Raw genomic sequence first — 56,533 nt, 5'->3', positions numbered from 1 at the left:
CGCGGCACTGAGCCATGACGGCGCCGGGCGCGGCATGGCGTATGGCGCCGACGTGCTGCAGTGGATGGCGGGCACGAGCAAGGAACAGCAGCACTATCCCCAGTTCCTGCGCGCCTTCACGTGGCTGATGACGGGGTCGGGCAGCGGCAGCCTGCCGGCTACGATCCGGTATGCCAGCGCCGGCTACACGGCGTCCTCCGTGAAGAACTTCATCACGCGCACGGGCAGAACGCCGGCGGCCGTCGATTGCGCTATCGCCGACAGCAGCAACACGTGCTGGGTGAATGCCGACCTCATCGTCTTTGGCGGCAGCGTGCCGGCCAGCGCGGGCTTGACCGCGCTGGTGCAGAAATACCTGGCCGCCGGCAAGGCCGTCATCTATATGCACCCGAACTGGACGCAATCGGCGGGCGGCATCCAGGTGCTGGCGGCCATGGGCATGACCCTGGGCGGCTATCCGGGCAATTACTATGCGGCCACCAGCGGCGTGTCGGTCTCGGCCAGCCGCACGGTGGCGCAGTCGCTGGCGGCGTCCGACAAGCTGGGCGCCCTCGTGAGTTCCCTGGGCCTGCTGCGGCAAGCCACCTTGTCGCTGGATTTGAGCAGCGACAGCACGCCCGCCGCCCCCTTCAAGACCATGCTGAACGAACTGGCGGCCATCAATGGCGCGGGCGTCAACATCTTTGCCGGCGACGGCAACTACCTGCTGCACCGCCTGCTGGTGCTGTGGGCCGATACGCAGCGCAGCGCGATTACGTACGGCAATATCAGCCGCAGCGCCGCCGTGCCCTTCCTGTGCACCTATGCGAGCGACGCCTTCCTGTGGTTCGCGCGCGGCGCCACCACGGCGGCGACGGGCGGGCAGGGCGACTACATGCCGGCCACGGCCTTGACGCTGGTGCCGGGCAGCGACTGGGAAGAGATCCAGGTGACCCTGCCGCAGACGAGCGGCATCACCCTGATCGGCCGCGGCGCCGTGCCGGCCAGGGGCGTGCAGGTCGAAGTGCTCGAAAGCGCCGGCGCGGCCAGCCTGGGCATCCAGACCAGCTACCTGCGCAGCTGGGGCAATCCGCTCACGGACGCGGCCAACACCTATGCGCGCCCGCTGCAGCCGCAATCGTTTACCGTGCCCCTGGGCAGCGGCATCCGCGCATTCGTCACGCCGAACGGCGGCCCGCTGATGCTCAGCTACAGCGGCGCGACGGCCGACACGGTGGTCAGGCTGCGCATCAAGGGCGCGGTGCGCTATGCGCACTTCGACTACACGCGCAGCATGAGCAGCAGCGACGTGGCGCTGGCATCGGCGGCCCTGAAGGCGGGCACGTTCGGCTGGCAGACGACGAAGGTGTCTGGCGGCGAGATCCAGCAAGTCATCAAGTTTGCGCAAAAGGTGATCGGCGACACGGCGCCGGAGGCCTACGCCAACCAGTCCATCCGCGATGGCCTCTTCATGAGCAACCATATCGCCAACGGCTACAACGATGCCGGCATGACGGCCACCGTCAGCAGCCTGTGCGGCAGCTTTGCGTGGACCTGCGACGGCAGCGTGCACAAGCAGCCGCTGGTGCAGCACTTCGTCGGCTGGATCGCCACCTGCGGCTTCCTGTGTTCGGGCAACCCGATCGATGGCGCGGCGGGCATTGACCTGGGCTGGGGCTATGCCCATGAAATGGGACACAACACGGTGCAGCGCGTCATGCGCATCATGCCCGACGGCACGCATGGCTGCGGCGTGGAGTGCGACAACAACATCCTGGCCAGCGCCACGGCGCTGCGCGTGTACGACCTGGCCGGCCTGGAGATCAGCAGCGGGCATCCGCTCGACCATCCGGGCCTGTACGCGGCCGTGGCGGCCAACCGCGCCACGGGACTGGCGGACGATGCGCTGGTGGCCGACATGCAAAAGCGCGTGTGGACGGACAGCGGGCAGGACGTCATGCGCGCCGTGCACTTCCAGCTGGCCTTCCAGTTCACCCGCTACCGCAGCGGCCTGGCCGCGCCCACCATGCCGTCCACCCTGGACTACTTCAGCCTGCTGACCAAGGGCGACCGCCTCGTGGCCAAGGATTTCAGCGCCGCCACGGCCGCCCGCTACGGCATGGGGCGCTATGCCACGAACAGCATCAGCAACCACGACTTGCTGTACGTGCTGAGCTCGAAGATCATCGGCCGCGATATGCGCAAGCTGTTCTGGATGTACGGCATCGCGCCGAGCGCCGATGCGCTCAATTCGGTGGCCGACCTGGGCTTGCCGCTGGCGCCGCGCAGCTACTACGCGTTGCCGAAAGGCAAGCACAACCAGCTTGCGGCGGGCAAGTGGCTGGACGTGGAGAGCGGCATGCCCGCCTGGCCCTATTGAGGCCAGCACGGCCCCGGCCCGGCCGCGCCATGGCGGGGCGGCCGGGTTTGCTATGATCGCCGCTGGCGTGGCTCAACGAGGAGAAGCAGGGCATGGACATATTCAGTATCGGCGGCACCCATTTTGCAGTGGATGGGGCCAAATCGCGCATCCGCCTGGCGGCGCAGGACGACGGCATGCTGGAGCTGGATATCGATATCCACGGCGATGACGACGTCTTCATGCGCCTGACGGAAGCGGAAGAGGGAGAGTGGTCGTGGGCGCTGTATCCGCCCGTCTTTTTCCTGCACGGCCTGCGCCTGGCGCCAGGCGCGCTGGCCGGCGGGTCGCCGGGGCGGCATGACGATGCGCAGGAAGCGGGCATCTACATGATGCAATACCGCGACATCGCCGCCCTCGACATCGTGGCATTGTCGGCGCGGCGCGTGGCCATCTCGGGCCTGGTGGATTTCGACGGCAAGCAATTGCCGTTTCATGTGGACGTGACGCGCAGCGGGCCGGCTGCCTAGGCTGCCGCGCCGCCGCGCCAGGGCAGGCGGGGCGGGGCTGATGACGACAGGTCATCGTTGCCGCCCGCTCCCGCTTACTCCAGCTGCAGGGCCTTCGCCACCGCCTCCCATGCGACATACTTGAAGTTCTGCGGGCCGTCCGGCAGGCGCTTGTAGCCGTCCTGGATTACCAGCATGCCCTGCGCATACGCGCCGCCCAGGTTGGCGGACGTGACGTCCAGGCCATCCGTCTCCGACGTGCCGTCTATGCCGGCCGGCAAGTTAAATCCCACCTTGAAGCGGCCGCGCAGCTTGTACGGCGCGGCGGCGTCGAGCACGACGTAGCTGCTGTCGCCCTGGCTGGAAACGACCAGGTAGCCCGTGTTGGCCGCGCTGCCGGCCTTGCGGTAGATGGCCATGCCTTCCACGTCGGCCGTCAGGTGCGGTCCCACCGGCAAGACCATGGACAGGGCGTCCGGCCTGGCGGCATCGGCCGAGGTGGTCCACACGCCGCGCCTTTCCTCGCCCAGAAATAAACGGGCGTTGGCATCGTCGGCCACGCAGCCTTCTGGTTGCGTGGCCACCTGGAAGCTGCGCAAGAGGCTGGCCGTGAACTTGTCGCCGTCCAGGCCTATCCGGTAGTGCTGGAAGGTGCCGTCCTTGTCGTTGATGAACGCTTCCACGCCGCCGCCGGCCGGCTGGTACAGGCACATGCCGTAGATGCTCTTCAGCCCCGTAGGGAAGCGGCCCGCTTCCGCCACCACGCCTTCGGCATTGATCGTGAACAACATCATGCTGTTGTCGTCGCGCTGCGTGGCGACGGCCAGGTCGACCTTGCCGCCGCCCAGGCGGATGTGCTGGCGCACGTCGACGTTGTTCAGGCGACCCACTTCCAGCAGCTGCGTCTGCTTGCCCTGCAGGTCGTAGACGAGCAAGCCCTGTTTCTTGTTGGTGCCGAGGATGCGCGACGCCGCCGGATCGCTGGCCAGCCAGATGGCCGGGTCGTCGGCCGCGTCTCCCTGGCGCGCCATCGGCTCCGTCTGGGCTTGCGGCGCGATGATGGCCACAGCAGGCAGCGTTTCCGCTTGGCCAGCCCACTTCAGGGGCCGCGCCTGCCAGCCATTCTTGCCGCGCAGCAACAGCGCATCCTTGTCCAGCGCCAGCTGGCTTTCGCCCTTGCGCACCTGCAGGGACACGGTCTGTGGCGGCCGGGCCGTCCACTTGCCATCCTGGCGCGCCAGCAGATGCAGCTTTTCCGCCTTGCCGTCGAGCACGGCCACGCCGCCCGGCAGCACGGCCAGGGCGCCGGCGCCGCCGTCCAGCTGGCCATATGGCTTGCGCAGGGCGACCACCTCGCGCTGGCCCATGCCTTCGGACTCCGCGTCATACGCCCACACGCCCATGCTCGATTCGCTCACCAGCAGGCGCCGGGCGCCATCGTCGGCGCGGCAATGCTTGGCGTGCGGCGGCAGGGCCAGCCTGCGCACCAGCAGCCGCTGCTCGCCCTGCATCACCCACTGTTCCGCCTGGCCATCCTTGCCGATCAAGAAGAGATGGTCTAGCTGCTGGGCGTCGCGGTACAGGCAGGACGCTTCCACGGAAAAGCCCGGCACGGGAAACGGCGCCAGCTTGAGCAGCTTGCCGGCCTGCACGTCGACGGCGACGGGCAGCGGGCGCTGCGTATCCGCTTCCAGGAAGACGGCCAGCACCTTGCCGCCATCGATGCGCGTGTCGAGCTGCTTGGCGCGCACGGCGATGCGGTCCTGCTCCTGGCCGGCCGCATTGAACAGGCGCAAGCCATGCTTGTCCAGGCTCAGCCAGCCGCCGCCGGGCAGGCGCGCCAGTTCCTCGGCCTCCTGCGTGAAGGCGGGCGCGGCGGTGACGGCGGCCGGGGCGGCGCTTGCCAGGCCGGGCAGGGAAAAGGCAGCCAGCAAGGCGCTGCAGAGTACGGTTTTTTTCATAGTAGTTACGATCATCATTAGAAGGCGCTGGCTTTCAGGCTCACTTTAAACGTGCGGCCGTATTGTTCGTTCTGCACGTTGTATTGCTTCGTGCCCTGGTAAACATAGTATTTTTCGTTGTTCAGGTTTGCCGCCTCGAACGTCACCTGGAACTGCTTGCTGATCTGGTAGGACAGCGAGAAATCGAGCTGCTTCTGGCTGTCGACGATGTGGTCCTGGCCGCGGTCGAGGATGTCGCCGCCCATTTCCAGCAGGTACGGCGACTTGTAGTTGAGGGCCAGGCGGGCGCTGACGGGTCCCGTTTCATAGCCCAGCATCAAGTTCATCACCTGGTTCGACTGGCCCGGCAGGCGGATGTCGCGGTTCATCTGTTTATTGCTCGCCTTGTCGAAGCGGCCGATCTGCGCGCTCGAGGTGCTCAGGGTGCCGTTCACGCCGACGAGGAACTTGTTGAAGGGCGCCGGCAGCATGCGCAGCGGCTGCATGTAGGCCAGTTCGATGCCCTTGACTTTCGCCGTGTCGCCGTTCGCATACGACGTCGCCGTCGTGTAGTTCGCCCACTGGCCCGTGCCGGCCAGGTTGGTCGTGTAGGTGAAATTCTTGATGTCCTTGTAGAAACCGTAGGCCGACATCACGCCGTCGTTGCCCAGCACGCGCTCGATGCCCAGATCCAGGTTGTTCGCCTTCAGCGGCTTCAGGTCCGGGTTGCCGATCACGGCTTCCGTGTTGCTGGCCAGGCTGATGCCGGGCGCCAGCTGGCTGAAGTTGGCGCGCACCACGGCTTGCGTCCAGGCCGCCCGCACGCTGGTATGCCGGTCCAGGTCATAGCGGGTCTGCAGGTTGGGCAGCCAGTTGGTGTATGAGCGTTCGCGCGTCAATGGCGTGGCCACGCCCGCGCTGTCCACCTGCGAGCCGGCCGCTTCGAAACTGGTGCGCTCGGCGCGCACGCCGCCGAGGATGTGCCAGGCGTCGAAGTCGTAGCTGTTCTGCACGTACATGGCGTTGATGTCTTCATGCATGCGGTAATCGTTGATGACGGATTCCGTGGCCAGGCGCGCCTTGTCGCGGTCCAGGCCCGCCACGCGGGCGCGGATGAGGGCAGGGTCCAGCGCCACGCCGATGTTGCCCAGGTCGTAGTCGAGGTTGTGGCCCTGCACGAAGGCGCTCATCGAGGTGGCACCGGCGCCCCAGTAATTGCCGCTCGTGGCCTTGCTGCTGTTGTAGGCCCATTGATCCGTGTCATTGCTCTTTTCGCGGCGGCTGACCTTGGCGCCGAATTTCAGGGTGGCGATGTCGAACTTGTGCGCCAGGTCGATGCGCGCATGGTGTTCATTGTCCTTCGAGTAGCGCTTTTGCAGGGTGATGGCGTTCAGGGCGTAGCTGGCCGGATCGTACAGCGCGGCCGGGCCGCTCAGTTTCGGCTCCTGCGTATCCGTGAAGCTGATGCCGGCAAAATTGCTGATGCCGCGGAAACGGCCGTCGTTCAGGGATTCCGGCGTGTCTTCCGTGGCGCGGCTCATGCCGCCTTTCACGTCCAGGGTCCAGTCGCCCGATTTCTGCTGCGTGCCCAGTACCAGCGAGCGCACCTGCTGCGTGTACTTGCGCTGGCGGATGCGGCGCTCGGCGCGGGCGCTGGCCGTCTCGCCCTCGGCCAGGCTGCCGCCCGTGATGTTGCTGATGGTCAAGCGGTCGCGCACTTCATTGTCGGAAAATTCGCTGACAAACGAGCGCAGAAACCAGCTGTTGCCCGCTTCGGGACGGTAATCGAGGTTGACGGCCAGGGCGCCGCGCTTGCGCACGGGCAGGTAGTCGCGCAATTCCAGGCTGGACAGGCGGCCCTTGCTCCACGAACCGCCCGTTTCCACGTCGTCGGAGCCGAAGGAGCGCTTTTCCGCGCTCAGGCCGGCCGCCACACCCAGCTTGCCATCAAGAAAGCGCTGGGCCCACAGGGCGCCGCCGCTGGGGCTGGTCTTGCCCGTTTTCTCATCATGGCTGGCGCCCACGTTGGCCGACAGCAGCTTGCCCGGCAAGTCGAAGGCCGACAGCGATTTCACCTCGACGGTGGCGCCCAGCGAGTTGGCATCCATTTCCGGGAGCAAGGTTTTCGAGACTTCCAGCGTGCGGATCAGGCCGGCAGGCAGGATGTCCAGGGCCACGGCGCGGCGGCCCGCTTCCGGCGACGGCACCAGCGCGCCATTGATGGTGACGGCATTCAGGTCCGGACCCAGACCGCGCACGGTGATGTAGCGCCCTTCGCCCTGGTCGCGCTGCACGGACACGCCCGGCAGGCGGGCCAGGGCTTCGGCCGCGTTCTTGTCGGGCAATCCGCCGATATCGTCGCTGCTGATGACGCTGATGATGTTGTCGGCTTTCTCTTGCGCGGCGATGGCGTTGCGCAGGCTGGCGCGCTGGCCGCTGACGACGACGGTGGCGGCCGCCTGGCCGTCCTCCTGCGCGTGCGCCTGGCTGGCGCCGCCGAAGGCGGCCATGACGGCCAGGGCCAGGGCCGTCAGGCGCAGCGGGGAGGGGAAGGAAGTGTGCATGGTTTTCATGGTGGACTCGGTGAGGGAGGAAGGAACCGGGCGGATTCTAGGCAGCAAATATGACGGTTGCGTGACAGATAAGTTCTTGCCGTCTTGAAAACAGCGGCGCGCAGGCACTTTCCTGCTGGAAAGGCGCGGCGGTGAGCTGAAATGACCTGCCGCCTGCGGGCGCACGGGGCGCCGGGCCGCGGCTTTGCAGGATGATAAGTAGCAATGTTGAGCCGTTTGCACCTGTCACCGGCCCGCGGGGCGTGTCATCGTGCCGTCATGGGCGGGCGCTATCGTGGCGTCAGCACCACTTTTAAAGGTTTTCCCCCATGCTGCCATTGCACCGTAACAGCCTGATCGCCGCCGCGCTGGCGCTGCCCCTGTTCTTTTTCCTGTACGCCACTTTCGGCCATGCGAAACCGTTCGCCATCTGGAAATGGATGGACATCGTCTGCGAAGGCGGCACGGCCGTCATGGCCGGCGTGTGGTTTCTGTTTACCCTCAGCAGCCGGCCCCGCGGCCGGGTGACGAGCCTGATCGCCGGCGGCCTGTGCGCCATCATGCTGGGTTCCTGGGCCGACTGCCTCGATGAATTCTTCGCCGTCGACAAGCAGGAAGTGTGGGACAACTGGCTGGAAGCCCTGATTCCCTTCGGCATGCTGGTGCTGACCATCGGCATGTATTACTGGCGCCAGGAACAGTTCCGCCTCAACGAACACCTGCAAAAGCGCGAGCGCCTGTTCCGCGACCACCGCGCCTTCGACCGCATCACGCAGCTGGCCGACGCCAGCTACCTGCGCACGCAGATGCGCCTGGAGCAGGAGCGCCGCCCGGGCTTCGATTGCGCGCTGGTCCTGCTCGACATCGACAGCTTTCACCTGATTAACCGCGAGCATGGCCACCGCGAAGGCGACCGCGTGCTGCAGGCCGTGGGCCACATGCTGCTGCTGAACTTGCGCAATGACGACTTGCTGTGCCGCTACGCGGGCGACCGCTTTGCCGTGCTGATGCCGGGCGTGTCGCGCGAGGATGCGGCGACGCAGGCACGCCACCTGTGCGCCATGGTGGGGCAGATGCGGCATCACGCCAACGACAACCGCGAAATCCGCCTGAGCCTGCGCCATGCCTGCGCGCTGACGGATGGCGTGCCGGAAGTGGTGCTGGCCGAGCTGAGCCGGGAGGTGGAAGCGCCCGGCCGCGGCGCCGGGCCGGCTCCCCGCGCCGCCGCGCCCGCCTGATGCCGCTGCTCCAGCAGGGCGATCCCGGCATCGCGGCGCGGCACCAGCCGGCGCTGGTGCTCGACTATGCGCGCAGCCGCGAGCTGGCGACGGCGCCGCTGCTCAAGGGCACGGGCCTGGACGACGGCGCGCTGCCGTCCGAGGAAAGCCAGGTCAGCGCCGCGCAATACCTGCAGCTGCTGGCCAACGTGGCGCGCGGCCTGGGCAGTGCTGACACGAGCTTCATGCTGGGCCAGCAGATGCTGCCCGGGCACTACGGCGCCGTCAGCCATGCCTTGCTGCAGGCGCAGAACCTGCGCCAGGCCCTGGGCATCCTGTGCGAATTCCATACCTTGCTGTGTCCGCTGCTGCAGCCGCGCCTGCGCGAGGCGGGCGACATGCACGTGCTGTACTGGGTCGATGCCTTCGGCGCGCCCAGCCAGCTGCCTTTCCTGGTGGAAATGCACATGACGGCGCTGGCGGCCATGTGCCGCTGGCTGGCCGGGGAAACCCTGCCGTGGCGCTTCTGCTTCAACCGGGCGCGGCCCCGCCACGTGGAGCAGCACGAAGTCCACCTGGGCCACGCCTTGCGCTTCGACTGCCAGGTCGATGCCATGCTCATCGACACGGCCTGGCTGGACCGGCCCTGGCCGCGCGGCAATGCCACGGCCGCCGCGCTGGCCCTGCGGGCGGCGGCCCTGGCGCCCGTGCCCGCCGCCAGCCTGCTCGGTGCGCTGTACGACTACCTGCTGGCGCACATCCGCTGCGCGCCCACCCTGGAGCGCACGGCGCAGGATTTCGGCGTCAGTCCCGCCACCTTCAAGCGCCACCTGGCGCGCCATGGCACGCATTTCCAGGCCGAGCTGGACCAGGTGCGCGCACACAAGGCCATCTACCTGTTCCAGGCGCATGGCTACGACAATGACGCCGTGGCCGCCTATCTCGGCTTTCATGATGCCACCAACTTCCGTCGCTCGTTCAAGCGCTGGACGGGGCAGACGCCGCAGTTGCTGCGTCATGCGCTGGCCCTGTTCGTGGCGGGATGACGGCGCCTTTCCGCGTCCGTCGGGGCGGCGTTGCGCGCCAGCGCCAGGGCAAGTCGTTCCAGAGGGAACAATTGCCCGTTCTGCTACATCCATAGTACACTCGATGAGAGAGCGAACAGACGCGCTTTGAGGCGGTCCGGCATGCGTGGCGTCACACGACGCCGCAACGCCGCCATATCGATGGTGGGCCGGCGGCAAACGACCGGTTTGCCTTGCCTTAACCCAGCCTGGCAGCTGGCGCCCCCAACACACTGGCGCGCCGGAAGCCGGGCAACTTGATAATGCTCAATCGTGTATTCACAATCGCAAATCGATCCAGTCGTCAGTTTCCGCAACACCCAGGGTGAGGCGGTGCGCGGCACGATTTTCAACTTGCAGCGCAATTCGCTGGTGATGGAAATCTACAATCCATACTCGATTGTGCAGGTCAGCGAGGTGCTCAACGAGCTGACGGTGCGCATGGGGGCGAAGAATGCCTACGTCGGCAAGGCCGTCGTCATCAGCAGCGTCAACACGGGCCTGACGGCCATCGTTTCCGTGACCCTGATCGACGAGTGGCGCGAACTGAGCGACGTGGTGGTGGTCAAGGGCGCGGTGGCGAAAGAGTCCAGCGCCTTCGTGGCGGGCTGGGGCGAGCGCTTCCGCATCCGCCGCGACTACCAGATCGTCGTCAACGAAATGCGCGCCTTCCTGTCGGAAGTGGCGCGCTGGGTCGAGCAGGTCGACCTGTCGGATTCGCTGCCGAAGGAAAATGGCCGCCTGCGCGCGGACATCTTCGACGAGCTGGCCCTGCCGCTGATGGAGCAGACCCAGCTGTACTTGCGCCAGCTCGAGGCGGAAGCCTCGCTCGTCGAGGAAGAGCGGGCGCCGGCCCACCGCGCATTTGCCCAGGCGGCCCTGCATCCGTTGATCCTGCGCGCACCCTTCGTCTTCCGCACGTTTACAAAACCGCTGGGCTACGCGGGCGACTACCAGATGGTCAACCAGCTGCTGGATGATCCGCGCCAGGGCCCCAGCACGTATTTTCAGATCGTCAATGCGGCCTTTTTGCAGGCCGCCGTCGCCACGGCGCACCGCAACCGCATCGATATCCTGACGGAATTCCTGGCGCAGAAGGCGGCCGCGGCGCGGGCGGCGGGGCGCGTGTACAAGGTGCTCAACGTGGGCTGCGGCCCTGCCATCGAAGTGCAGCGTTTCCTGGAAACGTGCGCGGACGCGCAGTGGCTGGCCTTCGAGCTGGTCGACTTCAGCAGCGAGACCCTGGACTGGACGCGCGCGCGCCTGGCCAGCATCATGCAGCGCACGGGGCGCGTGGTGGAGATCGATTACGTGCATGACTCCGTGCACAACCTGCTCAAGCGCCGCCACGGCTCGGGCGCCACGGGCTTGCCCGGCAGTTTTGACGCCGTGTATTGCGCCGGCCTGTTCGACTACCTGTCCGACAAGGTGTGCGCGCGCCTGCTGCTGCACTTCGCCTCGCGCGTGGGGCCGGGCGGACGACTGCTCGTCACCAACGTGCATGTGGACAATCCCGGCAAGTTCGGCATGGAGCATTTGCTGGAATGGCATTTGATCTACCGCAATGAAGCGGGCCTGTCGGCCTTGCTGCCCGAACATGCGACGGAGCACCATATCTATGTCGACGCCACGGGCGTGAACGTGTTTGCGGAAGTGAGCATTCCTTGATGGATAACCCGGGCCTGCAGGCCGGCTACTCGGCCGTTTTGCGCGATTTCCGCCTGGAGTTCAGCCGCGGCGGGGCCTACACGGGCATCGTCCTCATCCTGCTGGGCATGGGCCTCGATTCGGCCCTGTATCCGGACATGCAGTCGGCCTTCACCAGCGCCCGCATCCTCGTTTCCGTGCTGATCTTTTGCGTCGTGCTGGGCATGCGCACGCAGTGGGCGCAGGACCGCATCCAGGGTCTGACCTTCGTCTGGCTGATCCTGCCGCAGATCATGATCGCCTGGATGATCGCCGTCACCGAGGGCGCCGCCTCGATCTATTACGTGGGCATGACCCTGGCCATCTATTCCTCGGGCATCGTGCTGGCCTTCGGCCTGTGGCAGAACATGGTCTTCGGCGCCATGTCCTGCCTGCTGTACGTGGCCGCCTGCGCCTGGCATGCGGGCGGCCTGGACCTGCAGGCGGCGTTCGTCGTCAATTGCCTGTTCCTCATCATGTCGGCCAGCATCAGCGCCGTGTTTACCTATTTTAACGAGCGTGCCCGCTTCATGCTGTTCCAGCTGAAGGCGGAAGTGGCGCTGAAGAACACGCAGCTGGAAGAAACCAACAAAAGCCTGGCCGATATCAAGGGGCAGATGCTGCAGCAGGAGAAAATGGCGGCCATCGGCACCCTGGCGGCGGGCATGCTGCACGAGGTGAACAACCCCGTGAATTTCTGCATGATGGCCATCGAGGTGGCCATCGAGGACCCGGCGGCCAAGCAAAGCGCCCTCGTCAGTGAATGCCTGGCCGACGCCAAGCAGGGCATGCTGCGCGTGCAGCACATCGTCTCGGACTTGAAGACCTTTGCCTACCGCAAGAGCGGCAACCAGCTGGAAAAAGGCCACTTCCAGTTCCGCAGCGCGCTCGAGGCGGCCATCCGCCTCGTCGGCCATGAAACGAAGAATGTCGCCATCAGCCACGACTTGCCCGTCGACACCCTGGTGCGCGGCGACGAGGCGGCCATCGTGGGTGTGCTGATCAACCTGCTGGGCAATGCCGTGTTGTCCATGCGCAAGGGCAATGCGCCGCCGTTCGAAATCCGCATCACGGCCCACTGGGACGACGACCGCCTGCGCATCAGCGTGCGCGACAACGGCCCCGGCATCGCCCCGGAAAACCTGGCGCGCGTGTTCGAACCCTTCTTCACTACGCGCGAAGTGGGGCAGGGGCTGGGCCTGGGACTGAGCATCAGCTATGGCGTGATCGAGCGCCACGGCGGCACGCTCAGCGCCGAAAGCGTGCTGGGCGAATGGGCCAGCATGAACTTCGACTTGCAGCGCTCGGATTGGGAGGGCCGCTAGCATGGACAGCGATAGCCGCGCCAGCGTGCTGTACGTGGACGACGAAGTCCTCGCCTGCAAGTATTTCGAGCGGGCCTTCGCCGTGCGCTACCGCGTGCTGACGGCGCAGAGCGTCGATGCGGCGCTGGCCCTGCTGGCGGACGGCGCCGCGCACATCGACGTGCTCGTCACCGATTACCGCATGCCGGACCGCCTGGGCAGCGAACTGCTGCAGGAAGTGGCGCAGCGCCATCCGCACATCGTCTGCATGCTCGTCACCGCGTATGCGGACAAGGACGTGTTGCTCGAACTGATCAATGGCGGCACCGTGTTCCGCCTGCTGGAAAAGCCGCTCGACATGGCCGCCATGCAGACGGCGCTGCAGCTGGCCGTGCAGACGGGCCGCGAGCGGGCCGCGCGGCGCCAGGGCCTGGTGGCGATGGAAGAGTCGCTGGCCTTCCTCGCGCATGAGCTGAACACGCCGCTGGCCGCCATCGCCAACTTTGCGCGCGGCATCGAACGGCGCGCCCGGTCCGTGGGCGGGCCGCAGGCCGAGATCGGCGAAGCGGCCGCCTTGATGCACGACAATGCGCGCTATTGTCTGTCCGTGCTGGCCAGCTTCGTCGACACGGTGCGCCTGGCCAGCGCCGCGCCGGGCATGCAGGGCGGGCGCCGCGCCGGCAGCGCGCGCCAGCTGCTGGCCGGCTTGCTCGACAGCTATCCCTTGAGCGCGGCCCAGCGCGCCGCCATCACCGTCGAGGATGGCGACGACTTCGCCATCGCCGAGTCGCCCAATTGCGTGGCGCTGATCCTGTCGTCCGTGCTGGGCAATGCCTTGCGGTCGGCCGGCGAACAGCCCCAGGCGGCGATCGGCATCCGCATCGGCGCCGGCCACATCGAGGTGCGCGACAATGGCGCGGGCATCGCCCCGGACATCGTCGCCCAGCTGCTGATCGACCCCGTCAATGCCGGCAGCAGCGACGGCAAGGGCTGGGGCATGGTGTTTTGCCACCGCATGATGCAATCGTTCGGCGGCAGCCTCGATATCGCCACCGAGTTTGGCAGTTCCACCACGGTAACACTGAATTTTCCAGTCCATATAAGGAACGAGCATGATTGACGCCAATCTGCGTTTACCGGCTCAGCGTGAGCCGGCGCAAGGCTTGCCGACGATACTCTATGTCGATGACGAGGCCAACGCCCTCAAATACTTCCAGCGCGCCATCGCGCCGCTGGCCGACGTGTTGACGGCCACGTCCGTCGAGGAGGGCAAGCGCATCCTCGACGAACACGCGGACCGCATCGCCGTGCTCGTGTCCGACCAGCGCATGCCGGGCGCCTACGGCAACGAGCTGCTGTCGTACGCCTGGGACCGCCACCCGCATATCGTGCGCATCCTGACCACCGCGTATTCGGAGCTGGAACACACGGTGGAAGCCGTCAACCAGGGGCAGATCCACCGCTACATCCAGAAGCCGTGGGATATCGCGGCCCTGCGCATGGAGCTCAAGCAGGCGCTGGAACTGGCGCGGCTGCGCAACGAGCACGCGCAGCTGCTGCGCGAAAAGCTGATGGTGCGCCAGCGGCAAGCCATCGCCAACCGCATCGGCAGCCTGTACGCCCTGTGCGCCAGCCTGGCGGGCCCGGAACAGCAGCTGCCCGTGGAAGCGTACCTGTCGGCGGCCCTGACGGCCGGCGTCACGCCGCCCGAACCGGACTGGCTGCTGATGGATTATGCCGACCTGGTCAGCTCGGAAGCCTTCCGCAGCACGGCCTTCGGCGCCGCCGTGCGCCAGCAGCTCGACGGGCTCGAGCGCGAGCACCCGGGGCGCGGCGTGGAACAGGTCATCGACATGCTGTCGCCCGTGTTCGGGCCGGCGCTGCAAAACCAGGGCGGCACGGCGCTGTTCCTCGACGGGCGCCTACTGACGGAGTTCCTGGAAACGCCCACCACCACGCCCGTGTCGGCCATCCATTCGTTCTGGCTGGCCAGCCTGCTGTGGCTGGCGCGGCGCGGCTGGTCCTTGCAACTGAGCAAAGGGGAGCAGGGTTTGCAGGGCAAGCTGGCGCAGGCCGAGCCGGCCCTCACGCCCGACCACCTGGCGGCGTGGATCGAGCAGTTCTGAGCCTGGCCCCGGCCTGCTGGGACTGGGGCGGTCAGCTGCCTGGGGCCAGCTGCCAGGCGTAGCGCGTGCGCGCCCATTGCTGCAGCGGCACGCCGTCCTGCAGGGCGGGCGCGAAGCGGCAGGCGCCGAGGGCGGCGCGGGCCGCCTCGTCCAGCTGCGGATGGCCGCTGCTGCGTTCGAGTCGCGATGCCTGCACCACGCCATCGGTGCCGATCAGCAAAGCCAGCTGCGTCGTGCCTTGTGCGCCCTGGGCCTTGGCGGCGGCCGGATAGTCGGCAGGGGCACAGTGGCGCAGGTCCAGGCTGGCGATGCGCACGCCGGCGTTGCCGTTGACCAGCACCGGCGTCGCCGGCGCGGCCTGCATGCGCACGGGCAGGGTGACCCATGCCTTGCTTGGCTTGCCATGCACGCGATAGGACTGGAAGCGGCAGCGCAGCACCATCGCGCGCGCCGCCTCGTCGAGGGCCGCATGGCCGCTGCTGCGCAGCAGCCGTGTTTCTTCGATGTCGCCCGCTTCGTTCAACAGCAGGCCCAGCTGCGCCGTGCCTGCCTGCGGCGTGGCCGTGGCGGGCAGCACCACGTCCGGGCAGCGCGGCGGCGCCATGCCCTCGCCGGCATGGACGCCGGCGGCGGCCGTGAGCAGCATGGTGGCCAGCAGGCGGCCGGGGAGGGGGATGCGGGTCAAGGCGGTGCTGCCAGGGAAAACAGGGCCGCGCGGGCCCTGTCGGTGCATGCAGGGGGCCGCGCAGCGGCGACCGTGCGCATGCTAGCGTTCCGCCGCCGTCTTGAGGTTGTTCAAGCCTTTTTCGAAATCCTTGCCGATCATGCGGTCCATGCTGACGAAGACCGTCATGACCTTGCTCACGTACGGGCTGGGACCCGTCATGGTCCAGTTGACCTTCGTGCCATCGCCATCGGGCGTCATGCTGAAGGTGGTGGTGTTATGGCTTTCGAACGGTTTCAGGAAATCGAGCTTGATGACAGTGCGCTCGGGCTGGGCCGCTTCCGTGATTTCCATGCGGCCGGCGCCGACCTTGTCATTGCCTTGCCATGCATACTGGGCGCCCAGGCCGCTGGCGGGACCCGTGAACGTGCGGCGCATGCCCGGGTCGAGCTTTTCCCACGGCGACCAGGCGGCCCAGTAGTGGAAGTCCGTGATCAGGCCGGCGATTTTCTCGGGCGGGGCCTTGATGGTGATTTCGCGCTGGACACTGAACGTGTCGGGCTTGGTGGTGGCATAGCCGAGGATGGCGGCGACGACGACGACGATCAGCAGCAGGGTTTTTTTGATCATATGCTCTCCAAATATTGAATGGTCGATGCGAACAAATCAGGACAATCTTAGCAGATAAGAATGCCTTTGCGCGAGCCGTCGGGCTTTATTTGCGCCATGTCGCCTGCGGGCCGCGCGCCGCCCCGCGCGGGCGCGCACGGCAGGTTTGTGACGGGGGCCGGCGTCCGCTAGAATGCTGGCCTGCAAAGATTTCAATTAGGGAAATATGATTCAACGAACGATCGCCGGGCTGACCCTGGCGTGCGGCCTGCTGGCTTCGGCCTTTGCCGCGAACCTGGCGCAGGCCGCCGCCTGTCCCGCCCATTACGTCGATGGCCGCAAGCCGGAAATCACCAACCCCAAGCTGGACGTGGCGACGCAGGAACTGTGCTACAACGTGTTTGGCGTGATGCATTCGGGTATCACGCGCACGCCCCTGTGGTCGGCCGAGCATTTGACGGCGGACAATCTGGAAGCGGCGCAGGACCTGTCGCGCGAAAACTCCTTCCATGCGGAACGCAAGCTGCCCGCCGCCCAGCGCGCCGAACTGGCCGATTATGCCCGCAGCGGCTTCGACCGCGGCCACATGGCGCCGAACGGCGACATGCCGGACCGCCAGAGCCAGCGCGACAGCTTTACCTTGGCCAACATGGTGCCGCAGGACGCGCGCAACAACCGCTACGTGTGGGCCGGCATCGAAGGCGCCGTGCGCAAGATGGCGAAGAAGGAAGGCGACCTGTACGTGATCACGGGACCGGCCTTCATCGGCGGCAACCTGCGCAAGGTGGGCCGGGTGATCGTGCCCAGCCATCTGTACAAGGCCGTGTACAGCCCGCGCCAGCGTGCCGGGGCCGCGTATTTCATCGAAAACGTGGACACCAAGACGTATGAGGTACTGAGCATTGCGCAACTGGAAGACAGGATCGGCATCGATCTGTTACCGTCGCTGACGCGGCAGCAGAAGCTGCGCATGCTGAGTTTGCCCAAGGTCAATAGCAAGGCCAGGAAATAAACCCACTTGAAAGGACACTGTATGTGCGCAAAGAAATTCGTTCCCTACGCCAATGAAAGCGATGTGCTCGACATCGGCGGCCTGACCATCGAAAACCGCGTCGACCGCATCAGCATCAGCGGCGACATCGACCTGACCCTGGACAAGCCGGGCCTGGCGCTGGCCAAACAGCTGCAAACGCTGCTCGCCGACGTCGTGGCGCAGCTGGAAAAGCGGGACCTGCCGGCGCAGCTGCCGCCGCCCGTCGTGACGTCGGTGGCCAATCCCTTCGAGTAAGGCCCGCAACGCCCGGCAAACCGCGCGCCTATGCGCTGCGGCCGAAAGCACGGATAATAGCGCCTAATTTACTCAAGTACAGGTTTGGAATCACCCATGGAAATTAAAGTCAACTTTCTCGACAAGCTGCGTCTCGAAGCCAAGTTCGATGATTTCACGGTCATCGCCGACCAGCCCATCCGCTACAAGGGCGATGGTTCGGCGCCCGGTCCGTTCGATTACTTTTTGGCATCTTCGGCACTGTGCGCAGCGTATTTCGTGAAGTTGTATTGTGTAACGCGCAATATTCCCACCGAAAACATCCGCCTGTCGCAAAACAATATCGTGGATCCGGAAAACCGCTACCAGCAGATTTTCAAGATCCAGGTCGAATTGCCGGCGGATATCTCGGCCAAGGACCGCCAGGGCATCCTGCGCTCGATCGAGCGCTGCACGGTGAAGAAAGTGGTGCAGGCCGGTCCCGAGTTCATCATTGAAGAGGTGGAAAACCTGGACGCCGATGCGCAGGGCTTGCTGATGCTCAATCCGGCCGGTGCGGCGAGCACCTATATCCCGGGCAAGGACTTGCCGCTGGAGCAGACCATCGCGAACATGTCGGGCGTGCTGGCGAACCTGGGCATCAAGATCGAAATCGCGTCGTGGCGCAATATCGTCCCCAACGTGTGGTCGCTGCACATCCGCGATGCCCATTCGCCCATGTGTTTCACCAACGGCAAGGGCGCCAGCAAGGAAAGCGCCCTGGCGTCGGCCCTGGGCGAGTACATCGAGCGCCTCAACAACAACCATTTCTATGCAGGCGCGTTCTGGGGCGAGGACATCGCCAACGCGCCGTTCGTGCATTACCCGGACGAGCGCTGGTTCAAACCCGGCCGCAACGATGCGCTGCCGAAGGAAATCCTCGATGCCTATTGCCTGGACGTCTACGATCCCGATGGCGAGCTGCGCGGCTCGCACCTGGTCGACACCAACTCCGGCAATGCGGCGCGGGGCATCTGCTCGCTGCCGTACGTGCGCCACTCGGACGGCGAGACCGTGTATTTCCCGTCCAATCTGATCGAAAACCTGTACGTCAGCAATGGCATGAGCGCCGGCAATACCCTGGCCGAAGCCCAGGTGCAGTGCCTGTCGGAAATTTTCGAGCGGGCCGTCAAGCGTGAAATCCTCGAAGGCGAGATCGCCCTGCCCGACGTGCCGCAGGACGTGCTGGCGAAATACCCGGGCATCCTGGCCGGCATCGCCGGGCTGGAAGAGCAGGGCTTCCCCGTGCTGGTCAAGGATGCGTCGCTGGGGGGCGTGTATCCGCTCATGTGCGTGACCCTGATGAATCCCCGCACGGGCGGCGTGTTCGCCTCCTTCGGCGCGCACCCGAGCTTCGAGGTGGCGCTCGAGCGCAGCCTGACGGAACTGCTGCAGGGGCGCAGCTTCGAAGGCTTGAACGACTTGCCGCAGCCGACCTTCGCCAGCGAAGCCGTGACGGAGCCGAACAACTTCGTCGAGCACTTCATCGATTCGAGCGGCATCGTCTCGTGGCGCTTCTTCAGCGCCAGGGCCGATTACGACTTCGTCGAGTGGGATTTCTCCGGCCACGGCGACGACTCGAACGCCGAGGAAGCGGCAACCCTGTTCGGCATCCTCGCGGACATGGGCAAGGAGGCGTACACGGCCGTGTACGACCAGCTGGGCGCCGTCGCCTGCCGCATCCTCGTGCCCGGCTATTCCGAGGTGTATCCGGTGGAAGACCTGATCTGGGACAATACCAACAAGGCCCTGCTGTTCCGCGCCGACGTGCTGAACCTGCACCGCCTGGACGATGCCAGCCTGGAAGCGCTGCTGGACCGCCTGGAAAACAGCGAGCTCGACGATTACGGCGACATCGCCACCCTGATCGGCATCGAGTTCGATGAAAATACGGACTGGGGCCAGCTGACGGTGCTGGAATTGAAGCTGCTGATCAATCTTGCCTTGAAGCAATTCGAAGAGGCGCACGAGCTGGTGGGGGCTTTCCTGCAGTACAACGACAACTCCGTCGAACGCAAGCTGTTCTACCAGGCCTTGAACGTGGTGCTGGAAGTGGTGCTCGACGAGGAGCTGGAACTGGACGATTACGCCGTCAACTTCCGCCGCATGTTTGGCGACGCGCGCATGGATGCGGCGCTCGGTTCCGTGGATGGCAGCGTGCGCTTCCATGGCTTGACGCCGACGAGCATGCAGCTCGAGGGGCTGGACCGCCACCAGCGCCTCATCGACAGCTTCCGCAAGCTGCACGCGGCGCGGGCCAGGGCGGCGGCCATCGGCTGAATGCCGCCCTGCGCGGCGCAGGGCGCGCCGCTGCCCGCCTGATCTACCCTGTTGCGGCGGATCAGGCGAGAACCGCCAGTCTTACTTGGCGAACGCCTGTGCCGCCGGCGTCACCACGATGGCTTCGGGCTTGATGCCCAGCTTCATCGCACCGATCACCTTGTCTTCATCGAGCAGGGCTTGCGGCTTGTTGCCATCGTACTTGATGGGCGAGAAGGCGTCGCTGGCGAGCTTTTCCTTCAGGCCGGCCGCATCCTTGGCCACGATCACCACGTTCAGGTTCTTCGCCGACAGGTGCTCTTTGATGGCGCGGTTGACATCCTGCAGCGTCAGCTTCGACAAGCCGTCACGCATCAGCTTGGTGAATTCCGGCGTGCCATACCATTGCGAGTCGAGCGCGTAGCCCAGCTGCTGGTCCTGCGTCGAGGTCATGACGAACACGTTCTTCATCAGGTAGTCGCGCGTGGTGGCGAAATCGTCCTGCGTCAGTCCATTGTCGATCAGCTTGCCCAGCTCCGTCAGGGCCACGCGCAGGGCGAAATGGGCATTGTCCGGCGCCACGGGACGGATCCATACCTCGAACAGCTGCGCCTTGCGGCCCAGGTTCGGGTTCGGGAAGAACTGGTACATGCCGCGCGGGAACGCTTCGATGTAGGCATAATCGCCATAGTTCATGCCGCGGAGCTCGCGGATGCGCTGGTACAGGTAGGAATTCGAGGCGCGGTGCTCGCCCAGCCATGTCTTCGCCAGCCACAGGGCGGGGAAGTCCGGGTGCGTGCGGTTCACGTCCAGCGGCAGGCCGAAGGAGATGGCCGTGGCGCGCGTGTTTTTCTCGAGGATTTCCACTTCCAGGCCGTGCGCCTTGTGGCCGGCCGGTTTCACCGTGGCCGGCAAGCCCGGGCCGGCCGGCAGGGCGGCCAGCGCCTGCGTCAGCGACGCCGTCATGGCGTCGGAGACGTCGCCGGAAATGCCCACCTTGACGGCGCCTTGCGCGTAGGCCGTCTTCCAGAACTGTTTCACGTCGTCCAGGGTGATGGCGTCGATGCCGGCCACCGTGCCCAGCACGGGGTGGCCGTACGGCGTGCCCGCGTAGACGTTCGTCTGCAGGCGCTCCTTGGCGAATTCTTCCTCGTTGTTGTCCTTCAGGTCCAGCAGCAGCGCGTTCTTTTGCGCATCCTTCAGGCGGCGGAAGTCGTCCTCGCGGAAGCCCGGCGACAGCAGCAGGGGCAGGGCGATGGCGTTGAACTGGGCCCAGTTATCCTTGTGGATGGAAGCCGTAAACGTCGTCATTTCCTTGTCCGTCTGCTGGTTGAAGCTGCCGGCCAGCGGGAACAGGGCGGCGTTGACTTCATCGATCTTGCGCTCGGACGAGCCGCCCGAGGCCACCATGGCGGCCGTCAGCGCGGCCAGGCCTTCCTTGCCCTGCGGGTCCTGCGCGGAACCGGCCGTAAACAGCAGCTTGTAGCGGATCTGCGGCAGCGCGGACTTTTGCACCAGCACGTCGAATTTCGCCGTGGCAGCGGCCGGCAGCAGGCTGGCCAGCTTCGGCGTGGCGGCGATGGCGTCGGCCATCGGCTGGTGCGACAGGGTCGTCACCACCAGGCCGTCGTCCGTCAGGTACTTGCGCGCGGCGGCCTGCAGGTCGGCCGGCGTGAGCGTGTCGATCAGGCGGTAGTACTGGTTGATGGTGGCGTAGGAGCGGTCGAAATGCACGAAGGAAGCGAGGGTGCCCGCGATCTGCTCCGTGTTGTCCAGCGAGCGGATCAAGCCGTATTTTTCCGCCGACTTGGCGTCCGCCAGGTCCTTGTCGCTCACCGGCGTGTCGCGCAGCTGGGCCACGGTCTTCAGGATGGCGTCGCGCACGTAGACGGCGTCATCGATGTTTTTCACGCGCGCGCCGATCACGGCCAGGGTCGGGTCGACCCGGTCCGGCGTCATGTCGAACAGCTGGTCGACCTTCTGTTCGTTCTGCACCAGGCGCTTGTACAGGGGCGAGGTGCGGCCGAACGACAGCGACAGCAGGGTGGCCAGGGCGGCCTGGTCCTTGTCCTTCACGGAAAACGCGGGCGCATGGAAGCCGACGGCCACCCACGGCAGGGTCGGCGTGGGCCAGGCCACGTGCTTGTAGACGGGGCCATGCGGCTTTGGCTCCACGGGCACGGCCGCCTGCTGCTTGCCGCGCTGCCACTTGCTCCAGTATTTTTCCACCAGGGCGATGGCTTTCTGCGGGTCGACGTCGCCGGCGATGATGATGGTGGTGCGCTCGGGACGGTACCAGCGGTCGAAGAAGACCTTCGAGTACGCGTACTGGTTCGGCATGTCCTCGATGTCCTGGATGAAGCCCATCGTCGTGTGCTTGTAGGTGTGCGTCGTGTAGGCGCTGTCGCGCATCACTTCGAACAGTTTCGAGACGGGATTGGCGCTGTTCTTGTTGTATTCGCCCAGCACGGCCCGCGATTCCGTCTTGAACGCGTCTTCCGCATAGTCGAGGTGCTGGAAGCGGTCCGCTTCCACCTTCAGCACGGTTTCCAGGTCATCCTTGGCAAACGTCGTGTGGTAATTGGTCAGGTCGTCGCTCGTGTAGGCATTCTGGCGCGCGCCCGCCTTGGTGATGACTTCCTGGTATTTCTCGGGCGGATAGGCCTTGGTGCCGCGGAACATCATGTGCTCGAAGAAATGCGCGAAACCGGACTTGCCCGGCTCCACTTCATTGCGCGAGCCCGTCTGCACGGGAATCTGCAGCGACACGATGTTCGGGAAGCCCGTGGGCACGATGATGATTTTCAAGCCGTTGGCCAGGGTTTTTTCTGTGGCCTTGAACGGCAGCAGGTCAGCCTTGCTGGCGGCGGCGCTTTTGGCGACGGCCGGCGCGGTGCTGGCCGTCTGCTGGGCCAGGCTGGACGAGGCCATGGCCGACAGGGCCAGGGCGAAGGCGGGTAGTAGGGCGGGCATGATTCTTGACACGAAGGCTCCTTCTTTTTGTGATGTTATGAAAGTGCAACACCACAGCATAGAATATTCGCGCCGCCGTGCATAGGGGGAGGGCGGGCGGGAGCGCGCAGGACGGCCGCGTGGCGGCGCCGCCGGCGGACGCGTTCACGTCAGCGTCGCTTCCGGCAGGCTGATGCGGTTGCGGCCCAGGTGCTTGGCGCGGTACAGGGCGCAGTCGGCCGTGTGGATCAGCTGCCCCAGCTCCGTGCCCGGCCCGGGCAGGGCCGTGGCGGCGCCGATGCTGACGGTGACGCAGGCCCCGTCGGCGCGCTTGCGCGGCAGTTGCAGCCGTTCCACGCGCTGGCGGATGCGCTCGGCGACGATGGCCGCGCCCTTGAGCGACTGGTTCGGCAGGATCACGGCGAATTCCTCGCCGCCATAGCGGGCCACGAGGTCGTTGGCGCGCATTTCGCTGGCCACGGCGCCGGCCACCTTGCGCAGGCACAGGTCGCCGCCCTGGTGGCCGTGGCTGTCGTTGTATTCCTTGAAATTGTCGACGTCGACCATCAGCAGCGACAGGGGCTGGCGCTGGCGCTGGGCGCGCTGCCATTCCGCGTGGACGGTGTCGTCGAAGCAGCGCCGGTTGGCCAGGCCCGTCAGGCCGTCGCGCGTGGCCAGGCGTTCCAGTTCCGCGTGGGCGCGTTTTTCATCGGTCATGTCGCGCAGGGTTTCCACCACGGCGATCAGCTCGCCGCCATTGCCGTACAGGGGGCTGGCATCGACGGCCAGGTAGCGCCGCCGTCCCGTGCGCGGCATGTCGCACCAGTTTTCCGCGCACAGGTTGTCGCCCGTGCCGCTGCGGTATTGCTGCTGGGCGTGCAGGGCGCGCCCGTCGCCGCTGCGCCCGGCCAGCAGCAGGTCGGCCAGGGTGGCGCGCTCGTCGTTGTAAAAGCAGCGGCCCGGCTGGCGCGTGCCCAGCACTTCGGCGGGCGGCACGCCCGTCAGCTGTTCGCAGGCGCGGTTCCAGATCATCACCGTGCCATGCACGTCGAGCACGAAGGTCGGCACGACCAGCAATTCCATCATTTTGACGGCGAAACCCTGGGTTTCCCCATGCGGCGATGCGCTGGCAGGTGCGTGGCTGTCCGGCATGAAAGCATCCTTATTCGATGTGTATGGGTGTGCCCGATGGCCATGATGCAGCGTGGAGGGCGGGAAGTGTTGATATTGAGCAATATTGTCAGCAATGGCTGGCCGTGCCGTCCGGCGCCGGCGGCAGCGGCACGGTCAGCTGCAGGGTGGTGCCGCTGCCGCTGCGGCTGTCGATGTGCAGGCAGCCGCCCGCGCAGGCCAGGCGCTCGTGCATGCCGGACAGGCCGCAGCCCAGGCGCGTGCTGGCCGGCATGCCGATGCCATTGTCGCTGACGCGCAATTCCAGGGTGGCGGCGTGGCGGCGCAGTCCCACGCGCACCTGCGTCGCCTGCGCGTGGCGGGCGATATTGGCCAGCGACTCCTGCAGCGCGTGGTACAGCAGGGCGTCGTGGGTCCCCGCGGCCCCGTCGGCCAGCGCGCCCCCGCCGGCGTAGTCGCAGGCGATGCCGGTGCTGCGCGAAAACTCGGCCAGCAAGCCATCGACGGCCGCCTGCAGGCCATGCTCGAGGGCCGGTGGCCGCAGGTCGTGGATGACGCAGCGCAGCGCCGCGATGCTCAGGTCGACATTGCGCGCGATCAGGGCCAGCTTCTGCGCCAGCGGCGGCGCCGTGGCGGACAGGCCGATCTGCAGCATGGACAGGTCGATCTTCAGGGTCAGCAGGTGCTGGCCCAGGTCGTCGTGGATGTCGCGCCCGATGCGCAGGCGCTCCTGTTCGCGCGCCTTCTGCTGTTCGCAGGCCATGCGGCCCTGTTCGGCGCTGGCGCGCAGTTGCTCCTGCACCCGCAGGCGGGCGGCCAGGCGGTGCTGGCGCCACAGCAGCAGCAAGGCCAGCAACCCCAGCAGGACGGCGCAGGCCGTCACCAGGTTCAGGGGCGTGGCCGCCTGCGCCAGCGGTTCGGCCGCCTGGCCCGCCTGCAGGGACAGGGTGGCGCCCGCCGCCAGGCAGGCGAGCAGGCCCAGGCGCACCGGCAGGCGTGTGCTGTATTGCATCATTGCGCGCTCCCAAAATGTTTTCCATCAGGCAATTTCATGATAGAAAATATATTGACTTGAAGCTATGCATATTGTCTAAACGCAAAAACTTCGCAGATGGCGGCGGCACTGTTGCATGCTTGCCGCTTTTTTCTGCAACTTTGACTGCAACTTCTCCTGCCGTTTTTTGTCGCTTCGGGCGGCGGGCGCGGCATTTGCACGGGAAGTGTCGCGGCGGCATATAATAGAGGGTTGTCAATCGGCTTTTGCTGCCCCGGTCATGCGTGCGGCGCCGGGCGCGCCCGCATCCATGCGCCCGTCCTGCGCGGCGGCGCCAGCCAGCTCTTAGGAAATACAGTGACTTATAGCATCAAAGAGATTTTTTACACCCTGCAGGGCGAAGGCGCGCACGCGGGCCGTCCGGCCGTGTTTTGCCGCTTTTCCGGCTGCAATCTGTGGACGGGCCGCGAAAGCGACCGCGCCACGGCCGTCTGCCAGTTCTGCGACACGGACTTCGTCGGCACGGACGGCGAACGGGGCGGCAAGTTCAGGACGCCGGCCGAACTGGCCGCGCTGATCGACAGCCTGTGGCCGGCCAGCTATCTGGCCAGCAAATACGTGGTGTTTACGGGCGGCGAGCCGCTGCTGCAGCTCGACACGGCCCTCATCGACGCCATGCACGCGGTGGGCTTCACCATCGCCATCGAAACCAACGGCACCTTGCCCGTGCCGGCCGGCGTGGACTGGATCTGCGTCAGCCCGAAGATGGGTTCGACCCTCGTCGTGCACAAAGGCAATGAAATCAAGGTGGTCATTCCCCAGTTCCAGCAAGACCTGGCCGCCTACGAAGGCCTCGATTTCGAGAATTTCTTCGTGCAGGCGATGGATGGCCCCCTGGCAGCGCAGAACATGAAGCTGGCCATCGAGACGTGCAAAAGCAACCCGAAGTGGAAGCTGAGCCTGCAAACCCATAAACTCCTGCAAATACCTTAATACCACCTATGCTGACTATCACACGCAAGCTCGAATTCGACGCGGGCCACCGCATTCCTGACCACAAAAGCCAGTGCCGCAACCTGCACGGCCACCGCTACACGGTGGAAATCACCCTCGTGGGCCAGGTCATCGAAGCGGAAGGCAATTCCGACAATGGCATGATCATGGACTTTTCCGACGTGAAAACCCTGGCCAAGCAGCACCTGGTCGACGTCTGGGACCACGCCTTCCTCGTCTACGAGAAAGACACGGCCGTGCGCGACTTCCTGGCCAGCCTGCCCGACCATAAAACCGTCGTCATCGACCGCATTCCGACCGTGGAAAACCTGGCGCGCATCGCCTTCGAGATCCTCAAGGCGGCCTTTACCGACCATTTCGGCACGGGCTTGCACCTGCATAAGCTGGTGCTGCATGAAACGCCGAACTGCTGGGCAGAAGTGACCGATGACTGACACGCCTGACAGCGCCGCGCCAGCCGTGCATGCGGACGACGCGCGCTACATGCGGCTGGCCCTGGAACAGGCCCGGCACGCGTGGGACCTGGGCGAAGTGCCCGTGGGCGCCGTCGTCGTCAAGGATGGCGAAGTCATCGCCGTCGGCTACAACCAGCCCATCGGCCGCCACGACCCGACGGCGCACGCGGAAGTGATGGCCCTGCGCGCGGCCGCCGAAAAGCTGGGCAACTACCGGCTGCCCGGCTGCGAGCTGTACGTGACCCTGGAGCCGTGCGTGATGTGTTCGGGCGCCATGCTGCATGCCCGCCTGGCCCGCGTCGTGTACGGTGCCGGCGACCCGAAGACGGGCGCCTGCGGCTCCGTGCTGAACCTGTTCGAGCAGCCGGCCCTGAATCACCAGACGGCCATCGCCGGGGGCGTGCTGGCCGACGAGTGCGGAGATTTCCTGCGCCGCTTCTTCGCCGAGCGCCGCCGCGCCCAGGCGGAAGCGCGCAAGCTGGCCCAGCCGCCCGCCTGATCCCGGCGCGGCGGGCAGGGGAGCGCTCCGCCCCCCGGCGCCCGCATGCCGGACCATGCCAGCCGCTCCGGCTGGCATTTTTCATAACTGTTGTGAAATAACATCTTTGCAGTCATTCTGCCATTCTCAAATGAGAATGATTCGTGTTACAGTGTTGTTTTCGCCAGCAAACTTTCCCCTTACGCATCGCTATCGTTATCGTTACCGATCCGGGTTCAAGAGCCAGCCTTCACTCTTCCACCGGATCATCATGACTACAGTGCCTTTGCAGCGCTCCGCTGCACCCGTCGTTCCCGCCAATCATCTGCTTGTCCGCCGCCACAACCTCGTCTTGCGCGCCGCCTTGCTGGGCCTGTTCGCCGCGCCCCTGCTGCCCGCCGCCGCGCAAACCGCCGCCATCAATGCGGGCACGGCCGCGCAGGAACCGGCCAGGCTGCCCGTCTTCCCGGAAATCGTCGTCAATGCCAAGCAGGACTACGAGCGCCGCGCCGGCACCAAGACGGTCATCACGAGCGAAGACCTGGAACGCCGCGGCGTGACGGACATGGGCGGCATCGTGCGCTATCAGCCGCTGATCAGCACGCCAATGGCGGCATCGGGCGCCGGCAGCGTGTGGGACGGTTCGGGCAACACGGGCTACAACATCCGCGGCCTGGAAGGCAACCGGGTCAGCCTGGACGTGGACGGCATTGCGTTGCCGGACGCGGCACCGAAGCCGGACGGCACCACCCTGAACGCCTTCGGCACGGGCCGTGACTATTTTGATCCCGAAACCTTCCGCGAAGTGCGCATCGATTCGGGCACGACGGCCGCCAGCGGCGCCAATCCCGGCCTGGGCGGCAGCGTGGCCTTCATCACCAAGTCGCCCGAGGATTACCTGGGCGTGGGCGTGGACCACTACGTGGCCTATAAGTATGGCCGCGCCACGGCCGACCGCAGCAATGCGCATACCTTGACGGGTGCCGCCAAGATCGGCGCCAGCCTGCAGGGCCTGGCCGTGTACGTGCACCGCGACGGCGAGCAGACGGACAGCCGCGGCAGCGCCCCCGTCAATCCGGACGACTGGCATTCGAACGCCTTGCTGTCGAAGCTGGTGTGGGCCTTGCCGGGCGAACAGAAGCTGGACTTGACGGTCGACATGTTCGAGCGCAAGAACAAGCGCGATCTGCGCAACAAGGTCAGCACGTATTACCCCACCGGCGTGCAGCAGGATTCCACCACCAAACGCACGCGCGTCAGCCTGGGCCACGACGTGGCGCTGAAGGACTTCGCCCTGTTCGACCGCCTGACGTCGAAGGTGTATCTGCAGAATGCGAAAATCGATGATCAGACGCAAGGCCGCTACACCTTCGGCAGCCCGTCGCAGCGCACCATCGACACCAGCTTCAAGAACGACAGCATCGGCCTGACGTCGGAAGCGACGAAGCAGCTCAACGCCGACAACGCGCTGCTGTACGGCGTGCAGCTGGAGCAGGCCAAATCGCGCCGCCCATGGGTGGAGGACCGCACCATCATCGCCACTGGCGTGCACCAGATCACGCGCAAGAACCGCATGGCCGACATGGACAGCACCAAGGTGGCCGTGTACGTGCGCGACGACTACAGTTTTGACCTGGGCGGCAAGAAAGCCGTGCTGACGCCGGGCCTGCGCGCCGACTACCGCAAGCTGGAGCCGAAAAACCTGCAAAACTACGTCATCGCCGTGCCCAATGCCGCCAAGGAAGTGCGCAAGGAGAGCGATAGCTATTTCACGCCGAGCCTGAGCCTGTCCGTGGAAGTGCTGCCGCAACTGAATGCCTACGCCACCGTGACGCGCGGCACGCGCCTGCCGACGGCGGCCGAGCGCACGGGCACCTATGATTCCTTCAGCTACACGGGCACGGGCACGGGTTATGCCGTGCTGGGCAATGCGAATCTGCGCAAGGAAACCAGCCAGGCCTACGAGCTGGGCTTGAAGGGCGACGTCGTCAGGGGCTTGAGCATGCACGCTTCCGTCTACCAGACGGAATACAAGAACATGATCGAGTACGTGGCGCAGGAAGACGATCCCGTCAACTTCCCCACCATCGTGCAGGGCTTGTTCCGTCCGGAAAACATCGGCGATGCCCGTACCTGGGGCGGCGAGCTGAGCTTGCGCGCGGAGCTGGGTGCCTGGTCGCCCGCCATGCAGGGCTACCGCGTCAACCTGGCCACGGGCGTGGCCAAGGGCCGCTCCTTCAATACGCAGACGGGCCAGAGCGGCGGCCTGGCTTCGGTGGGGCCGGCCAAGACGGCGTTGACCTTCGGCTATGACCATGCGAACCAGCTGTTCGGCATGGAGCTGACTGCCTTGCATGCAGGCGAGAAACAGGCGCCGAACGACCTGTTGATGGGCACGACCGCGCCGCGCTACAAGGTGCCGTCGTACACCATCTTCGACTTGTCGACGTACTGGAACGTGCACAGGAACGCGAAGATCATCGTCGGCGTGTACAACTTGACGGATCGCAAGTACTGGGATTATGCCGCCTCGCGCAGCCTGGCCGCCGGCACCACGGCCGCCAACCGCGCCGAGATCGAGCGCTATGCCAAGCCGGGCCGCAACGTGGCGGCCAGCCTGAGCGTCAATTTCTAGGTTTCACCGGGGAGGCGCGCCTGCGCCTCTTTTTTTTCCATGTTTGATTGAATGGTCACTCTATGAAGTTATCCAAACTCGTTCTATCCCTGCTAGGCAGCCTGCTGATCGCAAACGCATACGCGGCCCCAGCCACACTGGCGGAACGCTGGTCCACCCTGCGTACGGAGCAGCCGAAGCTGCAGATCCGCGACGCGGCCCACGCGCTGGGCGTGTCGGAAGCGCAATTGCTGGCAACCAACATCGGCAATGGCGTCACGCGCCTGCAGGCCGACGGCAACCAGCCGCGCGAAATCATGCGCGCCGCGCTGGACCTGGGCCTGGTGCAAGCCATCACGCGCAATGAAAACGGCGTCATCGAAACGACGGGCGTCGCCAGCAAGTTCAAGCAGGCGGGCGACAAGTCCGAACAGGCGGACGCCAAGCAGCAGGACCCGGAACAGGAAGCACGCCAGCGCAACATCGCCGGCGGCTACCTGGGCGGCCAGATCGACCTGCGCTTCCACTTCGATAACTGGAAATACGCGTTTGCCGTGGTCCAGCCCGGCCGCGACGGCAAGCCCACGCGCAGCCTGCAGTTTTTCGATGCCAACGGCACGGCCGTGCACAAGATTTATTTGCGCAACGAGCCGGGCGTGGCCGTCTACGATAAATTGGTGGCGACCTTCCGCATGCCCCAGCAGAGCGCGGAATTGAACGTGCTGGCCGTGGCGCCGAAGGCGGCGGAAAAACCCGACAGCGAGATCGACGTCAAGGAATTCCAGCTGGCCTGGAAGGACATGACGGACGTGCACCAGTTTGCGCAGATCATGCGCGAATTCCACCTGTCGCGCGAACAGGCGCTGCGCCTGGCGCCGGCCGGCGTGGTCGAGCGCGTGACGCCGGCAGCGCTGCGCACCCTGCTGGAAAACGCGGCGAAGAACAAGGTCGCCATCATGGTGTTCCTGGGCAACGAGGGCTTGACGCAGATCTACAGCGGCAAGATCGAGAAAACCATGGCCGCCGGCGGCTTCTTCAACGTGCTGGACCCGGACTTCAACCTGCACATCCGCGACACGGCCCTGCGCAGCGGCTGGGTCGTCAAGCGGGGCGGCGTCACCTCCGTCGAATTCTTCGATAACGAAGGCACGCAAGTGGTCTCCTTCTTCGGCGTGCGCGAGCGGGGCAAGCCGCAGCCGCAAAGCTGGGTGGACCTGGCCGATTCCTTGCCAAAAGCCAAGTAAGCAGCCTCGCTGACATGGCAGTGTTGCCGCCTGGCGTACCGGCGCGGCAACACTTCAGTGTGGGTGCCGCGTGCCGGCCTCATGTCTGAAGCACAATAGTGGTATGCTGATTCCAAGGCCGCAGCGATCGTGCCTGCGTGCTGGTTCCTGGAAGAGAGGCAATCATGGCAACCATCATGGCGAATGGCCTCAACATAGCTTACGAAAGCCACGGCCACCCGGACGATCCGTGCGTGCTGCTGGTGATGGGCCTGGGCATGCAGCTGATCGCCTGGCCCGCCGACTTCGTCGAAGGCATCGTCGAGCAGGGCTTTCGGGTCGTGCGCTTCGACAACCGCGACAGCGGCCTGTCGAGCAAGATGGCGCTGGCGGGCAAGCCGTATCTGCCGCTGGCCTACGTGAAAAACCTGCTGGGCTGGCCCCTGAAAACCTCCTACACCCTCGATGACATGGCTGAAGACGCGCTGGGCCTGCTCGCGGCCCTGCGCATCGCGCAGGCGCACGTGATCGGCGTGTCGATGGGCGGCATGATCGCGCAAGTGATGGCGGCGCGGGCGCCGCAGCAGGTGCTCAGTCTGACGTCCATCATGTCGAGCAGCGGCCGGCGCGGCTTGCCCGGCCCCACGCGGGCCGCGCGCAATGCGCTGTTGCAACGTCCGAAACGCAATGCCAGCCGCGCCGAGCTGATGGCCCACATGGCCGCCACCGTGCGCGTCATCGGCAGTCCCGCCTATCCCGTGTCGGAAAAATTGCTGTACCAGCGCATCGAGGCGGCGCTGGAGCGTGGCAGCTGCCCGGAAGGCGTGGCGCGGCAAATGGTGGCCATCGCCGCGTCGGGCGAGCGCACGGCCTTGCTGCCGAGCATCAGCTGCCCGGCCCTGGTGATCCATGGCGCGGCCGACCCCCTGATTCCCGTCGCCTGCGGCATCGACACGGCGGCGCTGATCCCCGGCGCGCGGATGGAAGTGATCGAAGGCATGGGGCACGACATGCCGCCCCAGCTGATCGAGCGCCTGCTTGCCTTGATCGATGTGCATCTGCAAGGTAAGATGGCGCCCCAGATGCGCTCCCAGCCAGCCTAGGCGCGCCCACCACTTGACTAGCCGGGCATATTTTGAAGACACCTGAGATTGGCATCGCCATCGTCGCGCCGGGCGGCGCTGCGCCCGACGAGGCGGCCCTGGCGCGCGGCATCGCCCGCCTGCAGGCGCAAGGCGCCACCGTCCACAATTACTACGACCCCGAGCACACCTTCCAGCGCTTCGGCGGCACGGATGCGGGCCGCCTGGCCCAGCTCAACGCGGCGGCAAGCGACCCGGACGTGCAGGTCGTGCTTGCCCTGCGCGGCAGCTACGGCATCAGCCGCCTCCTGCCCGACATCGATTTCGGGGCCATGGCGGCCAGCCGCAAGCTGTTCGTCGGCTACAGCGACTTCACGGCCTTCCACATGGGCTTGATGGCGAAGACGGGCCGCGCCAGCTTTGCCGGCCCCATGGTCTGCGACGATTTCACCCGCGACGAGCCCGAGCAGTTTACGCTCGATCAACTGTGGTCCTGCCTGGCCGGCCCCACGCACACGGTGACGGGCACGTCCGCCGGCAACCCGCACGTCGACGTGACGGGGAAATTGTGGGGCGGCAACCTGGCCATGCTCGTGCATCTGCTGGGCACGCCATACTTCCCGGAAATCGATGGCGGCATCGTGTTCCTGGAAGACGTCAACGAACACCCGTACCGGGTCGAGCGCATGCTGCTGCAATTGCTGCACGCGGGCGTGCTCGAGCGCCAGCAAGCCGTCGTGCTGGGCGACTTTTCCGCGTATAAACTAAGTCCCATGGACAAGGGCTACGATTTCGACGCCATGCTGGCCTATGTGCGCGCGCGGCTGCCCGTGCCCGTGCTAACGGGGCTGGCGTTCGGCCACATCCGCCGCCGCGTCACCTTGCCGTTCGGCGGGCAGGCGCGGCTGCAATCGGATGCGTCCGGCTTCAGCCTGCAGGTGACGGACTACCCCACCTTGTCGCGCCCCTGACCGCCCCCTTGGACGCCATGCACGCCAGGCCCGGCAGGTTGCTGCAGATCGACGTGCTGCGCGGCATTGCCGTGTTCGGCATCCTGCTGGTGAATATCTGGGGCTTTGCCTGGGGCACCATTTCCTTGCGCTACGGCACCTTGCCGGCGCAGCCGCCCGTGTCGGACCAGCTCGTCATTTTCGGCGTCGCGGCGCTGGCGCAGTTCAAGTTCTATCCCGTCTTCGCGTTCTTGTTCGGCGCCGGCTTTGCCCTGCAGACGCGTTCCTTGCGGCGCCGGCTGGGCAGCTGGGAGCAGGCCCAGGCCGCTTACCGGCGGCGCCTGCGCTGGCTGCTCGCGTTCGGCCTGCTGCACGGCTTCTGCATCTGGAACGGCGACGTGCTCACCTCGTATGCCGTCGCCGGCCTGCTGATCCTGCCCCTGGCCGCCGCTAGGCTCAGCCGCATACGCAACCGGGCCTGGCTGGTGGCGGGCGGCTTCCTGCTGTTCATGTGTTTGCTCATTCCCGTGGGCCAGCAGGGCGGCGCGCCGGACACGGCGCGCGAGCTGCAAGGCTTCGCCGCCCGCCACGCCATCTATACGCAGGGCGGCGCGTGGGCCGCGGCGGCGCTGCGCGCCAACGACTACCTGGTGTCCTTGCTGTACGCCATCGTCATGCTGCCGCACGTCATCGTGCTGTTCTTGCTGGGCATCCTCTCCGTGCGCTGCGGTTGGCTGACCGAGCCGCAGCGCCACCGCCGCCTGTGGCAGCGCGTGCGTGCCGTGGGGCTGGGCGTGGGCTTGCCGTTCAACCTGCTGGCGGCGGGCGCCATCGCGCGGCAAGTGGCGGATCCGTATCAAAGCGTGTTCGACGCGACCCTGTTCGAAGTGGGCCTGTTTGCGGGCGGCCCCCTGCTCGCCGCCGGCTACGTGGCGGCGCTGATGCTGGCCGGTCCCGGCATGCTGCGCCAGCTGGGCGCATGGCTGGCGCCCGTGGGACGCATGGCGCTGAGCAATTATCTGCTGCAATCGGTGCTCGGCATCTGGCTGCTGCAGGGCTGGGGCCTGGGCTGGGGCGCCACCTTGCGTCCCGTCGGGATGCTGGGCCTGGCCGTGGCGATCATGGCGGCGCAGGTGCTGCTGAGCCGCTACTGGCTGCGGCATTTCCGCCAGGGACCGATGGAAGCGCTGTGGCGCCGGCTGGCGCGCCTGCCTGCCTGAGTCAGTCGCCGCCCCAGTCGAAGGCGCCTTGCGCCGCCGCCGGTGGCGCCGCTTTCGGCTTGGCGGACGGCACCAGGGGATTGTCGACGGCATGCCAGGCGAACAAGTCCGCGTCGAGCATGCAGGTGCGCGCCAGGTGCAAGGCTTGCTCGGGCGCCAGGGCGGGATCGAGCCAGCGGTGCGCATCGTCCAGGCCGACGGCCACGGGGCGGCGGTCGTGGATATCGACCATGCCGCCCAGGCTGTCGGCCGTCACCAGCACGAAGCCCGCTTCCTCGCGGCTGTGCTTGTACGGGCCGAACTGGGCCAGCGCCAGCAGGAACAGGGGCGCGCGGTCCTGGCGGTGGATGTGCCACGGCTGCTTGCTGCCTTTCTCGCCCGTCCATTCATACCAGCCATCCACGCAGACGATGCCGCGCCCCGTGCGCAGCAGGGGTTTCCAGTAGGCGCCGGCGAGTTTTTCCAGGCGGGCATTGATGGCGATGGGAATTTTCTTCTTGCCGGGCGCGGGCACGGCGGCCGCTGCCCAGGCGGGACGGTAGCCCCAGAAGACGTCGTCGACCCGGCGCACGCCGTCCTGTATGTGCAGCACGGGCCGGTAGGTGCCGGGCGACACGTTCAGGTGCGGCTCGGCCTCGCTGTCGAAGACCGCGTCGGTCCAGCCGAAGGACGACGCCAGCACGCGCGCCGTGTCATTTTGATCGAATCGTCCACACATGGCGAAATCATACCCGATCGCCGCCTGGCGCGAGGGCGGCGCGCGCGCGTGGCGTGAGTGTGATCAAACGTACAGACTGCGGACGGCGGAAGGCGCACAGTGGAAGCCAGTCAGGTCCCTGACGCTTCTTGCATCGGAGGAATTATGCCTTTTGAAAATCCCACCATCCACAAAGGCTTCACCATCAGCGCCACGGCCAGCCAGCGCCGCGATGGCCGCTGGGTGGGGTCGTACGTGAGCCAGAACCAGGCGTGCGGCGCGTATGCGGACACCTGCGATTATGATGATTGCAGCAACGAAAAAGAGGCGCAGCAAGTGGCCTTGTCGATAGGCTGGCGCCTGGCCGACGGCGCGCCGGCCCGCTGAGGCGGGGCTAGCGTTTGCGCCGCAAGGCAACGATCAGGCCCACGAGGGGAAAGAGCAGGGCAGCGGTCGCCCGCACGCCCGTGTGCGATGCCAGGTCCGCGCCCAGCACATGGGGCAGGGCCAGCAGCAACAGCGGGGCGGGCACGGCCACGGCGAAGAAGAACAGATACCACGAGTAGCCATTCTTCTTGGCCAGCAAGGCGATCAGGGCGCAGCCGACCAGGAAGACCAGCGGCAGATTCACATATTCCATTCTTGTGTACTTTCGTCAAGGAAGCGCGTGATTATACGCGTGCCGCCGGACGGCCGGCAGGCATTGCTTGCCGGCCACCTCCAGCTTCGGTCCAGCTTCTAGTTGCCGACCAGGTCAGGCGGCTGCGGCGCCTGCTTGCCGCTGGCGGGCGCTTCCGCTGGCAACAGCGCCTTGATGGCGCCGTTATAGATGATTTCCTGGGCATACGCCGACGCTTCGATCAGCGCCGCGTGCACGGACTTGAAACTGCTGGCTGTCTCGATCAGCACGGGCTTGGCATACACCTGCTGCGTGTCGCCGCGCCGGCTGATCAGGATCATGCCCCGGTAGCGCCCGTCCTTCTCCAGCGCCCCCGCCACATGGAATTCATAGCCCCTGATCTGATGTTTTTGATGCTGATCCATGTTTGCCGCCTCCCGACCTGATTGTCGTGGCACAGACCTTGTTGCGCGTATCGAACGGCAGAGTGTTTGATCTGGATCAATACGTTCTTTGAAATCGTTCCACCGGCATATCGCCGCGGGTCGCAAGCGCAGCAATCGCAGCGGATGCGCGGCCGCACTGCGGTGAGCATCGCCAGCCGCCCAGCCGCCCGCGCGGCAGCGTGCGGCCGCCTTCCTCACCCGGCGCGGATGGCGCGCAGCTGCTGGGCCGTTTCCTCGATTTCCCGGTAGGCTTCCTGGATGTAGCCGTCGATCGGGTGGCCATCCATCCATTCGAAATAGGCGCGCTCGTCGTGCTTGATGGCGAAGGGGACGTGGTGGTCGCGGATCGATTCGGCCGTGGTGCGCACCAGCGAGGCAAAGAGCAGCTCCAGAGTTTCCATGATGGTCACCTTGCGAGACATGAAAGCAGAGTACCGAATGTAGCACAAAGCGGGCCGGGGGCCGCGCCGCTGTGCCGTGCGCGCCCCGTTCCCGGCTCCGCGCGCCGGCCTGCGCCTCAGGCGGGGTGGCCGATGTGCTCGTATAAAATCACGCAGCCGATGATGATCAGCACGAGGCCGCCCACCAGTTCGGCGCGCCGGCCCGCGATGGTGCCCAGCACGCGGCCCAGCATCACGCCCAGGGTCACCATGACGAAGGTGGAAAAACCGATGGCGGCGGCCGTCACGACGATGTTTGCGCCCAGCAAGGCCAGGCCCGCGCCCACCACCATGGCATCGATGCTCGTGGCCAGGCCCGTGACGGCCAGCACCCAGAACGAATGCGACTGCGCCGGCGCTTCTTCCTCGTCGGCGTCGGCGAGGGCGTTGCGTATCATCAGCAAGCCGATGATGCCCAGCAGGCTGAAGGCGATCCAGTGGTCCCACGCTTCCACGTAGGGCGCGGCCACGCTGCCCAGGGCCCAGCCGATGACGGGCGTGATGGCTTCGATGACGCCGAAGATCAGGCCCGTGCGCAGCGCCTCGCGCCATTGCGGCTTGTGCAGGGCGGCGCCCTTGCCCACGGCGGCCGCGAAGGCATCGGTGGACATGGCAAGGGAAAGGGCGGCGGTGGCGGCGAAATTCATCGTTGGCTTTCAGTAAAACCTGGCTGGGATGGTGAGTGGCAAATGACAAACCCGGCGATTTTACCCTACGTACAGCACCACCAAGGAAGCAAACAGGCAATAGGCGCCAAAGAAATGCCAGCGGCCCTGTTCCAGCCAGTGCGACAGCCAGCGCAGTGCCAGCAGGCCAGCCAGGAAGGACAGCAGCATGCCCAGCAGGCTGGGTCCCAGCAGGGACAGCACACTGTTGCCGTGCTGCAGATGGTCCAGGCTGCCATTCGCCACGGCCTGGTAGAAGCGCCAGCCTTCCTTCACCAGCACGGCGGGTGTCAGCACGACGGCCAGGGCGAAGCTGAATTCCTCGGCGCGGCGCTGCGGCACGCCCATGGCGATGCCGGCCGAAATGGTGGCGCCGGAGCGGGAAAAGCCGCGGAAGGGCAGGCACAGGCCCTGCACGGCGCCGATCACCATGGCCTTGCCGATGGACAGGGTGCCGCTGTCGCGCGCTTGCAGGCGCGAGGAGACGATGATCAGCACGCCAGCGGCGGCCAGCGCCCCCGCCATCAGTTTCGCGTTGCCGAACAGGTGTTCGATCTCAAAGCCGGGCGCATCCTTGCTCATGACGTGGGTGATGCCCTTGAGCAAGCCGAAGCCGACGAAGCCCGTCAGGACCGTGGCGGCGGCCAGCAGCAGCACATTGCTGCGGAAGGCGGCGGCCGAGCTGAAATAGGTGCTGCGCCAGGATTTCCAGAAATACACGATGACGGCGAACATGGTGCCGGTATGCAACATCACGAGCAGCATGGTCAGCTCGGGCGAGGTGGGGTCCAGGCCCATCAGTTTTTCCGCCATGATGACGTGGGCGGAGCTGGACACGGGCAGCAGTTCGGCGAAGCCCTGGACGACGGAGAGGATAAATAGTTGCAAGAAGCTCATGATTGGGGACTCGGGTGGGCGAAAAAAAGGCTGCCGGTAAAGGGCAGCCGATTTTACTCGTCCGATCCTGCGCCCGAGGCTGGCGCAAGATTACAGTTTGTCCATGTTTTACTGGCTGGCCGGCGCCTGCGGCTTGAACACGGCGCGGAAGGCTTTCAGGGCGGCCGGGTGATAGATGGTGCCATGGGTTTCCTCCGGCATCTTTTCCACGTGCCATTGCAAGCCCGGCGGCGCCTGCCGCTGCAGCACGTCGGACAGGCGCTGCACTTCGGTGGCGATGCCGGCCTCGCTGCTGGACGCCAGGTACAGGCTGTGCTTGCCGGGCTTGCCCTTGGCCAGCAGCGTGCCCGCCTGGCGCGGCAGGCTGCCGTGGTTCCACCACAGGCTGGGGTCGAACGCCAGGTAATGGTCGAACAGCTGCGGCTCCAGCAAATACGTTTCCACCACGAACAGGCCGCCCAGCGATTCGCCGACGATGGCCGTCTCGCCCGTCGTGCGGTAGCGGCGCTTGACTTCCGGCATCAATTCATCGCGGATGAAATCGCGGTAGGCCGCCGCGCCGCCCACGACGGGGGCGATCTTGCGGTCTTCCGCATTCTCGGTCGGTCCCGTCAGGTCGCGCCGGCGCTGCGTGTTTTGCATGCCGACCAGCATGAAGGGGCGCATCGTGCCGTTGGCAACGGACACTTGCAGCAAGCCGGCGACGTGGAGGAAATCTTCGGCCACGCCGCCATCGGGCATGTACAGCACGGGCAAGGGGGCGTCGGGCGGGGTGTCCCAGGCGCGCGCCATGTACACGTTGATGTGGCGTTTTTCCTTCAGCGCCTGCGAATCGATGGTGAAGCTTTCGCCGATGACCAGCGGCGCGGCCGCGCTGGCGGCAACGGCGGGTGCGGCGGCGGTGGCGAGGTGGAAGGTACTGGACAGCAGCAGGGCGGCGGTGAGGTGCAGTGCAAGACTAGAGCGGCGCATGTTTTCCCGTGATAAGTTAGTGTGGATAGATGGCATGTACTCGTATAGACATGCCATCAAGCAATTCTATCTTATCTTTGACACAGTATTACTTGATCGCCAAGAGTTTTCGCCCGCGCACGATGCCGTCCCTGTCGATGGCGTAGGCGACCAGCAGGGCGCCATCGTCGGCGCAGGCATGGCAGCTCTTCAGGGGCGTGGAAAACAGCGCGCTTTGGCCGCCGTCGGCCGTGGCCGTGCTGCCCACGAAGTCGGCCGGCGCGAACGGCACGGCGTCCGGGTGGGCGGCGGCGAAGGCGCGCCAGGCGGGCGTGGCGCGGTCTTCCTCGCGCAGCGAGCCTTCGTCGACGTCGATGGCCGCGCCATCGCTGCCGATCAGCAGGCTGCCTTCGTTCGTGTTGGCGCGAAACGGATAGGTGACGGTGGCCAGGGCCGCCTTGCCCAGCGGGCGCCAGGCGGAAATGAAGCCGGCCTTGTCCGCCTTCACGAGCATGCGGGCGGCGGCGATGGCTTGCGGACGGGCGCCGGCACGCTGCATGGTGCGCAGCAGGCAGACGTCGGGCGCGGTGGACGATTGTTCGCTGCGGCAGGCCGACAGCGAACGCTCGGTCCACACGGCGCGCGCGTCGATGGGGCCGAACTGCTGGGCCTGGGCCGTTTGCAGGCCGGCCACGCTGGCCAGGGTGAACACGGCGCAGTGCAGCGCATGGCGGGAAAATGGCATCGGCATGGGGAGATCCTTTCAGTGCGTGAAAACAGGGTGGCACTGATTATAGGAGGGCACCGGCGCGCCGCCGCGCACGGTAGGCGGGCCGCCTGACGCCAGACGTCATGCCCCGTGTCCGTGCCCGGCACGGCCGCTCAAGCAAGGGCGGGGCGTGCGGCGCCACCGAGGGTGGGCCGCCGGGCCTGCTGCCGGCTCAGCGCTTCCTTGCCGCCGCCTGGCGCAGGGCCTTCGCTTCCTGCTTGTTGGGGATGTGCGGGCGCGTGGCCAGTTCCGCCTTGACGGCGGCGATGGCGGCGCCGAACAGCTGTTCTGCCTGCCCGGCGCTGGCGCCCCCGTAGTGCTGCTGGTTGGACTGGGCGGCGCGCAGTCGGCGCAGCAGGGCCAGCAATTGCTTGCCGTCCAGGGCCGGCAAGTCCCGCGCCAGCACTTGCCGGCCCAGTTCGCCTTCTGCATGGCCGGGGTCGAGCAGGCGCAGCAGGGCCAAGCCTGCGGGCTGCGGTACTGGAATCACTTTGTTCATGCAGCCATTTTAGACGAGGCCGTGATTACAGGTATTCCCAGATTTCATCAAAAGTTTCACGCGCAAAATCGTTGCGCCATGCTTCCGTGTCCTTTTCGCGGCTGACGGCAAACACGGCCCGCCATGCCTGTTTCGGCGAAGCGGCGTAGGTCGCGGCGATGTTCTGCAAGCCGGCCACGCATTGCTCCACCTTGCAGCCGCTCTTCGCCAGCTGCTGCGCGGCAGGCGCCCAGGCGACGGGCACCTTGACGATCTGGCATTCGAAGCTGACGGCCGCCGTCTGCATGCCGTTTTCCACCGTCACGGGGGCGGCCTTGATGGCCTGGCACACGGCGCCATTCTTGGCGGCAATGATATTTCCTGCCAGCAGTTCGGCTGCCGGCGTCACGGCGGCCTGCATGGCGGCGGGGAAGAGGCCGGCGATCAGCTTGCCCGTTTCTTTCGGGAACTGCGCGTTCGCCTCCTGCAGGGCGCTGTACGAGGCATACTCGGCGGACTGGTGGCCGGCCAGGCGCGTGGGGCGCAGGTAGGCGTTGAGCTTGGCCACGCTGGCCTCGTCCTGGTTGATGATGGTCTTGATGTACAGATTGGCCACTTCCACGGGCGCCAGTACCGGCGCGGCCGTATCTGCCGCCATGGCGGGCTGGATCACGGCGGCGAGGGCGGCCAGCAGTGTGGCGGCAGGAATTTGTTTCATTTGGTGCATGTATTTTCTCCACGATTCAATGTCTGGCGCCGGAAATGCTTTACGGCAATTCCAGCGTCGCGCATTGTATATGGTGAAAGTCATAACGTTGCACACCGTTGCACACTTCAGGCCGCCGCCTGGCTGGCCGCCGCCAGCAGGGCCAGCAGCAGCTCCCTGCGCCGGCCGTCCGCCTTGCGCGCCAGGGCGGCCAGTTTTTCCGGCTTGCCCCAGATGGCGTACAGCACGTGTTCCACCAGGTAGTCTTCCAGGCCGTGCAATTGCCGCGCCAGGCACTCGAGCCGTTCCACGTCCTCGAAGTCCGCCGCGATCTTCAGCTTCACCCTGTCCGTGCAGGCGCGCAGGCATGCCACGAGCACGGGAATGGTCTGCAGCGTGACGCCGTGGCGCGCCACGAAGGCGGCCGTGAAACCGTCCTGCACCGACTGGTGCCCCTCGTCCACCTGCGCCATGTAGTCCTGCACGAGGGGGAAGTAGCGGGCATCGAGCAAGCCCAGGCCAAATACGGCATAGCTGCCGGGCATGCAATTCTTTTCGCCTTCCGTGTCGGCATAGAACTCGAACCTGGCGATGGCGGCGCGCGCATACGCTTCCAGCGCCCCCTGCAGGGCGGGGAAGGCGAGGGCGCCCGCAAAGAAGCGATGCGTGCCGGACCTGGCCAGGCCCGTCACGGGCAGATACTCCCTGGCCTTCGACGTGAGCGTGATCTGGTAGCTTTTCGGGAAGCCCTGGCGCAGCAAGTGCGTGAGGAAGGCCAGCGCCTGCGCATACGCGTCTTCTTCCTCGCGCGCGATGGCGATGCTGACCGTGGCAAAGACGTCGTTGGCGCGGCATGCCAGCAGCGCATTGGAGAGCTGGCTTTCCTCCGTGCCGAAGGTGCCGCTGCCTTCGTCCAGCATGCGCGCGGCCCGTTCGCTGCCCAGGTCGCGGGCGATCTGCAGGAACTTGACGCCCTTCGCCTTGGCGTAGCTGGGCTCGTGGCGCAAGATCATCACGGCGCCATGCAGCAGCAGGTCCATCGCCTGCAGGGCTTGCGCGGCGGGCAGGGCGCCTGCCTTGGGCGTGTATTGCGTGGCGCGGTAGGCGGACAGGGCGCGGTCGTAGAACTGCGGCAGGAAATCGTCCTGCGCCCACTGGCTGATGGCGCGGATGATGTCGTGGCGGTGTTCGGCCAGCGCCTCCGGGCTGGTTTTGTTGACTGCCTCGATGCGCGCGTACTGGGCGATGGTCCAGGCCACGTCCAGTTGCGGGAAGAGCTGCGGGTCGAGCAGGTGGCGGGCCAGGAAAAAGGTTTCCAGCGGCTTGGTCGGCTGCTGGCCGTGCGCGAGCTTGTCGCCAATATACGCCTGTATGCGTGCCAGCAAGGCCTGGCGCTTGTCCTCGTTGACGTATTCCAGCAGCGTCAGGTGCAGCATGCCCTGCGCCGTCTGGAACTTGCCGCGGCACGTGAAGCGGTAGTCGATCATGGCCGTGTCCACCAGCGGGGCCAGGCGGGCCTGCACGAGGGCCGTCAGCCGGGGCGCGATGAGCTCGCGTACTTGCGCCTCGTCCAGGCGCGCCGGCGTGCGGGGGCGGGCCTCGTCGTCCAGGCCCAGGTCGACGTCGTCGGCCGTCGTGCGCCCCGGCTTGTAGTCGAGCATGAAGTCATTGAAGATGCCTGCTTGCAAGCTTGTCCGCTTGACGGACTGTTCCAGGTCCGTGCGCCGCAGGCGCTCATCGAACCAGGCGTGGATGGCCGCCGTCATTTCCTGTGTTGCCTGTTCTACCAGAGTACTCATCTAGGTGTGGTCTTTCCCTGCATGGCACGTGGCGGTGCCGCCGGCAGCCGCCACGTTCCTGTCTGATGTGGATTGGATAAATATCCCGCTATTCTAGGCGCTGGCGCAAGGCGGGAACAAGGGGCGCCGCCGTCAGGAGGGGGCAGTGAGGAAGCGCGCGTCGATGTCGTCCGGGTGGGGGCCCACCGTGACCGTGGTGTGCCAGCCCGACGGCCTGTCGTTGCCGTCGAACAGGGCGATGCGCGTGTGGACGAACAGGACCGAATACACGCCGGACTTCATGTCGCGGTTGAGGTCCCAGTGCATCAGTTCTATGGCTTCGCCCATGCGCGGCAGGTGGGCGCCGGGCGGCAGCAGGATGTTCTGGTTGACGAATTCACGGCTCGGCCCCGCTTCCTTGTGGCGCGGATCGATGTAGCGGAACGAGACACTGGTAACGATGTTATGCATGCACGGCACCTGCGCGGGTTGTCCATGGGAAGACAATAACACAGGGGCGCCGTGCATGGCGCGGCTGGCATGTGCGCCTGTGTATGGTAACAGACGGTGGCCGGCAGGCAATACCAGTAGTCTCCAGCCATTACCACCTTCAGCATTGGATTGCCATGATGCCTGTCTTCCCTGCGGCCCCGCGCGCCGCGCCCCAGTCCCCCCGCCGCACCGCCGGCCCGTCCCTGCGCTTGCCGGCACACCGCCGGCCGTGCCGGCTGCCTGCGCCGGGCGGGGAGGTTATCCATGCCCTATGAAATCTTGCGCGACAGTATCGCGCTCGACCAGGCGGGCGAAGGCATCACCTTCCGCCTGACCGTCTTCGGGGCGCCCAGGTGCTGCCGCATCAGCGTGACGGCATTGCATCGCCTCGATGAGGGCCGGGGCGGCGACTGGCTGGCCATTTTCGACGCCCACCGCGCGCGCATCGGCCAGCGCGCCTTTGCCAGCCTGAGCCGCGACCTGCTGCTGCGCGGCGTGGCCTTGCGCGCCCTCGATTTCTAGCCGCCTTTCCCTTGCCGGCGCGAGGATCCTGGCCAGATATGGTATTTCCGCACAGATCATCAAGTAAACGCAGGTATGGCTGGACGGAAATGTTACATCTGGGTATTCTGCGCATCTGATACTTATTTCTATACAGAAAAATGTAAGCATAGGTAGCAATAACAGGCAAAAACAACAGGCAGCTGGTGCTGCCAGGCACGGTCAGGCATGCAAAGGTGAAGTCGCCCGCCTGCTGAGCGAAACGGTCAGTTTCGGCTCGCGACGGGCAGGGAACAGTGCTGTCATCTTTCAAATAGTAGGAGAGGTTGCTCATGGATGCAGAAAAGGATGTTGTGTACGGTACAGAAGATTTGTTGATGAGTTTGTGCAACTCGGTCGTCCGGGTGCTCAACGTGGCAACGCAAAGCAAGGTCAATTATTCCGGGATGGTGCAGCGCATCACCAAGACCGGCCTGAAACCGGACATCGGCTGCTTCGTGATGTTCGACGGCGGCTTCACGGGCCTGGTGGTGCTCAATTTCGCCGCCGATACGGCGATGGAAATCTACGAACGCTACATGTTGCACATGGGCATGCCGAAGTCGGAGCTGGCCAGCTTCTACACGTCGGACGAAGTGTCCAACATCATGGGCGAGCTGATGAACCAGATCGTGGGCGACTTCACGGGCAAGGTGCGGCGCGAGCTGCAGACGAATATCACGCAGAGCCAGCCGAAGATGCTGGTGCTGAACAAGCAGGTGATGCTCAGCGTCGACACGCCGCTGGACCGCCCGGAAATGCGCCGCGTCACCTTCTACACGGAAAAGAACAACATCTTCTACCTGGAGCTGGCGATCGACCGTACCGAGTTCATCAAGCTGCACGATTTCGATTCGCGCGAAGTCGACGCCGACTCGCTGATGGATGGCGAATTCGCGAACCGCGAACGGGATGCCGCCCCGGCGCCTGCCGCGGAAGCGGAAGACGACGACAACGCCGACCTGCTCAAGTCCCTGGGCATGTAAGCAACTGTTGCCCATGGCGGCCGGCGGCATGTTTGTCGCCGGCCGCTGTCGTTTACAGTCTAGACGGCGGCCTGCAAGGTCTTGCTCATGAATACGCGGCTCGTTCCTTCCGGACTGCAGGCAATCTCGCCAAATGCACGCCAGCCGCGGCGCTCGTAGAATGCCGGCGCCTGGAAACTGATGGTGTACAGCACCGCCGAGACGCAGCCGCGCCGGCGGCCTTCTGCCTCGAACTGTTCCAGTATCTCACTGCCCAGGCCCACTCCCCGCAAGGCGGCGGGCAGATAAAACAGATCCAGGAAAAGCAGGCCCAGCGAGGTCCGGCCCATGGCGCCGCCCAGCACCCGCTGGCTGTCGCGGTCGCGCACGACCACGCTCAGCGCCTGCCGGTCGCTATGGCCCGTGATCGCATCGTTGTAGGCGTTCAAGCCATCCAGGATGACGTGCTCGACTTCCGCGTCGATCGTGGCGCTGACGGAAATGGTATAGGGTAAGGCGCGATGCGGGTGTGTTGGCATGCCGGACGGGGATGTGGTGGGTAACTGTATGAATATACAGTAGTTTTCCCGTTTGCGCCCGTTTTATTATGGCAGCGTCAATGTTTCCATGCGGCGCATGCCGACCATGCCGGTTTGCTGGCTGTCATCGAGCGACCAGTACTCCAGCGCATATGCATAGCTGCCGTCGACGATGGTCAGCGTCTCCCTCTGGCGGCCGCTGGGCGCCTTGTAGTACAGGCGCCGCGCGGGCCGGCCATCGACTCTCTGACTGAACGATTGCGGTGACACGCTGGCGCGCTTGCCGGCCTTGCCCGCCATCGACATCGCCGTGATCGTCACGTAGGCCCGGTCCGGGCAGCGCGCCAGCAGGTGGCCGCCGCTCAGGACGGTGGGCTGCGACTGCTCCAGAGGGAAGCCGAACGGCTGCACGCCGACGATATCGCGGCAATCCATCTGCCGCGCCAGGGCCGCCAGGATGGCGGGATCGAGCGCGCTGCTCAGGTGTTTTTCAGCGGCCTGTGCCTGGCCCAGCGCCAGGCGGCGCTCCAGCTCGGCCAGCGAGATGTCGCTGGGCACGGGCAGCGGCGCGGGCGCGTCCGGATCGGCGGCCTGCGACGTTTCCGCCTGCATGCGCGCTTCGAGGGAATGGGCGTGCTCGGAGGATGCGCTGCGCTGGCGTTGTGGCGCATCCAGCGGCGTGGCAGCCGCCAGGGCGGCGTGGGCGAGGAGCAGGCCGGCGGCCAGGGGGATAAGGTGTTTGGCAAGCATGGGGGATCTCATGGGCGCCTGGATGGGCGCGATTGGACAGTGTCGGGCATTCTTGCACCGAATCGCGCTTTTGCACATGGCCGCACGGAAGAATCAAGGGCAAGGTCTGCCCCCATGCCGCCGCATGGCGCTTCCATGGATCACGATCGCTCCAGGCATTGCTCCGCTTCGTCCGCGCCGCCCAATGGCAGCGGCGCAAAGATCGTGGCGCGCAAATGCGCTTCCACCTCCGCCCACGGCAGCTTGCGGTCCACCGCCGATATCAGCCAGGCGCCGACGGTGACGGGGTCGTTGCCATACACATGCTGGCCGGTCTTCAGATATTCGAGGAACCATGCCGGATGCTGGTCGAGCGCCGCGTGCGCTTGCTTGTCCTGCAGCGCGTAGTTTTCCACGTCGCGCAACAGCGCCTGCTGCCTGCCGTCCACCTCGCGGCCCACGCGGCAGGCGTGCGCCGGCGAAAACGAGTCTTGCAGAATATGCAGCATGCTGCCCAGTGCAACATCGGGCGTTTGCATGTTGCGTTCCTCTATCGCTTGTCCCTGGCGGGCGAACAGGGTGCGGATCTTGACATTCTCGGGGCGCACACAGTGATTGAGGGCAATGGAAGGCAGGCTGAGTTCCGCCTGCTTTGTGGCCGTGAGGGGGTGATCGGGCCGCAGTTCGCCCGTCGCCACCTGATAGGCAAAGGCCATCCACGTCAATGCGGCCTGCACCGTGTGCTCCACGCGCTGGCCGCGCGCGGCATCATCCGCCGTTGCCTGCGTCGTCATGAAGTGCAGATGCTGCAGCTTGCCCAGGTGCGATGCCCTGGCAAGGTGGACGTCGGCATCCACGCCGCAGTCGTCTTGCGCCCCGGCGTATTTCGCGCGCCGCGGTTGAAATGCCGACCAGACCTTGTAGCCGCCTGCCGAGAAATCCCAGGACTGGCCCAGCGTCAGCATCAGCGGGTCGTCATTCCACCAGGTACCGAAAATGATGGCGAACGAGCGATGCTTGGGACTATCTGTGGGCCAGCCAGCTTCCATCATGTACGGCCACGTCCAGTCTGCCGCCGGCGCGGGCATGGCGCCGCCACGGTATTCGCGCAGTGCCGCCGCCGTCAGATGTTCATGCACGGCAGTTCTCTGCTGCCGGCCCAGTACCAGCGCACAGGAGTGGCTACGCCAGCGCACCGCTTTTTCATGCGGTGCGCCGCCGCTGTAGGTCAGGATGCGGTAGCATGGGCTGATTTGATACGCATGCGCCGCAGCGGGAACGCCCCATGCCAGCATGAAGGCGAACAGGATCGCGATGGCATTGTTCATTTGGCCCCCTCGGGGATGACTTTGACCATCCCGCCGCTGGTGCCGATGCGGTTTTGTGCGCGGATGACCAACTGGTATTTCTGGCCAGGGGCCAGGGACGTGACGGAAATGGTCGGCTGCGTGCGATCCCGGAAGTCCGCTGGCGAAACGATCGGGCCGCCCGGACTGATGCTGACGAGGTAGTCCGTGATATTGGCGCCGCCATCGCTGCCTGGCGGAGTAATCTTGATTATCCCGTTGCCGTCCGGACCAGCTTCAAATGCGGCATTCTGGGGCGCATCCGGTGCGTAGGCAGGCATGGCGGCTGCAATTTCGCTGGGCGACGGGAATTCACATGCGACCACCAGTTTTGCCACGGCGCCTGCGGCTTTGACGGGGTCCGTCCCCGCCGCGCTATATTCATTCATGGCAACGGCAACCTTGGCCGACATCACGCTATAGGCTGCGGAATAGTCGGCCGATCCCAATCCCCGTTGGCTGGCCGCATACTGATAGCCATTCGCGGCGCCAGAGACCCCGCCCCATGCCGCGATGGCCGATTTCGCCGCCGCCTTGGCCGCCAGTGCCGGCACGATGATCGAGCCAGCAACAATGCCTACTGTCACGACACCGACCTCAGAATAGCCGGTGCGGGTAATCTTGCGCTGATACTCGCTGGCCTTTTCCCGGCAAACATTGAGGGCAGTATCAAAATTACTCGAAGCTTTCTTGAGTTCCTCTTTTTGCTGCACCGTGGCGTGGTCAGTTCCGCTCAGAAGCATATTGATGGAGGAGTCGGACAGGCCAAATCGGGTGCCGGGGAGGGAAGAGCAGCCGCCAAGGAGGAGCAGTGCGGCGATAGCGCTTGGACAGGTAACTTGCATATGAGCTCCTTATGGATGGATTTGGCTCAGTTCGGTAACTGCAAGTTGGTATTGTGGTATATATTTTTTACAAATTTCTCGCCAATATACACGCTGTGGTATTTAAGCAATAACGCCGGCGGAGTACCGCCCGTGGCTGTGGCGCCCGGGCATGCTGTCGGTGTGGGTGCGCTGCCGGAAAAAGGATGGCATGTCTTATCTGCGAAATGTGCGGATCGAGGCTTCTTCCGCCGATGTAAATCGGCTGTCAACTTACCGGCGGCTGCTGCGGCGGCAACTAGACCTTTCCAAGGTAATTAAATTCTCCAGATAAATATTTATTTATGAGAATTATCATGGATAGTCTGCAGTGTAATTGTCGAGGCAGGCCGCCATGCCGCCGCCTTGCTACTGCCCGGCCACCGCCGGCGCCAGCTCGATGCCGCTCAGTTTCCATGTCCATATGCCGTGGCGCTGCAGGACCAGCGCGCCTTCCTGGCGGCCATCGCGTGCGCGCACGACGAACTTGTTGATGCCGGCATACGCGGCAGAGTAGTCGGCCTTGTCCTGCGCGCCATCGGCAGGCGCATCCCCATTCGCATCGGCTTGCGGGCTGACGGCGCTCTTGTTGACCAGCGCGACGACGCCGGCCGGCGAGACCATGGCGTCGACCATCTTGCCCAGCATGGCGCCGGCGATGGACTGGCCCAGGGCGGCGAAGGGGTTGTCCCTGCCGGCGGTGGCCTCGATGCTGCGGGCCATGCCGGCCTCCAGCTGGGCCTTCACGCTGGCGCGCAGGGCGGGGAAGTCCACGTGGGCGGCCAGCGCGTCGGCATTGCGCTCGGCCAGGGCGGTCTTGATCTGGCGCAAGGCGTAGTAGGGCGAAGCGTAGGCGGTGGCGGCGACGACGATGGCGGCCACGGTGGCGGCAAGGGTAATTTTTTTCAAGGGATGCCTGTCAGCTGGGTTGGAAATGCGGTGTGCCGCAGCGTAGCGGCTAAATGGAAAAGCGGCAATCATATTTTCTTGCCATTCACTGCCCCTTGTATTTTTTAGGTGGAGAGATGCTTGGCGTGCTGCGCGATGGCCAGTTCTACGCCGGCCACAACGTCAAGTTGGGACGTCCGGAAGTGTTGACCGGTTCGACTGGCGCCGTTGCCTGGCGTGCCGAAAATGCCGCATTTGACCGCACCGTATTCGTCGACAATATCGGCGGCATGCATGTTGGTTTCCCTGGGCAGTATTACGATACCGAATCTGGCTTGTGGTATAACTGGCACCGTTACGATGATGCTTCGCTGGGGCGGTATTTACAGAGCGATCCAATTGGGTTGGCTGGCGGCATCAACACCAATGCCTATGTGGAGGGTAACCCGATTAGCTACGTAGCCCCTACGGGGGAAATCGCTATCGCAGATGATATTGTGATCGGCGGTGGAGTTTTGATAGTCGGTTGCGCCATGTCCTCGGGCTGCCGCGATGCAATAAGTAAGGTTTTCTCCTCGATAGGCAACGCAATCGGTGACGGGTTTTCAGACTTCGTCAAGTTCTCCAAGGGGGGGGCTCGCAGAACATCAAGGATACGGGTTTGATTGGAGTATCCGACGCGGAAATTGAAGCGCGTCTGAAGGACCCGCGCACGAGTGCAGAAGAGCGAAAACGCTTGACCAACGAAGAAAAGGCGCGTGGCAAGTGGAACAAGGGCAAAGATAGCCGCAAGACATGCCCGTAATCCTGATTGGAGGCAATTATGCTTTGTTGTGCACATGCGATTTTTTACTTCCAGGTTCGTGGACAAGAGCAAGATACGTTTCTTGTCCATGAAAATGTTTATCTAATTGATGCTGAAGATGTGGATCAAGCCTCGGGAAGGGCGATTCAAATCGCCAAGGGAAACGAAGATCTCAGCGAGGACGGGCACCTTGAACTTAACGAGCAAAAGGCTGCATACGTCTTTGTTGGACTCCGAAAAATCATTGAAGTGGAGTCTAGTCCATTCCCGATAAATGCGTCTGGGCTGGTTGGATTAGAGTTAAGTTATTCGGAGTTCGAGGTGGATAGTTTGGATCAAGTTTTCGCTCTTGCCCGTGGCGATATGGTTGAAGTTCTGTACAGGGAATAACCATACCGTTATACATAAGTCTGCTACACGGCCCAGCGCCGTCAAGAAAGTCGTTAACATTCAATGAGTTACCCGAGGGTCTTGTAAACGTTGGCGAGATCCCGTTTACTCTTTGACTTTGGGTGACGTATTGGCCAAGGTAACGAGCCGCTGGACGGATCAAGAGTTTGCGGGACCGGACCTGGGCGATGCTCGCCTCGACAAACGAGCGAGACCACTGATGGAACGATTTACAGGGAAGCCGACGGCGAGCATTCCCGAAGCCTGCGACAGTTGGAGCGAAACCTGTGCGGCCTACCGCTTTCTCGGCAAAGATGAGGTGTCGTGGGAAAGCATCCTGGCTCTGCATTGGGAACGCACCCGCGAACGCATGCAGGACCATCCGGTCGTGCTGTGCATCCAGGACACTACCGAACTCGATTTCAATGGCCAGGAAGCGCAGGGGCTGGGACCGCTGAACTATGAGGCACGGCGCGGCACGTACCGATATCGTACAGCGCATGCCTTGCCTACCACGCGCTGCGCCTGGTCGACTAGGAAGGTGACCTTGCATCCGGCCGCCGCGCTGCCATAGTTCAACTGCAGGTACTCGCCCTGGTGCTCGTAACTAGCGGGCGTGCAGAAGCGGGCGGCGAGGGCGAAGCAGTTCATGCCAACAGCGATGTGTTCAGACGGGCGACCTACCGGCGCACCTACGCATCCGGAAAAAACCAGATGAAGATCATTGCAGCTGAGAATCGCATAATGCCTTTCGCAGGATTGCTGAGGCTATGTTAAAACGCGCTGTAGGTGGCATCCCTGTGTAAGCGCAAACAAAGCCAGTGTGCCGTCGCGCTTTTTACCACCCAGCATTCTTTGCGAAGCTTGTAAATATGCCAGTGGCGCGGTCTGCGGTCAGTGAAAGGGGGCGTCATGGCACATCCATTAACCATTCTAAGATAGCTGCTGTCCCTCCCTACTTGGTTTGCCAGCTCGAGCGCCTGCGCGTTAGAAATCGTCGAATATACCGCTGTAAGTCATTGTTTTAGGGGGTCTTATACAGTGGTTCATGGTGGGTGCTGTATAATGGGAGAAAAGTACCTAACTAGCTGTTTTAACTGAATAAAGACCTAATATCACATGCTTTCAACCGCAAATATTACGATGCAGTTTGGCGCCAAGCCATTGTTTGAGAATATCTCCGTCAAGTTCGGCGACGGCAACCGCTATGGCTTGATCGGCGCGAACGGCTGCGGCAAGTCGACGTTCATGAAGATCCTCGGCGGCGACCTGGACCCGTCGGGCGGCAATGTCATGCTCGATACCAACGAGCGCCTGGGCAAGCTGCGCCAGGACCAGTTTGCGTTTGAAGACATGCGCGTGCTCGACGTCGTCATGATGGGTCACACGGAAATGTGGGCCGCGATGCAGGAACGCGATGCGATCTACGCGAACCTGGAAGCGACGGACGAGGACTACATGAAGGCGGCCGAGCTGGAAGGCAAAGTGTCCGAGTACGACGGCTACACGGCTGAATCGCGCGCCGGCGAACTGCTGCTGGGTGCAGGTGTCGCCATTGACCTGCATCAAGGTCCGATGAGCAATGTCTCGCCAGGCTGGAAGCTGCGCGTGCTGCTGGCACAGGCGCTGTTCTCGAATCCGGACATCCTGCTGCTCGACGAGCCGACGAATAACCTGGACATCAACACCATCCGCTGGCTGGAAGACGTGCTCAACGAGCGCAACTCCACCATGATCATCATTTCCCATGACCGCCACTTCCTGAACCAGGTGTGCACCCACGTGGCCGACATGGATTACGGTACCCTGAAGATTTATCCGGGCAACTACGACGAATACATGTTCGCCTCGACCCAGGCGCGCAACCAGCAGCTGGCCAACAACGCGAAAGCGAAAGACAAAGTTGCCGAGCTGCAGGAATTCGTGCGCCGCTTCGCCGCGAACAAATCCAAGGCCCGCCAGGCCACCTCGCGCGCCAAGCAGATCGAAAAAATCAAGGTCGACGACATCAAGCCATCGTCGCGTGCCTATCCGTTCGTGCGTTTCGACGGCGAGAAGAAACTGCACCGCCTGGCAGTGGAAGTGGAGAACATCTCGAAAGGCTTCGACCGCCAGCTGTTCAAGAACTTTTCCATCATGGTCGAAGCGGGCGAGCGCATCGCCATCATCGGCGCCAATGGCGCCGGCAAGACCACCATGCTGCGCTGCATCGCGGGCGACATCGCCGGCCTGCAGCCGGACCAGGGCCGCGTGAAGTGGGCGGAAAACGCCAACGTGGGCTACATGCCGCAGGACCCGACGGAAGATTTCGCCAAGGACACGAACCTGACCGACTGGATCGGCCAGTGGACGAAAGAGGGCGACGACGACCAGGCCGTGCGTTCCATCCTGGGCCGTCTGCTGTTCGGCGGCGACGACGTCAAGAAGGCCGTCAAGGTGCTGTCCGGTGGTGAGAAGGGCCGCATGATGTATGGCAAGCTGATGCTGGGCCGCCACAACGTGCTGATGCTCGATGAGCCGACCAACCACATGGACATGGAATCGATCGAATCGCTGAACATCGCGCTGGAAAAATACGCGGGCACCCTGATCTTCGTGTCGCATGACCGCGAATTCGTCTCCTCGCTGGCCAACCGCATCATCGAGATCAAGGAGGATGAAGTGGTCGATTACCGCGGCAACTACGAGGACTACCTGAAGAGCCAGGGCATTGATTAATCTCTAGCCTGGCAAAGTACATGCCGGATGGCGCGCCAGTCGCCCGTCCGGCAGCACCACACCGACGCGCCGCGGTCCTTTCGTTCCGGCGCACCTGCTTCATTGCGTTCGTGCCGGTCTATCCCGTTTTTGTTTGACACAGCCATGCAAACTTTAGCCATCAAATCCGTCGAGTACGAACATCCACAAGACGGAGCCAGCTGCACTGCCCATGCCTGGGCACGCACGCCAGCGACGCCGTCCCCGGCTGAAAAAGCCGAACTCATCACGCGCATCAAGCGCCTGCTGACCGAGCGCGAAGCCGTGCTCGTTGCCCACTACTACGTTGATGCAGACCTGCAAGACCTGGCGGAAGCCACGGGCGGCTGCGTCTCCGATTCCCTGGAAATGGCCCGCTTCGGGCGCGACCATCCGGCCAAGACGCTCGTCGTGGCCGGCGTGCGCTTCATGGGCGAAACGGCGAAGATCCTCAGTCCCGAAAAAACGGTATTGATGCCCGACCTGGACGCGACCTGTTCGCTCGACCTGGGCTGCCCCGTGGACGAATTCACGGCCTTCTGCGACGCCCACCCGGACCGTACGGTCGTCGTCTATGCCAACACCAGTGCGGCCGTGAAGGCGCGCGCGGACTGGATGGTCACATCCTCCATCGGCCTCGACATCGTTGCCCACCTGCATGCGCAGGGCAAGAAAATCCTGTGGGCACCGGACAAGCACCTGGGTTCGTATATCCAGAAGGAAACGGGCGCCGACATGCTGCTGTGGCAAGGTAGCTGCCTCGTGCATGACGAATTCAAGGGCATCGAACTCGACCTGCTCAAGGAAGAGTATCCGCAAGCCAAGGTGCTCGTGCACCCGGAGTCGCCCGCCAACGTGGTGGCCCTGGCCGACATGGTGGGTTCCACGTCGCAAATGATTGCGGCAGCGCAAACCATGGACACGGACACGTTTATTGTCGCCACCGACAACGGCATCCTGCACAAGATGCGCGCGGCCGCGCCTGGAAAACGCTTCATCGAAGCGCCCACGGCCGGCAACAGCGCCACGTGCAAGAGCTGCGCGCACTGCCCGTGGATGGCCATGAACGGCTTGCTGAACCTGGCGCAGACGCTGGAAAACATGCATAACGAAATCCACGTCGATCCCGCCGTCGGCCAGCTGGCCGTGCGCTCCATCAACCGCATGCTCGACTTCGCCGCCGCGAAAAAGGCAGGCCTCAAGCCGGGCGCGGATCTGGCAAAAGAAACTACATTGTTCCAAGGAATCGGTCCAGCATGAGTACCCTCGTAAATTCTTTCGCTCCCTTCGATCCGGCCCTGGCGCGCGCGTTTGAAGGCAATCTGCTGGCCGCCCTGCTGGAAGACGTGGGCCAGTGCGACCTGACGGGCGAACTGGTGCCGCCCGACCACATCGTCACGGCCCGTGTCATCGTGCGCGAAGCGGCCGTGCTGTGCGGCGCGCCGTGGTTTGAAGGCATCATGAAAAGCCTGGACCGCAGCATCGACATCGTTTGGCAATATGCCGAAGGCGACATGATGACGGCCGACAGCGTCGTGTGCACGATCGAGGCGCCGGCGCGCGCCTTGCTCACGGCCGAGCGCAGCGCCCTCAATTTCCTGCAACTGCTGTCGGCCGTGGCCACGGCCACGCGCCAGTACGTCGACGTGGTGGCCGGTACGAAAGCGTCCATCCTGGACACGCGCAAGACTTTGCCGGGCCTGCGCCTGGCGCAGAAGTACGCGGTGCGGGTGGGCGGCGGCAAGAACCAGCGCCTGGCCCTGTACGACGGCATCCTGATCAAGGAAAACCATATCGCGGCCGCGGGCGGCGTCAGCCAGGCCCTGGAAAATGCGCGCAACCTCGACGCGGGCGTGCCCGTGCAGATCGAGGTGGAAACCCTGGCGCAATTGCAGGAAGCGCTGGACGCGGGCGCCGTCTCCGTGCTGCTGGATAACTTCAGCAACGACATGATGCGCGATGCCGTGGCATTGACGGCGGGCCGCGCCCTGCTGGAAGCGTCGGGCGGCATCAACTTCGATACCGTGCGCGCCATCGCCGAAACGGGCGTGGACCGCATCTCGATCGGCAGCCTGACCAAGGACGTGCGGGCCACCGATTACTCCTTGCGCATCGTCGGCTGATGAAGGAAGCAGGGCGGCGCCTGCTGGCTGCAGCACTGCTGGGCTCGGCGCTGGCCTGCTCCCTGCCGGCGCAGGCGCGCGAGCTGCTGGCCGTGGGCGCGCAGTTCGAGCGCGTCTTCGAATACCAGGACAGCGGCGACTACGGCGGCCTGGGCGTGGAACTGCTGCGCCTGATGGCGGCGCGCACGGGCAACACCGTGCGCTTTCGCATGGTACCGTGGGCGCGCGCCCAGGCCATGCTGGTGCAGGGCCAGGCCGATATCCTGATCGGTCCCTACAAGTCGCCCGAGCGCATCGCCAGCATGGCGTTTTCCGAGAAACCGTTCTACCAGGACCAGATCGTTTTCTACACGCGCCAGGATGCCAGCTTCGGCTGGGATGGCGATTACAGCGTGCTGAAGAGCCGCCGGGTGGTGCTGCTCAATGGCTGGGCGTATGGCGCGGACTGGGAGCGCGTGCGGCCCGGCTTGCAGGTCAGCGTGGCCAACACCGTGGAAAACGGCTTGAAGATGCTGGTACACAACCACGTCGATGTCTTCGTCAGCAACCGCCGCAATACGGACCCCGTCATCGCCCGCCTCGGCTATGGGCGCCAGGTGAAACCCCTGCCCAGGGTCGTGGAAACGCAGAACGGCTATTTCGCCTTTCCCCGTTCGCCTGCCTTCGACAAGCTGCGCCTGCAGTTCGACCAGGAACTGAATAACCTGCTCGACAGCGGCGAGCTGAAAAGACTGGGCCGGCGCTACGACGTCACCGTGCCCTGAGGGGCCATGCCGCCGCCAGGCGGCAGTATTTATATCCTCTGCTGTTGACATGCCTCAAACGGCCGCCCTGGCCCGGTTATACCCTGAAGACAGGCAGCGTGGCATTGCTCATTGCTCGCACTGCCTCTCACACTGCTTATTGCGCAGAAGGGAAATGCCATGAAAACGCACAACGCCAGCGCGATTGCCTGCGCCTGTCTTGCCGCCATCCTGGCCGCAGCGCTGTTTGCCTGCGGCGGCCACCATCACCACCAGCCACCCGTGCTGAGCACCTATGCCGCCACCAGCCTCGTATCCGATACGGCGTCGCTGCCTGCCCCGCATACGGATCCCAACCTCGTCAACGCCTGGGGCGTGGCCTTCAATCCGCGCGGCTTCGTCTGGGTGGCCGACAACGGCACGGCGAAGTCCACCCTGTACGACGGCAATGGCGTGCCGCAGTCGCTGGTGGTCAGCACGCCGGCAGGGCCGACGGGCATCGTCTTCAACGGCACGCAGGATTTCAAGCTGAGCCAGAATGGCGTGACGGCGCCCAGTCCCTTCATCTTCGCCACCGAGAGCGGCAGCATCGCCGCCTGGTCGCCCACGGTCAGCCCCGTCACGGCCCTCGTCGTGTATGACGGCAGCGCGGGCGGCAGCGTCTACAAGGGCCTGGCCATCAGCACCTTCGGGGGCGCCAACTACCTGTATGCGGCCGATTTCCACAACCAGCGCGTCGATGTGTTCGACGCCAGCTTCGCCAAGGTGGCCTTGCCCGGCGCGTTCAGCGACCCCAGCCTGCCGGCCGGCTATGCGCCGTTCGGCATCCAGGCCGTCGGCGAGCGCATCTACGTCGCCTATGCCATGCGGCAGGCCAGCGGCGACGATGAACAGGCGGGCGCGGGCCTGGGCATCGTCAATGTGTATGACAGCGGCGGCACGCTGATCAAGCGGCTGGCGAGCGGCGGCGCCCTGAATGCGCCCTGGGGCATGGCGCTGGCGCCCGCCAATTTCGGCGCGGCCAGCAACATGCTATTGGTCGGCAATTTTGGCGATGGCAGGATCAACGCCTATGATCCCTACACGGGCGCCGCCGGCGGCCCGCTGCTCAAGGCGGACGGCACGCCGCTGGTGACCGATGGCCTGTGGGGCATCGCCTTCGGCAATGGCCTCAACAACCAGCCCTTGAATACGCTGTTCTATGCGGCCGGACCGAACGACGAGGCGCACGGCCAGTACGG

53 protein-coding genes and 1 pseudogene (1 of these 54 cut by a window edge) are annotated in these 56,533 nt (G+C 64.9%); 30 read left to right on the top strand and 24 right to left on the bottom strand.

Features of this window, described 5'->3' with window-relative positions:
- Both EBS11_RS18420 and EBS11_RS18415 read left to right on the top strand, forming a co-directional pair.
- Window positions 1-2,359, top strand: partial view of an ImpA family metalloprotease gene (locus EBS11_RS18420; RefSeq protein WP_290605107.1) — the 3' portion only. The gene continues 566 nt to the left of window position 1, outside the view; 2,359 of the gene's 2,925 nt are visible here — the last part of the coding sequence; its start codon lies off the left edge, out of view; its stop codon occupies window positions 2,357-2,359.
- Between the two features lie 92 nt (window positions 2,360-2,451).
- Complete coding sequence (locus EBS11_RS18415; protein ID WP_290605106.1) at window positions 2,452-2,868, top strand: hypothetical protein; 417 nt, start codon at window positions 2,452-2,454, stop codon at window positions 2,866-2,868.
- Window positions 2,869-2,942: 74 nt separating this feature from the next.
- On the opposite strand, the gene EBS11_RS18410 is transcribed toward EBS11_RS18415, so the two are convergent.
- Window positions 2,943-4,808, bottom strand: coding sequence for a phytase (locus tag EBS11_RS18410; RefSeq protein WP_290605105.1), 1,866 nt, complete (start codon window positions 4,806-4,808; stop codon window positions 2,943-2,945).
- A 17-nt stretch (window positions 4,809-4,825) separates the two neighbouring features.
- Window positions 4,826-7,351 carry a TonB-dependent receptor gene (locus tag EBS11_RS18405; protein ID WP_290605103.1) on the bottom strand — a complete coding sequence of 842 codons (2,526 nt, stop codon included), beginning with the start codon at window positions 7,349-7,351 and terminating at the stop codon, window positions 4,826-4,828.
- Between the two features lie 317 nt (window positions 7,352-7,668).
- Here EBS11_RS18405 and EBS11_RS18400 point away from each other — a divergent pair, with 317 nt between their 5' ends.
- The 6 genes from EBS11_RS18400 (at window position 7,669) to EBS11_RS18375 (ending at window position 14,736) form a co-directional block, all read left to right on the top strand.
- A complete protein-coding gene (locus EBS11_RS18400; RefSeq protein ID WP_290605102.1) occupies window positions 7,669-8,577 on the top strand; it encodes a GGDEF domain-containing protein in 909 nt (302 codons plus the stop codon).
- Entirely contained in the window at window positions 8,577-9,602 is a 1,026-nt protein-coding gene (locus EBS11_RS18395; protein ID WP_290605101.1) for an AraC family transcriptional regulator, read from the top strand. The genes EBS11_RS18400 and EBS11_RS18395 overlap by 1 nt, the downstream gene beginning before the upstream one ends.
- A 291-nt stretch (window positions 9,603-9,893) precedes the next feature.
- On the top strand, window positions 9,894-11,288 hold the full coding sequence (locus EBS11_RS18390) for a class I SAM-dependent methyltransferase (protein WP_290605099.1): 1,395 nt from the start codon (window positions 9,894-9,896) through the stop codon (window positions 11,286-11,288).
- Window positions 11,288-12,631, top strand: a complete 1,344-nt coding sequence (locus EBS11_RS18385) for a HAMP domain-containing sensor histidine kinase (protein ID WP_290605098.1) — start codon at window positions 11,288-11,290, stop codon at window positions 12,629-12,631. The genes EBS11_RS18390 and EBS11_RS18385 overlap by 1 nt, the downstream gene beginning before the upstream one ends.
- A 1-nt stretch (window position 12,632) precedes the next feature.
- On the top strand, window positions 12,633-13,730 hold the full coding sequence (locus EBS11_RS18380) for a hybrid sensor histidine kinase/response regulator (RefSeq protein ID WP_290605097.1): 1,098 nt from the start codon (window positions 12,633-12,635) through the stop codon (window positions 13,728-13,730).
- Window positions 13,723-14,736 carry a response regulator gene (locus EBS11_RS18375; protein WP_290605095.1) on the top strand — a complete coding sequence of 338 codons (1,014 nt, stop codon included), beginning with the start codon at window positions 13,723-13,725 and terminating at the stop codon, window positions 14,734-14,736. Before EBS11_RS18380 ends, EBS11_RS18375 begins: the two co-directional genes overlap by 8 nt.
- Window positions 14,737-14,767: 31 nt before the next feature.
- On the opposite strand, the gene EBS11_RS18370 is transcribed toward EBS11_RS18375, so the two are convergent.
- Window positions 14,768-15,421, bottom strand: a complete 654-nt coding sequence (locus EBS11_RS18370; protein ID WP_290605093.1) for a TonB family protein — start codon at window positions 15,419-15,421, stop codon at window positions 14,768-14,770.
- Window positions 15,422-15,502: 81 nt separating this feature from the next.
- A complete protein-coding gene (locus tag EBS11_RS18365) occupies window positions 15,503-16,030 on the bottom strand; it encodes an SRPBCC family protein (RefSeq protein WP_290605092.1) in 528 nt (175 codons plus the stop codon).
- Window positions 16,031-16,235: 205 nt separating this feature from the next.
- Here EBS11_RS18365 and EBS11_RS18360 point away from each other — a divergent pair, with 205 nt between their 5' ends.
- The 3 genes from EBS11_RS18360 (at window position 16,236) to EBS11_RS18350 (ending at window position 19,595) form a co-directional block, all read left to right on the top strand.
- The gene (locus EBS11_RS18360; RefSeq protein ID WP_290605090.1) at window positions 16,236-17,021 is read left to right on the top strand and encodes a DNA/RNA non-specific endonuclease; all 786 of its coding nucleotides are present in this window, start codon (window positions 16,236-16,238) and stop codon (window positions 17,019-17,021) included.
- 21 nt (window positions 17,022-17,042) lie between these two features.
- Window positions 17,043-17,297 carry a hypothetical protein gene (locus tag EBS11_RS18355; protein WP_290605089.1) on the top strand — a complete coding sequence of 85 codons (255 nt, stop codon included), beginning with the start codon at window positions 17,043-17,045 and terminating at the stop codon, window positions 17,295-17,297.
- 96 nt (window positions 17,298-17,393) lie between these two features.
- Window positions 17,394-19,595 (top strand): OsmC domain/YcaO domain-containing protein, encoded by a 2,202-nt coding sequence (locus EBS11_RS18350; protein WP_290605088.1) that lies wholly within the window; start codon window positions 17,394-17,396, stop codon window positions 19,593-19,595.
- Between the two features lie 81 nt (window positions 19,596-19,676).
- Here EBS11_RS18350 and EBS11_RS18345 read toward each other — a convergent pair whose 3' ends face one another.
- The 3 genes from EBS11_RS18345 to EBS11_RS18335 all read right to left on the bottom strand — a co-directional run bounded on the left by EBS11_RS18345 (window position 19,677) and on the right by EBS11_RS18335 (window position 24,672).
- Complete coding sequence (locus tag EBS11_RS18345; protein WP_290605086.1) at window positions 19,677-22,547, bottom strand: pitrilysin family protein; 2,871 nt, start codon at window positions 22,545-22,547, stop codon at window positions 19,677-19,679.
- Between the two features lie 144 nt (window positions 22,548-22,691).
- Window positions 22,692-23,678, bottom strand: a complete 987-nt coding sequence (locus EBS11_RS18340; protein WP_290605085.1) for a diguanylate cyclase — start codon at window positions 23,676-23,678, stop codon at window positions 22,692-22,694.
- Window positions 23,679-23,766: 88 nt separating this feature from the next.
- Window positions 23,767-24,672 (bottom strand): sensor histidine kinase, encoded by a 906-nt coding sequence (locus EBS11_RS18335; protein ID WP_290605084.1) that lies wholly within the window; start codon window positions 24,670-24,672, stop codon window positions 23,767-23,769.
- A 336-nt stretch (window positions 24,673-25,008) separates the two neighbouring features.
- Here EBS11_RS18335 and queE point away from each other — a divergent pair, with 336 nt between their 5' ends.
- From queE to EBS11_RS18295, 8 genes are all read left to right on the top strand, one after another.
- Entirely contained in the window at window positions 25,009-25,644 is a 636-nt protein-coding gene (gene queE, locus EBS11_RS18330) for a 7-carboxy-7-deazaguanine synthase (protein ID WP_290605082.1), read from the top strand.
- Window positions 25,645-25,652: 8 nt separating this feature from the next.
- On the top strand, window positions 25,653-26,099 hold the full coding sequence (queD, locus tag EBS11_RS18325) for a 6-carboxytetrahydropterin synthase QueD (RefSeq protein WP_034785919.1): 447 nt from the start codon (window positions 25,653-25,655) through the stop codon (window positions 26,097-26,099).
- Complete coding sequence (tadA, locus tag EBS11_RS18320) at window positions 26,092-26,619, top strand: tRNA adenosine(34) deaminase TadA (protein WP_290605079.1); 528 nt, start codon at window positions 26,092-26,094, stop codon at window positions 26,617-26,619. The genes queD and tadA overlap by 8 nt, the downstream gene beginning before the upstream one ends.
- 250 nt (window positions 26,620-26,869) lie before the next feature.
- Window positions 26,870-29,233 carry a TonB-dependent hemoglobin/transferrin/lactoferrin family receptor gene (locus tag EBS11_RS18315; RefSeq protein ID WP_290605077.1) on the top strand — a complete coding sequence of 788 codons (2,364 nt, stop codon included), beginning with the start codon at window positions 26,870-26,872 and terminating at the stop codon, window positions 29,231-29,233.
- A 62-nt stretch (window positions 29,234-29,295) separates the two neighbouring features.
- On the top strand, window positions 29,296-30,456 hold the full coding sequence (locus tag EBS11_RS18310) for a ChuX/HutX family heme-like substrate-binding protein (protein WP_290605075.1): 1,161 nt from the start codon (window positions 29,296-29,298) through the stop codon (window positions 30,454-30,456).
- A 164-nt stretch (window positions 30,457-30,620) separates the two neighbouring features.
- A complete protein-coding gene (locus EBS11_RS18305) occupies window positions 30,621-31,538 on the top strand; it encodes an alpha/beta hydrolase (RefSeq protein WP_290605073.1) in 918 nt (305 codons plus the stop codon).
- 32 nt (window positions 31,539-31,570) lie between these two features.
- Window positions 31,571-32,488, top strand: a complete 918-nt coding sequence (ldcA, locus tag EBS11_RS18300) for a muramoyltetrapeptide carboxypeptidase (protein WP_290605071.1) — start codon at window positions 31,571-31,573, stop codon at window positions 32,486-32,488.
- Window positions 32,489-32,505: 17 nt separating this feature from the next.
- The gene (locus EBS11_RS18295; protein ID WP_290605069.1) at window positions 32,506-33,687 is read left to right on the top strand and encodes a DUF418 domain-containing protein; all 1,182 of its coding nucleotides are present in this window, start codon (window positions 32,506-32,508) and stop codon (window positions 33,685-33,687) included.
- Between the two features lies 1 nt (window position 33,688).
- On the opposite strand, the gene EBS11_RS18290 is transcribed toward EBS11_RS18295, so the two are convergent.
- Window positions 33,689-34,405: an SOS response-associated peptidase family protein gene (locus tag EBS11_RS18290; protein WP_290605067.1), complete on the bottom strand. Its 717-nt coding sequence runs from the start codon at window positions 34,403-34,405 to the stop codon at window positions 33,689-33,691.
- Between the two features lie 144 nt (window positions 34,406-34,549).
- Between EBS11_RS18290 and EBS11_RS18285 the strand changes: the two genes are divergently transcribed.
- On the top strand, window positions 34,550-34,771 hold the full coding sequence (locus tag EBS11_RS18285; protein ID WP_290605065.1) for a hypothetical protein: 222 nt from the start codon (window positions 34,550-34,552) through the stop codon (window positions 34,769-34,771).
- Between the two features lie 7 nt (window positions 34,772-34,778).
- Here the strand turns inward: EBS11_RS18285 and EBS11_RS18280 are convergent, their stop codons facing one another.
- From EBS11_RS18280 to EBS11_RS18230, 11 genes are all read right to left on the bottom strand, one after another.
- The gene (locus EBS11_RS18280) at window positions 34,779-35,024 is read right to left on the bottom strand and encodes a hypothetical protein (protein WP_290605063.1); all 246 of its coding nucleotides are present in this window, start codon (window positions 35,022-35,024) and stop codon (window positions 34,779-34,781) included.
- Window positions 35,025-35,122: 98 nt separating this feature from the next.
- Entirely contained in the window at window positions 35,123-35,428 is a 306-nt protein-coding gene (locus EBS11_RS18275; protein ID WP_290605061.1) for a hypothetical protein, read from the bottom strand.
- Between the two features lie 215 nt (window positions 35,429-35,643).
- A complete protein-coding gene (locus EBS11_RS18270) occupies window positions 35,644-35,850 on the bottom strand; it encodes a hypothetical protein (RefSeq protein ID WP_290605059.1) in 207 nt (68 codons plus the stop codon).
- A 116-nt stretch (window positions 35,851-35,966) separates the two neighbouring features.
- Entirely contained in the window at window positions 35,967-36,536 is a 570-nt protein-coding gene (mntP, locus tag EBS11_RS18265; protein WP_290605057.1) for a manganese efflux pump MntP, read from the bottom strand.
- 60 nt (window positions 36,537-36,596) lie between these two features.
- Window positions 36,597-37,451 carry an undecaprenyl-diphosphate phosphatase gene (locus EBS11_RS18260; protein ID WP_290605055.1) on the bottom strand — a complete coding sequence of 285 codons (855 nt, stop codon included), beginning with the start codon at window positions 37,449-37,451 and terminating at the stop codon, window positions 36,597-36,599.
- Between the two features lie 108 nt (window positions 37,452-37,559).
- Entirely contained in the window at window positions 37,560-38,423 is an 864-nt protein-coding gene (locus tag EBS11_RS18255) for an alpha/beta hydrolase-fold protein (protein WP_290605053.1), read from the bottom strand.
- Window positions 38,424-38,511: 88 nt separating this feature from the next.
- Window positions 38,512-39,153, bottom strand: a complete 642-nt coding sequence (locus EBS11_RS18250) for a hypothetical protein (RefSeq protein ID WP_290605051.1) — start codon at window positions 39,151-39,153, stop codon at window positions 38,512-38,514.
- Window positions 39,154-39,343: 190 nt separating this feature from the next.
- Window positions 39,344-39,670 (bottom strand): hypothetical protein, encoded by a 327-nt coding sequence (locus tag EBS11_RS18245; RefSeq protein ID WP_290605049.1) that lies wholly within the window; start codon window positions 39,668-39,670, stop codon window positions 39,344-39,346.
- Between the two features lie 25 nt (window positions 39,671-39,695).
- Window positions 39,696-40,376 (bottom strand): hypothetical protein, encoded by a 681-nt coding sequence (locus tag EBS11_RS18240; RefSeq protein WP_290605047.1) that lies wholly within the window; start codon window positions 40,374-40,376, stop codon window positions 39,696-39,698.
- A gap of 107 nt (window positions 40,377-40,483) precedes the next feature.
- Window positions 40,484-42,154: a DUF6138 family protein gene (locus tag EBS11_RS18235; RefSeq protein WP_290605045.1), complete on the bottom strand. Its 1,671-nt coding sequence runs from the start codon at window positions 42,152-42,154 to the stop codon at window positions 40,484-40,486.
- 132 nt (window positions 42,155-42,286) lie between these two features.
- Complete coding sequence (locus EBS11_RS18230) at window positions 42,287-42,604, bottom strand: hypothetical protein (RefSeq protein ID WP_290605044.1); 318 nt, start codon at window positions 42,602-42,604, stop codon at window positions 42,287-42,289.
- A gap of 285 nt (window positions 42,605-42,889) precedes the next feature.
- On the opposite strand from EBS11_RS18230, the gene EBS11_RS18225 reads away from it, so the two are divergent.
- The gene (locus tag EBS11_RS18225) at window positions 42,890-43,147 is read left to right on the top strand and encodes a DUF1488 family protein (protein ID WP_290605041.1); all 258 of its coding nucleotides are present in this window, start codon (window positions 42,890-42,892) and stop codon (window positions 43,145-43,147) included.
- Between the two features lie 311 nt (window positions 43,148-43,458).
- Window positions 43,459-44,151 (top strand): DUF3334 family protein, encoded by a 693-nt coding sequence (locus EBS11_RS18220; protein WP_290605039.1) that lies wholly within the window; start codon window positions 43,459-43,461, stop codon window positions 44,149-44,151.
- Window positions 44,152-44,210: 59 nt separating this feature from the next.
- On the opposite strand, the gene EBS11_RS18215 is transcribed toward EBS11_RS18220, so the two are convergent.
- From EBS11_RS18215 to EBS11_RS18195, 5 genes are all read right to left on the bottom strand, one after another.
- On the bottom strand, window positions 44,211-44,669 hold the full coding sequence (locus EBS11_RS18215; protein ID WP_290605037.1) for a GNAT family N-acetyltransferase: 459 nt from the start codon (window positions 44,667-44,669) through the stop codon (window positions 44,211-44,213).
- A gap of 66 nt (window positions 44,670-44,735) precedes the next feature.
- Entirely contained in the window at window positions 44,736-45,419 is a 684-nt protein-coding gene (locus tag EBS11_RS18210) for a hypothetical protein (protein ID WP_290605035.1), read from the bottom strand.
- 140 nt (window positions 45,420-45,559) lie between these two features.
- Complete coding sequence (locus EBS11_RS18205) at window positions 45,560-46,726, bottom strand: hypothetical protein (protein ID WP_290605033.1); 1,167 nt, start codon at window positions 46,724-46,726, stop codon at window positions 45,560-45,562.
- Entirely contained in the window at window positions 46,723-47,589 is an 867-nt protein-coding gene (locus tag EBS11_RS18200; RefSeq protein WP_290605031.1) for a fibronectin type III domain-containing protein, read from the bottom strand. Before EBS11_RS18200 ends, EBS11_RS18205 begins: the two co-directional genes overlap by 4 nt.
- 387 nt (window positions 47,590-47,976) lie before the next feature.
- Window positions 47,977-48,516, bottom strand: a complete 540-nt coding sequence (locus EBS11_RS18195) for a DUF2939 domain-containing protein (protein WP_290605029.1) — start codon at window positions 48,514-48,516, stop codon at window positions 47,977-47,979.
- A gap of 53 nt (window positions 48,517-48,569) precedes the next feature.
- Between EBS11_RS18195 and EBS11_RS18190 the strand changes: the two genes are divergently transcribed.
- The 8 genes and pseudogenes from EBS11_RS18190 to EBS11_RS18155 form a co-directional block, all read left to right on the top strand.
- Window positions 48,570-49,160 (top strand): RHS repeat-associated core domain-containing protein, encoded by a 591-nt coding sequence (locus tag EBS11_RS18190; RefSeq protein WP_290605027.1) that lies wholly within the window; start codon window positions 48,570-48,572, stop codon window positions 49,158-49,160.
- A gap of 146 nt (window positions 49,161-49,306) precedes the next feature.
- Window positions 49,307-49,690: a hypothetical protein gene (locus EBS11_RS18185; protein ID WP_290605025.1), complete on the top strand. Its 384-nt coding sequence runs from the start codon at window positions 49,307-49,309 to the stop codon at window positions 49,688-49,690.
- Between the two features lie 130 nt (window positions 49,691-49,820).
- Window positions 49,821-50,186, top strand: a pseudogene (locus EBS11_RS18180) (transposase DNA-binding-containing protein); the annotation flags it as partial.
- 623 nt (window positions 50,187-50,809) lie between these two features.
- Window positions 50,810-52,408 (top strand): ABC-F family ATPase, encoded by a 1,599-nt coding sequence (locus EBS11_RS18175; RefSeq protein ID WP_076568522.1) that lies wholly within the window; start codon window positions 50,810-50,812, stop codon window positions 52,406-52,408.
- 144 nt (window positions 52,409-52,552) lie between these two features.
- Window positions 52,553-53,686: a quinolinate synthase NadA gene (gene nadA / locus EBS11_RS18170; protein WP_290605021.1), complete on the top strand. Its 1,134-nt coding sequence runs from the start codon at window positions 52,553-52,555 to the stop codon at window positions 53,684-53,686.
- On the top strand, window positions 53,683-54,549 hold the full coding sequence (nadC, locus tag EBS11_RS18165; RefSeq protein ID WP_290605019.1) for a carboxylating nicotinate-nucleotide diphosphorylase: 867 nt from the start codon (window positions 53,683-53,685) through the stop codon (window positions 54,547-54,549). The genes nadA and nadC overlap by 4 nt, the downstream gene beginning before the upstream one ends.
- Window positions 54,549-55,313 (top strand): transporter substrate-binding domain-containing protein, encoded by a 765-nt coding sequence (locus EBS11_RS18160; protein WP_290605018.1) that lies wholly within the window; start codon window positions 54,549-54,551, stop codon window positions 55,311-55,313. Before nadC ends, EBS11_RS18160 begins: the two co-directional genes overlap by 1 nt.
- Before the next feature lie 159 nt (window positions 55,314-55,472).
- Window positions 55,473-56,533 (top strand): TIGR03118 family protein (locus EBS11_RS18155; RefSeq protein WP_290605015.1); only part of this gene is annotated, 1,061 nt, incomplete at its 3' end.

The organism is Janthinobacterium sp., from assembly GCF_009923995.1.
GTDB lineage: Bacteria > Pseudomonadota > Gammaproteobacteria > Burkholderiales > Burkholderiaceae_D > Janthinobacterium.
This window is presented reverse-complemented; position numbering and strand designations above follow the sequence as displayed.

Bases quoted from the DNA above. Each gene is read 5' to 3' on its own strand.
- EBS11_RS18415 (WP_290605106.1), top strand. From the start codon at position 2,452: ATGGACATATTCAGTATCGGCGGCACCCATTTTGCAGTGGATGGGGCC.
- EBS11_RS18410 (WP_290605105.1), bottom strand. From the start codon at position 4,808: ATGAAAAAAACCGTACTCTGCAGCGCCTTGCTGGCTGCCTTTTCCCTG.
- EBS11_RS18405 (WP_290605103.1), bottom strand. From the start codon at position 7,351: ATGCACACTTCCTTCCCCTCCCCGCTGCGCCTGACGGCCCTGGCCCTG.
- EBS11_RS18400 (WP_290605102.1), top strand. From the start codon at position 7,669: ATGCTGCCATTGCACCGTAACAGCCTGATCGCCGCCGCGCTGGCGCTG.
- EBS11_RS18395 (WP_290605101.1), top strand. From the start codon at position 8,577: ATGCCGCTGCTCCAGCAGGGCGATCCCGGCATCGCGGCGCGGCACCAG.
- EBS11_RS18385 (WP_290605098.1), top strand. From the start codon at position 11,288: ATGGATAACCCGGGCCTGCAGGCCGGCTACTCGGCCGTTTTGCGCGAT.
- EBS11_RS18380 (WP_290605097.1), top strand. From the start codon at position 12,633: ATGGACAGCGATAGCCGCGCCAGCGTGCTGTACGTGGACGACGAAGTC.
- EBS11_RS18375 (WP_290605095.1), top strand. From the start codon at position 13,723: ATGATTGACGCCAATCTGCGTTTACCGGCTCAGCGTGAGCCGGCGCAA.
- EBS11_RS18365 (WP_290605092.1), bottom strand. From the start codon at position 16,030: ATGATCAAAAAAACCCTGCTGCTGATCGTCGTCGTCGTCGCCGCCATC.
- EBS11_RS18360 (WP_290605090.1), top strand. From the start codon at position 16,236: ATGATTCAACGAACGATCGCCGGGCTGACCCTGGCGTGCGGCCTGCTG.
- EBS11_RS18355 (WP_290605089.1), top strand. From the start codon at position 17,043: ATGTGCGCAAAGAAATTCGTTCCCTACGCCAATGAAAGCGATGTGCTC.
- EBS11_RS18350 (WP_290605088.1), top strand. From the start codon at position 17,394: ATGGAAATTAAAGTCAACTTTCTCGACAAGCTGCGTCTCGAAGCCAAG.
- EBS11_RS18345 (WP_290605086.1), bottom strand. From the start codon at position 22,547: ATGCCCGCCCTACTACCCGCCTTCGCCCTGGCCCTGTCGGCCATGGCC.
- EBS11_RS18340 (WP_290605085.1), bottom strand. From the start codon at position 23,678: ATGCCGGACAGCCACGCACCTGCCAGCGCATCGCCGCATGGGGAAACC.
- EBS11_RS18335 (WP_290605084.1), bottom strand. From the start codon at position 24,672: ATGATGCAATACAGCACACGCCTGCCGGTGCGCCTGGGCCTGCTCGCC.
- queD (WP_034785919.1), top strand. From the start codon at position 25,653: ATGCTGACTATCACACGCAAGCTCGAATTCGACGCGGGCCACCGCATT.
- tadA (WP_290605079.1), top strand. From the start codon at position 26,092: ATGACTGACACGCCTGACAGCGCCGCGCCAGCCGTGCATGCGGACGAC.
- EBS11_RS18315 (WP_290605077.1), top strand. From the start codon at position 26,870: ATGACTACAGTGCCTTTGCAGCGCTCCGCTGCACCCGTCGTTCCCGCC.
- EBS11_RS18310 (WP_290605075.1), top strand. From the start codon at position 29,296: ATGAAGTTATCCAAACTCGTTCTATCCCTGCTAGGCAGCCTGCTGATC.
- EBS11_RS18305 (WP_290605073.1), top strand. From the start codon at position 30,621: ATGGCAACCATCATGGCGAATGGCCTCAACATAGCTTACGAAAGCCAC.
- EBS11_RS18295 (WP_290605069.1), top strand. From the start codon at position 32,506: ATGCACGCCAGGCCCGGCAGGTTGCTGCAGATCGACGTGCTGCGCGGC.
- EBS11_RS18290 (WP_290605067.1), bottom strand. From the start codon at position 34,405: ATGTGTGGACGATTCGATCAAAATGACACGGCGCGCGTGCTGGCGTCG.
- EBS11_RS18285 (WP_290605065.1), top strand. From the start codon at position 34,550: ATGCCTTTTGAAAATCCCACCATCCACAAAGGCTTCACCATCAGCGCC.
- EBS11_RS18280 (WP_290605063.1), bottom strand. From the start codon at position 35,024: ATGGAATATGTGAATCTGCCGCTGGTCTTCCTGGTCGGCTGCGCCCTG.
- EBS11_RS18275 (WP_290605061.1), bottom strand. From the start codon at position 35,428: ATGGATCAGCATCAAAAACATCAGATCAGGGGCTATGAATTCCATGTG.
- EBS11_RS18270 (WP_290605059.1), bottom strand. From the start codon at position 35,850: ATGGAAACTCTGGAGCTGCTCTTTGCCTCGCTGGTGCGCACCACGGCC.
- mntP (WP_290605057.1), bottom strand. From the start codon at position 36,536: ATGAATTTCGCCGCCACCGCCGCCCTTTCCCTTGCCATGTCCACCGAT.
- EBS11_RS18260 (WP_290605055.1), bottom strand. From the start codon at position 37,451: ATGAGCTTCTTGCAACTATTTATCCTCTCCGTCGTCCAGGGCTTCGCC.
- EBS11_RS18255 (WP_290605053.1), bottom strand. From the start codon at position 38,423: ATGCGCCGCTCTAGTCTTGCACTGCACCTCACCGCCGCCCTGCTGCTG.
- EBS11_RS18250 (WP_290605051.1), bottom strand. From the start codon at position 39,153: ATGCCGATGCCATTTTCCCGCCATGCGCTGCACTGCGCCGTGTTCACC.
- EBS11_RS18245 (WP_290605049.1), bottom strand. From the start codon at position 39,670: ATGAACAAAGTGATTCCAGTACCGCAGCCCGCAGGCTTGGCCCTGCTG.
- EBS11_RS18240 (WP_290605047.1), bottom strand. From the start codon at position 40,376: ATGCACCAAATGAAACAAATTCCTGCCGCCACACTGCTGGCCGCCCTC.
- EBS11_RS18235 (WP_290605045.1), bottom strand. From the start codon at position 42,154: ATGAGTACTCTGGTAGAACAGGCAACACAGGAAATGACGGCGGCCATC.
- EBS11_RS18230 (WP_290605044.1), bottom strand. From the start codon at position 42,604: ATGCATAACATCGTTACCAGTGTCTCGTTCCGCTACATCGATCCGCGC.
- EBS11_RS18225 (WP_290605041.1), top strand. From the start codon at position 42,890: ATGCCCTATGAAATCTTGCGCGACAGTATCGCGCTCGACCAGGCGGGC.
- EBS11_RS18220 (WP_290605039.1), top strand. From the start codon at position 43,459: ATGGATGCAGAAAAGGATGTTGTGTACGGTACAGAAGATTTGTTGATG.
- EBS11_RS18215 (WP_290605037.1), bottom strand. From the start codon at position 44,669: ATGCCAACACACCCGCATCGCGCCTTACCCTATACCATTTCCGTCAGC.
- EBS11_RS18210 (WP_290605035.1), bottom strand. From the start codon at position 45,419: ATGCTTGCCAAACACCTTATCCCCCTGGCCGCCGGCCTGCTCCTCGCC.
- EBS11_RS18205 (WP_290605033.1), bottom strand. From the start codon at position 46,726: ATGAACAATGCCATCGCGATCCTGTTCGCCTTCATGCTGGCATGGGGC.
- EBS11_RS18200 (WP_290605031.1), bottom strand. From the start codon at position 47,589: ATGCAAGTTACCTGTCCAAGCGCTATCGCCGCACTGCTCCTCCTTGGC.
- EBS11_RS18190 (WP_290605027.1), top strand. From the start codon at position 48,570: ATGGAAAAGCGGCAATCATATTTTCTTGCCATTCACTGCCCCTTGTAT.
- EBS11_RS18175 (WP_076568522.1), top strand. From the start codon at position 50,810: ATGCTTTCAACCGCAAATATTACGATGCAGTTTGGCGCCAAGCCATTG.
- nadA (WP_290605021.1), top strand. From the start codon at position 52,553: ATGCAAACTTTAGCCATCAAATCCGTCGAGTACGAACATCCACAAGAC.
- nadC (WP_290605019.1), top strand. From the start codon at position 53,683: ATGAGTACCCTCGTAAATTCTTTCGCTCCCTTCGATCCGGCCCTGGCG.
- EBS11_RS18160 (WP_290605018.1), top strand. From the start codon at position 54,549: ATGAAGGAAGCAGGGCGGCGCCTGCTGGCTGCAGCACTGCTGGGCTCG.